Genomic DNA, 54,613 nt, shown 5'->3' on the forward strand with positions numbered 1-54,613 from the left:
ATGTCGGGCCGGCCGGGCGGCCTGTCCGAGGCCATACAGCGCCAGCTGTCCAAACAACTCGGCGGCGACGGCGAGACCGCCCTCGTGCCCGGCTCCACCCTGGGCCTGGACGCCGCGCTGCGCAAGAGCGCCCCGGCGGACAACCCGCGCGCGCGCGGCCCCAAGGGGCGCGACGATTTCGTGCAGCACCACCGCGCCGCCGCCGAGCGCGTGGCGCAGAGCAGCGGCATCCCGGCCAGCTTCATGCTGGGCCAGGCGGGGCACGAGACCGGCTGGGGCAAGAGCGAGATCCGCAACAAGGACGGCAGCAACGCCTTCAACCTGTTCGGCATCAAGGCCGGCAAGGGCTGGAGCGGCAAGGTGGCCGAGGTAACGACCACCGAGTACATCAACGGCGCGCCGCGCAAGGTGGTGGCCAAGTTCCGCGCCTACGACTCCTACGAGGACTCGTTCAAGGACTACGCGCGCCTGATCAACGACAACCCGCGCTACGAGAAGGCGCGCGCCAAGACCCATTCGGCCGTGGCCTACGCCTCCGAGCTGCAAAAGGCCGGCTACGCCACCGACCCGCAATACGCCACCAAGCTCAGCCGCGCCATCCAGAGCACCGTGGGCGTGGCGCGCTCGCCCCTGCTGGCCCGGGCCAGCGGCACGCAGGCCTGATGACAAGGCACTGAACCATGAGCCTGCTCAACGTCGGCGCACGCGCCCTCCTCGCCAACCAGGTGGCCCTGCAGACCACGGGGCACAACATCGCCAACGTGGGCACGGCCGGCTATTCGCGCCAGAGCGTGTCCATGGAGACGGTGCCCGGCCAGTTCACGGGCGCCGGTTTCGTCGGCAAGGGCGTGAACGTGGCCACCATCCTGCGCAACCACAACGAACTGCTCACGCGCCAGGCGGCCGCGGCCCAGGCGGTGCAGGCGGCCGACACGGTGCGCACCGAGCGCTTTGCGCAGCTGCAGAACGTCTTCAGCGGCGGCCCCAGCGGGCTGGGCAGCGCCATCAACGACATGCTCAACTCGCTGGGCGACGTGGTGAGCGCCCCCACCGACCTGACGGCGCGCACCGTGACGCTCGCGCGCATGGACGAGACGGCCGCGCGCGTGCGCTCGTCGGCCCAGCAGTTGCAGGAGATCACCTACTCGGTGGGCGAGCAGCTGCGCAACAACGCCACCACCATCAACGACCTGGCCAAGGGCATTGCCAACGTCAACGAGCAGATCGCCCGCGCCATGGGCGGCGGCCACGCGCCCAACGACCTGCTGGACAAACGCGACCAACTGATCCGCGAGCTGAACCAATACATCCAGACCACGCAGGTCCCGGCCGGCGACGGCACCGTGGGCATTTTCATCGGCGGCAGCCAGGCTCTGGTGCTGGGGCAGCAGGCCTCGACGGTCTCGGTGGGCGAATCGAAGCTGTTTCCGGGCAGCCAGCAGATGGCGCTGTTCTTCAACCGCCAGGGCGCTGAGCCGCTGGAGCTCGGCGAGGGCACGCTCGGCGGCGGCGAAACCGCGGGCCTGCTGAAGTTTGCCAACCACGACCTGGCCGAGGGCCGCAACCTGCTGGGGCGCATGGCGCTGGCCATCGGCACGGCGATGAATTACCAGCAGTCCATGGGGCTGACGCTCGATGGCCAGCGGGGTAAGCCGCTGTTCAATACCCCGGCCGCGGTCGATGGCCTGACCAGCGGCTCGGCCAAGGGCAGCATCGACCTGAGCGACCCGAGCAAGTTCAAGCCCACAGAGCTAGTCGCATCCGACTACGAGGTGCGCTTTACCACGCCGCCAGCCGGCCAGGTGGTGCGTCTGTCCGACGGCAAGGCCACGGACTTTACCGATCTGAACAACCTGCGGCTCGCACCGATTGACGGTCTAACATTTGACTTCACAGCGGCCGGCCAGGCTGGCGAGCGCGTGCTGTTCAGACCCTTTGCCACGGCCGCAGCCGACATGCAGGCCCTGGTGCATTCGCCACGCGAGCTGGCCGCCGCCAGCCCGGTGAATGCACAGATGGGCAAGGGCAATGGCGGCACGCTGCAGTTGGCAGGGCTGAAAGCCACCGGGCAGCACTGGGACCCGGCACTCAACAACCTGAATGGCGGTGTTTACGCCGATGGAAATTTCTACTCCACACCATCCAGCGCCCCGGTAACGCTGACCTTTGATGGCACCGGCGGCTTCGAGCTCACGGGCCACACCGAAGACCCGATAGACATGTCTCTCTCCCCGCCCGAGCCGCTGACGGGTCCGCCGTACAGCTACACCTCAGGGCACAAGATCTCCATCGACGGCTGGGAGATCACGCTGCAGGGCTCGCCCAAGGCGGGCGACACGGTCACCGTGGGCAACGCCACGGATCCGCTGCACGGCGACATCTACACCCGCAACGCCGGCAATGCCGGGGCACTGATGCAGCTGCGCGACGTGAAGATGTTTGACGAATCCACCCTCTCCGACGGCTACGCCGGCCTGATGGCCCAGGTGGGTACCCGGGCGCAAAGCGCACAGTACGCGGCCAAGTTGTCGGAATCCATTGCGCACAATCTGGAGGCCGACCGCACCGCCGTCTCGGGCGTGAACCTGGACGAGGAGGCTGCCAGGCTCATCCAGTACCAGCAGTCCTACCAGGCCGCGGCCAAGGTGCTGCAGATTGCGCAGAACATTTTCGACAACCTGATCCAGTCCATGGGCCGCTGAAAGGACTTGACATGAGCAGCTCGTTTTTCCGCGTCAGCACCGCCAACATGTATGACGGCGCCATCCGCAACCTGGGGGCGCGCCAGAGCCAGCTGGTGGGCCTGCAGGAGAACCTCAGCTCCGGCAAGCGCGTGGTGCGCGCCAGCGACGACCCGGTGGCCGCGGCGCAGGCCGAGCGCGCCCTCACGCGCATGGAGCGCATCAAGACCGAGCAGCGCCAGCTGGAAAGCCAGCGCAATGCCATGGCGCTGGCCGAGTCCACCCTGGGCGACGCGGTCGAAATGGTGCAGCAGATGCGCGAGCTGATGGTGGCCGCCGGACGCGGCGGGCAAACCAGCAACGATCGCAACACCTACGCCACCCAGCTGCAAAGCCTGCGCGACCAGATGCAGGAAATCATCAACCGCAAGGACACCAACGGCCAGCCCCTGCTGGGCGCGCTGGGCAGCGCGCTGCAGCCCTTTGCCGGGGCGCTGCAGTTCGACGGCCTGCCCGGGCAGGCCGGTAGCAGCGGTACGGCCATTGCCGGCAGCGTGGACGGACATGCGGCACTGATGTTCGACCCGGTGCGTGACGGCGTTTACGACGCCAAGGTCACACACGCCCCGGGCAGCACGCTGAGCAGCACCCCGGCGCAGACATTCAACCGCTCTCTGATGGACGGCGCCAGCTATCAGCTGGATATCAACAGCGTCACCGTGGATCCGACAGACGGCAGCACCACGGTCGATTACACCCTGACCAAAACCGACAAAGACGGCAGCATCTTCGCCGACATTTTCACCAGCGCCCCCACCCCGCCGGGGCAGGCGATTGCCATCGACATCATGGAAGGCGCGGACAAGGTCATGTCCTTTGGGCTCAAGGGCACGCCCGTACAGTTCGACCAGGTCACCCTGACCCCCAGCCCCGGCCTGATGCAGTCGATCGACGCCGCCATCCAGGGCCTGAAGCAGGCCGGCAATGACGCCTCGGGCAGCCAGGTGGTGACGCAGGCGCTGGCGCACATGGATGCCGGCCTGGAGCGCCTGTTTACCGTGCGCGGCTATGCCGGCGAGCTGCTCAACCGCGCCGACCGCATCACCGGCGACCAGGACACGCGCGCCGTCCAGCTGGAAGCCGACCGCTCGCGCGCCGAGGATCTGGACATGGTCAAGGGCATCTCGGAGTTTCAAAATGCCAACATCGGCTACGAGGCCGCCCTCAAGTCCTACGCCCAGGTGCAGCGCCTGTCGTTGTTCAACTACATCAACGGCTAGCGCCGCGCCGGCATGACAATGTCAATCTTTGCCACGATGCTTGAACCCGCCCCATGGTCCAATCCGTTCTAGGCAGCCTGGTACTGGGCTACCGGCCCCTGTGGAACGCCGCGCGCAAGCTCGCCGGCGTGCAGCTGTACGTGCACGGCCACGGCTCTCAGCTGGTGGACGCGGCGCACCTGCTGCGCACCATCCAGGAGCTGTGGAGCGCGGCCTCGCCCCCGCTGCTGCTGGCGCCACGCTCGCAGCAACTGCTGCTGGACCTGCTGGCGCACGCGCCGCGCGGCGCGCCGTGGATCGAGGTGCCGGGCGACTGGCTGTCCGCGCCCGCCATCCGCGAGGCCGTGGAAAAGGCCCATGGCCGCGGCCTGCGCCTGGTCTGGCGCGGCCCCTTCCACCACCTGCCGGACGCCGACACCGCGCGGCTGTTTGACAACAGCCTGCTGCAGCTGTCCGGGGGCGACGCGATGGCGGCGCTGCAGGCCGCCGTCGCCGAGCAGCGCAGCCCCCTGATCGCCGGGCAGATGTACGACAACATCGCCAGCCGCGCGCTGCTCACGCATTGCCTGGGCCAGGGCGGCGCCCTGGCCGTGGCCGGCTGGCCCATGGAGGACGTGCTGCACGCCCTGCGCCACCAGCCGCTGCAGCCCGCGCACGAGGTGGTGCAAAGGCTCCTGAAGGCCATCGACGACGAGCAGTCCATCGACCGCTTCGAGCAGATCCTGGGCGAAGACCCGCTGCTGGCCTACCGCTTCATGACCTACACCAACTCCGCGGCGCTGGGCCTGCGCACCGGGGTGGACTCGCTGCGCCGCGGCCTGGTGATGATGGGCTACGGCTCGCTCTCGCGCTGGCTGGCGGAACAGTTGCCGCACGCCAGCACCGAGCCCGACCTGCGCCCGATACGCTTGGCCATGGTGCTGCGCGCACGCCTGACCGAGGAGCTGCTCGAATCCGGCGTGGGCAAGGACCTGCGCGGCGAGGTGTATCTGAGCGGCCTGTTCTCGCAGCTCGACGAGCTGCTGCGCGAGCCCCTGGGCAGCATCTTGCGCCGCCTGCCGCTGTCCGAGCGCATCTTCAACGCCACCGTGCTGCGCACCGGCGCCTATGCCCCCAGCCTGGAGCTGGCCTGCGCACTGGAGAGCGAGGACGCCGGCGCCATAGTCCAGCTGTGCGAGGCGCACGAGCTGGAGCTTGAATACGTCAACCGCGCCCTGCTGCGCGTGCTGTCCGAACTGGCCGTGGAGCGGCCCGCTGCGCACCATTAGGCTTGCAACACCCGCACCAAGGGCGCAAGGAGCTATCAAATCATGAGCACATCCGGCTCTTCCGGCCCCGCCCATACCGCCTCCCCCAACGCCGGCGCAACGCGCGGCGGCTTTTCCTCCGGCCTGGGCGTGCTGGCCGCCACCCTGGGCTCGGCCGTGGGCCTGGGCAATATCTGGAAGTTCCCCACCCTCACCGGCGCCAACGGCGGTGCCGGCTTTCTGCTGGTCTACCTGCTCTCGACACTGCTCATCGGCCTGCCGCTGATGGTGGCCGAGATCGCCATCGGCCGCCAGGCGCGCGCCAACCCCATCTCGGCGCTGCGCCAGCTCAGGCCCCATGGCGCGCCCTGGTGGCTGATAGGCATGGCGGGCATGGCGGCGGCGTTCCTGATCCTGTCGTTCTACTCCGAGGTCGTCGCCTGGGTGTTTGCCTATGTCGCCAAGGCCCTCACGGGCGGCCTGCTATCGAGCGACCCGGCGCAGACGCAGGCGAGCTTTGACGCCCTGGTCACCGACCCGGTGCAGTCGCTGGTCTGGCAATGGGTGGTGCTGGCCTTCATAGGCGGCATCCTGCTGCTGGGCGTCACGCGCGGCATCGAGGCGGCGACGAAGAAACTCATGCCGCTGCTGTTCCTGCTGCTGCTCCTGCTGTGCGGCTACAGCCTGACGCTGCCGGGCAGGGCCCAGGCGCTGGCCTTCCTGTTTGCGCCCGAGTGGCACAAGATCACGCCCGCCGTGGTGCTCACGGCCATGGGGCTGGCGTTCTTCAAGCTGTCCATCGGCATGGGCACGATGATGACCTACGGCAGCTACTTCACGGCCAGCCAGAACATCCCCGCCACCGCCACGCGCGTCATGCTGGCCGACCTGTCGGTGTCGCTGCTGGCCGGCATGGCCATCTTCCCGGCGGTATTCAGCTTCGGCTTTACGCCATCGGCCGGGCCGGCTCTGGTGTTCATCACCATTCCCGCGGTGTTCGCGCAGATTCCGGGCGGGCAGGTGCTATTGGCGGTGTTCTTCATCCTCACCGCCATCGCCGCCACCGGCGCCATGCTCTCCCTCATGGAGGTGCCGGTGGTCATCCTGCACGAGCGCTGGGGCCTGACGCGGCCCAGGGCCACGCTGCTCACGCTGCTGGTGCTGGTGCTGCTGGGCGCGGGCTGCGCTTTAAGCCAGAGCACGCTGGCGCAGTTCCGGCCCGGTGGGCGCACGCTGTTCGACTGGGCCGACCACCTCTCCTCCAACCTGCTCCTGCCCGCGGGCGGCATCGCCATCGCACTCTTCGTCGGCTGGGCCTGGGGCGAACGCGCGTTCGCCGCGCAGCTGTCGAACCACGGCGAGCTGGGCAACCGCGCCCTGGCCCGGCTGCTGTGCCTGCTGCTGCGCTGGGTCACGCCCGCGTTGATCCTGCTGGTCATGCTGGCGGGGCTGGGGGTGTTTTCCGGCGCGTGACGGCGCGGCATGGCCCGCGCCAGCGACACGCTGCGGCCATGGATTCCCGCCTTCGCGGGAATGACGATGCGCAGAGGAGTGCCTCTGAGACAGGTCCCTGGCCCGCCATTTTCATCATCAACGAGCGGTTGCGCACATCACTCCATAAAAAGCGGTGCCGACCTATGCCCTCTGGGCGAGGGAGCTCAAGGCCGCGCGGCCGGTCGCGTTGCCCCTTTGGACATGGCCAAGCCTTTTTTTCACTACAGTGCTGCCTTTTACCCCGCAACCTGCCGCCCCCCATGCCCCTGGTTGAATTCACCGCCCTGCTGGTCCTGGCCAGCGCCATGAGCTTCACGCCCGGCCCCAACACCACGCTGTCCACGGCGCTGGCGGCCAACCGCGGCCTGCCCGCGGCCATGCGCTTCGTGCTGGCCGTGCCCGTGGGCTGGTGCGCGCTGCTGCTCTTGTGCGCGCTCGGGCTGGGCGCCATGGTGCTGGCCGTGCCGGCGCTGCGCTGGGCCATCAAGGCCGTGGGCATTGGCTACCTGCTGTGGCTGGCGCTCAGGCTGGCGCAGTCGGGCCGGCTGTCCGAGGCCGACGCGGCGCGCCTGTCGGTGGGCTTCTGGCAGGGCGCGGCCCTGCAGTTCGTGAACATCAAGGCCTGGCTGCTGGCGCTGACCATCGTCGCCGGCTGGATCGTGGGGCGAGACGACCAGCTGCAGCGCCTGGCCGTGGTGCTGCCGGTGATGACGGCCTTCGCCTTTGCCAGCAATTTCACCTATGCCGCCATGGGCGCGCTGCTGCGCCACTGGCTGGCCCAGGGGCGGCGCCTGCTGTGGTTCAACCGCGCCATGGCGCTGGTGCTGGTAGCCACGGCGCTGTGGATGGTGGCGGCATGAGCGCCCCCGCCACCGTCCGGGGTGGGCACCCCGCGCACCGGGCCGAAACCCTGGGCCTGTGGCTCGGCGTGCTGGGCGTGGCGATCTTCGCCGTCACCCTGCCCGCCACGCGGCTGGCCACCGGCACGGCCGAGCAGCCCCAGCTCTCGCCCTGGTTCGTCACGCTGGGGCGCGCGGCGCTGGCGGGGCTGCTGTCGGCCGCGTTCCTGCTCGTCACGCGCTCGCCGCGCCCGCAGCCGCAGCAGTTCAAGCACCTGGGCTGGGCCGTGCTGGGCAACTTGCTGGGCTACCCGCTGCTGCTGGCGTATGCGCTGCGCAGCGTCACGGCCAGCCACGCGGCGGTGGTCACGGCGCTGCTGCCGCTGGTGACGGCGGGCGTGGCCGCGCTGGTGCTGCACCAGCGCGCACGCCTGGGCTTCTGGGTCTGCGCGGTGCTGGGCAGCGCGCTGGTGGTGGCGTTTTCGCTGCTGCGCGGCTGGCAGCAGGGCCATGGCTTCAGCCTGGAGGCGGCCGACGCGCTGCTCGTGGGCGCGGTGGTGGCGGCCTCGGTGGGCTATATCCACGGCGCGCGCATCACCCCCGCGCTGGGTGCCGAGCGCGTGATCTGCTGGGTCTGCCTGCTGGCGCTGCCGGCCACCCTGCCGGCCACGCTGTGGCTGTGGCCCACGCAGCCCGTGGCGCCCTCGGCCTGGGGCGGATTCCTGTACGTGGGCGTGTTCTCGATGTGGGCCGGCTTCTTCGCCTGGTACCGTGGGCTGGCCCTGGGCGGCGCGCTGCGCGTGAGCCAGACGCAGCTGCTGCAGCCGTTCTTCTCGATCCTGGCGGCGATCCCGCTGCTGGGCGAGCCGCTGGACATGGTGACGCTGGGATTTGCCGTGGCGGTGGTGGCCACCGTGGCCATTGGCAGGCGCATGCCGGTAGAGAATTGAGCTTGCGTTATGCTGCGCGCGCAGTCCCCTATCCGCGGGACCGCGCAACGCCGCACAACGGCATTTTTTTTTGAGCAGATGGATGGCGCACTACCCCTTGCGCGCCTTTTGGAGATGAACCCATGACGAACTGGACCCTGGCGGCACGCGCCGCAAAGATGAATCCCTCGGTGATCCGCGAGATCCTGAAGGTGACCGAAAAGCCCGGCATCATCAGCCTGGCGGGCGGCCTGCCCTCGCCCAAGACCTTCCCGGTGCAGGAATTCGCACAGGCCTGCGCCACCGTGCTCTCGCATGACGGCCAGTCGGCCCTGCAGTACGCCGCCAGCGAGGGCTATCCCGCGCTGCGCGAGGCCGTCGCCAAGTGGCTGCCCTGGGACGTGGACCCGGCCCAGGTCCTGATCACCACCGGCTCGCAGCAGGGCCTGGACCTGGTGGCCAAGGTGCTGGTCGACGCGGGCAGCCGCGTGCTGGTGGAGACGCCCACCTACCTGGGCGCGCTGCAGGCCTTCACGCCCATGGAGCCGCACATCGTCAGCGTGGCCAGCGACGACGAGGGCCCGCTGGTGGAGGACTTCGTGGCCCAGGCCGGCAGCGGCACGGACCGCGCGCGCTTCATGTACCTGCTGCCCAACTTCCAGAACCCCACCGGCCGCACCATGAGCGAGGCGCGCCGCGCGGCAATCTCGGCCAAGGCGGCCGAGCTGGGCATTCCGCTGATCGAGGACAACCCCTACGGCGACCTGTGGTTCGACCAGCCCCCGCCCGCGCCCCTGACGGCGCGCAACCCCGAGGGCTGCATCTACCTGGGCAGCTTTTCCAAGGTGCTGGCACCGGGCCTGCGCCTGGGCTATGTGGTGGCGCCCAAGGCGATCTATCCCAAGCTGCTGCAGGCCAAGCAGGCGGCCGACCTGCACACGCCCAGCTTCAACCAGCGCATCGTCGCCGAGGTGCTCAAGGACGGCTTCCTGGAGCGCCATGTGCCCACCATTCGCGCGCTCTACAAGCAGCAGCGCAACGCCATGCTGGCCGCGCTGGAGCGCGAAATGGCCGGCCTGGGCGTGCGCTGGAACAGCCCGGCCGGCGGCATGTTCCTGTGGCTGCGCCTGCCCGAGGGCATGAACGCCACCCTGCTGCTGCCCAAGGCCGTGGAGCGCAACGTGGCCTTCGTGCCCGGCGCCGCCTTCTATGCCGACCACGGCGACCAGCGCACGCTGCGCCTGTCGTTCGTGACGGCCAGCGCCACGCAGATCGACACCGGCATCGCCGCGCTGGCGGCGACCATCCGCGAGCATCTTCCGCAGGCATAAGCCACGGGCGATAGGCGCTTTTACTTTAATAGCACTCGGCACAGCCATAGCCGGCGCTATGGCGTGCATTTGCAACAATGAACGGTGGCATTTTGGCGTGCGAGGCGGGCCTAGGGGAACGCCACTCGGCCTCTCACGCCTGAAGCGCCTCCTCCCAGCTGCAGCGGTCGCGCCCGCTGTTCTTGGCCTCGTAGAGCATCTGGTCGGCGCGCGCGTACAGCGTTTGCGCCCGGTCGTCCGGGCGCAGCATGGCCCCGCCCACGCTCACCGTGACCACCGGCGCCACCGTCGAGGCCCCATGCGGCAGGGCGCGCTGGCGCACGCCGGCCACCAGGCTCTGGCCCAGGGCCCGGGCATGGTCGGCGCTGCTGCCGTAGAGCAGCACGGCAAACTCCTCGCCGCCGACGCGCGCCGCGATGTCCAGCGGCCGGCCGATGCAGGCCAGTGCCACCTGCGCCACCTGCTGCAGCACCGCGTCGCCCTGCAGATGGCCCTGGCTGTCGTTGTAGCTCTTGAAACAGTCCACATCCATGAGCAGCAGCGCCAGCGGCTGGCCCTCGCGCTGCGCCTGGGCCATGACCTGCTGGATGTGGTGGTTGAACATGCGGCGGTTGTAGAGCCCGGTGAGCGCGTCGCGCATGGCCAGCCAGTGCGCGTCGCCGCGGTGCAGGAACTGCTCGCGCCGCTGGTACTCGCGCCAATAGGCGGCCAGGCCGAACAGCAGCGCCGACAGCGCCAGCTCCACATCCAGGCGCCACATCTGTGCCGCCACCTCGGGCAGCGGCGCGGTCCAGGCCAGGGCCGCGACACAAGCCAGGTACAGCAGCGCCACCAGCAGCTGCGCCCACAGGCTGATGGCAAACGGCAAAAACAAGCCCAGCATGACCACCACCAGAACGGTCGTCTCATGCGGCACGCCCAGCAGCTTGTAGACATAGACGGCAAAGGCCGCGCCACAGCTGAACGTGACTCCCATTACCGTCAGGGTGGCCCGCAGCACCCGCATGGGGCAGCGCCACAGCGCGCAGCCCAGAACCAGCAGGTTTGCCGCCGTGCCGGCGGCGCGCACCGCACGCAAGGGCACGAGCAGCGCTCGTTGCCGTGCATCGAGCAGCGCGGCATCGATGCGCCACAGGTCGAACAGCCAGTAGCCAGCCCACAGCACCAGGCAAATCGCAGCAAACCACAGCACGCGCCGATACTCGTTGTCGCTGCAGTAGGCGCGGTACTCGGCCTCCAGCGCCGGGCCGAAGCGCAGCCAGCGGAAACCCTGGCGCAACTGCTGCGCGTACTGCGTGGAGGATGCGAGCAAGGGAAGCTGCTGCATTGGGGGCATTTTGTGGGTTTATCTCAAGAGGCAGTTGTACCACCGCCTCACCGCCGGCCGCCTGGGCACCTTCCCTTCAAGAAGGCTTGGACACCAGCGTGGTCAACGGCAGCGCGTGCAGTTCGGCGAGCAGCTGCGCCAGCGCCTCAGCCGCCGCCTGCACCACGGCGCGGCCGCGCTCGGCCGTGGCGGCCGCGGCGTTGCCCACGGCGCCCGCGGGGTGGTAGTCCTCCATCGCCCAGCCCATCTTGGCGCTCTTGCCATTGCCCAGGATGGGGTAGCGCTCGGCGCGGTCCTGCGAGGTGGAGCGCCAGTCGCGCGCATGCTCCATGTGCACCAGTTCGGGCGCCAGGTGCAGCATCATCGAGGTCTCGATCTCTCCGCCATGGATGCCGAAGCGGTGTTCGCGGGCGCTGAACTGCGCGCTCACCGCCTCGGGCAGCGGCAGGCTGAACCAGCTGCTGCCGTAGACCAGCAGGCCGCAGCGCTGGCGCAGCTCGCGCGCCACGATATCCATGGCGCCCAGGTTGCCGCCATGGCCGTTCAGCAGCAGCAGTTTCTTGATGCCCGTGCGCGCCACGCACTCGCCCAGCTCGCACCACAGCGCGATCAGCGTGGCGGGCGACAGCGTCAGCGTGCCGGGGTACGAGCAGTGCTCGGTGGACAGGCCCAGGCTCTGCGGCGGCAGGAACAGCACCGGCAGCTCGGCGGGCAGCAGCGGCAGCGCCGCGTCCATCACACCCTGCAGCAGCGTGGCATCCACCGAGAGCGGCAAGTGCGGCCCATGCTGCTCCACGGCCGCCAGCGGCAGCACGGCCACGGTTTGCGCGGCCAGGCCCCAGTTGCGGGCCTCGGCAAAGTCACGCGTGGAAAGTTCGGCCCAGAAACGCGAGGGGTATGACATGGGCCTTATGGTATCCATGTGAGCCCCCCCGCTACCATTGGGCGCGACGTGGCGCCCCGAAGGAACCACGAAGGAACCAAATACCCGCCCCGCCGCTCCCACACTGCGCCATGTTCCACCGACTCCTGCGGCACGCCCTGCCCACTCTTCTTTTAATAGCTGCCAGCGCCCTACCCCTGGGTGCCAGCGGCCAAATTCAACTCAAATCGGCAGCAACCGTCGGCAATGTGGTGACCACGCCCCAGGTGCGCGCCGAGCTGGTGGCCCAGGCGCCCGAGGGCGTGGGCCCGGGCCGGCCGCTGCAGCTGGGCCTGCTGCTCACGCACGCCCCCGACTGGCACAGCTACTGGAAGAACCCCGGCGACTCGGGCCTGCCCACGCGGCTCGAATGGCAGCTGCCGGCGGGGCTGGACGCGGGCGAGATCGCCTGGCCCATCCCCAGGAAGATCCCCATAGGCCACCTGGCCAACTACGGCTACGAGGGCCAGGTGCTGCTGCCCGTGCCCGTGGCCGTGTCGCCCGCCTTCAACCCCGGGCCTCTCGCCAAGGAGGTGACGCTGCGCCTCAAGGCCTCGTGGCTGGTGTGCCGCCAGGAATGCATTCCCGAGGACGGCGAATTCACGCTGCAGCTGCCCATAGAGGGCACGACAGCCATACACGCCGCGGCCTTTGACGCCGCCGCCAAGGCCCATCCCGCGCCGCTGCCGGCGCAGGACGGCAGCGGCGCGCGCGTGGACGGCAATGCCCTGCTGCTGCGCGTGGCCGGCCTGCCCGCCCTGCTCCAGGGCAGGCCGCTGGAGGTCTTCCCCGAAACCAGCGGCGTGGTGGAAACCGCCGCCACCCCCAGCCAGCAATGGGACGGCGCCGTCTGGACCGCGCGCCTGCCGCTGGCGCGCGACCGCAGTGAAGGCCCCGAGCCCCTGCCCGTGGTGCTGGCCCATGGCGGCCAGGGCTGGCGCGCCGATCTGCCCGTAGAAGGCGGCTGGCCCGCGCTGGCGCCGCTGGCCGGCATGTCGCCGGCGCTGGAAGCCGCCCTCAAGGCCAACGCCGCCAACGCGCCCGTCCCGCCCCCCGGCCCCACCCCTGCGCCTCTGGCCACCTGGCTGCTGGCGCTGGCCGGCGCGCTGCTGGGCGGCATCATCCTCAACCTCATGCCCTGCGTGTTCCCGGTGCTGGCCATCAAGGTGGTGGGCTTTGCGCGCCATGCGCAAGACCGGCGCGCGCACCGCGTGAGCGGCCTGGCGTACACCGCCGGCGTGCTGCTGTCGTTCCTGCTGCTGGGCGCGCTGATGCTGGCCCTGCGCGCCGCGGGCGAGGCCGTGGGCTGGGGCTTTCAGCTGCAGTCGCCGGCCGTGGTGGCGTCCCTGGCCGCGCTGTTCACGCTGATCGCGCTGAACCTGGCCGGCCTGTTCGAGTTCCGCGCCATGCTGCCCCAGTCGCTCGCCGGCCTGCAGGCGCGCCACCCGGTGCTGGACTCGTTCCTGACCGGCGTGCTGGCCGTGGCCGTGGCCTCGCCCTGCACGGCGCCGTTCATGGGCGCGTCGCTGGGCCTCACCGCCACGCTGCCGGCCGCGCAGGCCCTGTCCATCTTTGCCGCGCTGGGCCTGGGCCTGGCCCTGCCGTATCTGCTGGCCAGTTGGCTGCCCGGCTTTGCGCGCCTGCTGCCGCGCCCCGGCGCGTGGATGGACACGCTGCGCCGCCTGCTCGCCTTCCCCATGCTGGCCACCGTGGTCTGGCTGGTGTGGGTGCTGGGCCAGCAAAGCGGCATCAACGGCGCGGCGGCCCTGCTGGCGCTGCTGGTGCTGCTGGCCATGGCCGTGTGGGCGCTGACGCTGCGTGGCATGAGCCGCGCCGTTATTGCTCCGCTTTCAATAGCTGCTTGCGCTTGGCTGCTATGGGCCTGGGGCCCAAAAGTCATTGAAATAGAGCCCCACCCCACGGCCACGGCCGCCGCCGCCCCGGCGGGCGCGTCGGCCTGGCAGCCCTGGCGCCCCGGCCTGTCCGACGAGCTGCTGGCCCAGGGCCGGCCGGTGTTCGTGGACTACACCGCCGCCTGGTGCGTGACCTGCCAGTACAACAAGAGCACCACCCTGGCGCGGCCCGAGGTGCTGGCCGAGCTGGCCGCCAAGGGCGTGACCCTGCTGCGCGCCGACTGGACGCGCCGCGACAGCGCCATCACCGCCGCCCTGGCCCAGCTGGGCCGCAGCGGCGTGCCGGTCTACGTGCTGCACGCCCCGGGCCGCGCGCCCGTGGTGTTCTCCGAGATCCTGAACGCCGACGCGCTGCGCGCCGCCGTGGCCGCGCTCTGACTTACCGGCGCGGGCGGCGCTCAGGCGGCGCCTCGATCTCGCGCACCAGCCGCACGCCCACCAGGGTGTAGCGCGTCTGCGGCGTGTTCCAGTTGCGGAACGCGCAGCGCGCATACAGCGGCCAGGTGTGCCAGGAGCCGCCGCGGCGCACGCGCACCTGGCCCCGGGCCGGCCCCTGCGGATCGTCACGCGGAGAGTGCGCGTAGCCATCCTCGGCATGCCAGTCCGCCACCCATTCCCACACATTGCCGACCATGTCCTGCACGCCGAAGGCGTTCGCCGCGTAGCTGCCCACGGGCGCGGTGAAGGCGTGGCCGTCATGCCCCGGCGCGGCCTGGGCCTGCCAGCGCGGCCAGTGGGGCGCGGCGTCCTGGTCGAACACATTCGCGTGGCGCGTCAGCAGCGCCGCATCGTCGCCATGCGGGTAGCGCGTGCGCGTGCCGGCGCGGCAGGCGTATTCCCACTCGGCCTCGGTGGGCAGGCGGTAGCGCCGGCCCTCGGTGGCCGACAGCCAGGCGGCCAGCGCGTGCGCGTCGTGCCAGGTGATGTTGACCACCGGGTGGTCCTCGCCCTGGGCAAAGCCGGGGTTGTGCCAGGAGTAGCGCGCATCGCGCCCCTCGAACGCATCGCCGCGCGCGCTCTGGGCGCTGTCGTAGTCCGGGTTGTAGCCATAGCCGCCCGTACCGTCGGCCTCGGACTCGGGCACATAGCCCGAGGCCTGCACGAAGCGGCGGAACTGCCCCAGCGTCACCTCGGTGCGGCCCAGGTAGAAGGCGCGCGTGATGCGCACGCGGTGCGCCGGCGCCTCGTCGGCCAGCTGCTCCAGGCGCCGGCGCTCCAGGCCCGGAAAGGCGCGCGCCAGCGCCTCGGGCGCCTCGCTGCTGCCCATGAGAAAGCTGCCCGGCGCGATGCGCACGAAGGGCATGCCCAGCGAATTCACCCACGCGCGCGGAGCCGGCTGCGCCAGCGCGGGCAGGCCTGCCAGGGCGGCCAGCAGGGCCAGAGCCAGGGATCGGGCCGGGGTGTGGGCCATAGGCACTCCAGGAATGCGCGAAAGGAAAGGCAGTGTAGAGCCAGCCCCCGCCGCCACCCACCCCACGCCGGGGCAGGACCATCCGCGCGCGCGGCTTCGGGATAATCGCGGCCATGTTCTTGCCGCTGCGCCCACGCCCCCTGCTCGCCGCCTTCTTCGGGCTGGGTTTTGTCCTGTCCTTGCCGGCCCGGGCCGGCTCCCCGCACGATGCCGCCGCGCCCCGCCCCTTCAGCCAGCCCGCGCCGCTGGTGCAGGAGCTGCGCTACAAAATGGAAAGCCCGCTGGTGCGCGAGCTGCAGGTGCGCCTGCGCCACGCCAAGTACCTGGCGCTGTATGACGTGGACGAGCGCTACGGTCTGAAGACGCGCGAGACGGTGCGCAAGTTCCAGCAGGACCATGGCCTGCCTGCCACGGGCGTGCTGGACCAGGCCACCTGGGACCAGCTGCTGCCCCGGTCGCACCAGCCCACGGCGGCCGAGCTGAACAACACCGACGTGGGGCCCTGGTTCACGGGTCCGAAACAGGCCGGCTATATCAAGGAGCTGCAGCACCGCCTGAAGCAGGCGGGGCATTACCAGGGCGCGATCGACGGCGAGTACCACGATGCCACGCAGCAGGCCATTGCCGGCTTTCGCACCCAGGTGGGCCTGCCGGCCAGCCAGGTGATGGACGAGCGCACCTGGACGCGCCTGATCGCCAAGACGCGCAACCCGCGCTACGCGCAGCTGTTCGAGCAGCCGCCGGCCAGCACCATGGAGCAGCAGCTGGACCCGCGCTGCGCCACGGGCCGGGTGGTGTGCATCTCGCGCGAGCAGAAGAAGATGTCGCTGGTGGTCGATGGCCGCCCGCTGTTCACGCGCGCGGCGCGCTTTGCGCGCCCGGGCTGGGAGAGCGACAAGGGCGAGTTCCGCATCTGGTACATGAACGCCGACACGGTTTCCACCATCTTTGGCGAGCGCACGCCCATGCCCTACGCCATCTTCTATGACAGGAACGTGGCCATCCATTACTCGGACGATTTCGACCAGGTGGGCTACGCGGGCGGATCGCACGGCTGCAGCCAGCTCAACGACTACCAGACGGCCAAGTGGCTGTACGAGCAGGTGAAGGTGGGGGACAAGGTGGTTGTCTATTGAGTCACCGAGGCTGCGACAATCGGCCCCCATGACAACCTCCTTTGCCCCCCTCGCCAACGACACCTTCCTGCGCGCCTGCCTGCGCCAGGCCACCGACTACACGCCCCTGTGGCTGATGCGCCAGGCCGGCCGCTACCTGCCCGAGTACAAGGCCACGCGCGCCCAGGCCGGCAGCTTCATGGGCCTGGCGACGAATGTGGACTACGCCACCGAGGTGACGCTGCAGCCCCTGGAACGCTTCCCGCTGGACGCCGCCATTCTGTTCAGCGACATCCTCACCGTGCCCGACGCCATGGGCCTGGGCCTGTCGTTCGCCGAGGGCGAGGGCCCGCGCTTTGCCAAGGCGATCCGCGACGAGGCCGACGTCGCCCAGCTGGCCGTGCCCGACATGGACCGGCTGCGCTATGTGTTCGACGCCGTCACCAGCATCCGCAAGGCTTTGAGTGGCCGCGTGCCGCTGATCGGCTTCTCGGGCAGCCCCTGGACGCTGGCCTGCTACATGGTCGAGGGCAAGGGCAGCGACGACTACCGCCTGGTCAAGACGCTGATGTACAGCCGCCCCGACCTGATGCACCGCATCCTGGCCGTGAACGCCGACGCCGTGGCGCAGTACCTGAACGCCCAGATCGACGCCGGCGCCCAGGCGGTGATGATTTTCGACAGCTGGGGCGGGGTGCTGGCCGATGGCTGCTTCCAGCAGTTCAGCCTGGAGTACACGCGCCGCGTGCTGGCGCAATTGAAGCGCAGCGGCGTCGATGGCCAGCCCGTGCCGCGCATCGTCTTCACCAAGGGTGGCGGCATCTGGCTGGAGGAGATGAAGGATCTCGATTGCGAGGTGCTGGGCCTGGACTGGACGGCCAACCTGGGCAAAGCGCGCGCCATCGTCGGCGGCAACGTGGGCGGCCCGGGCAAGGCGCTGCAGGGCAATATCGACCCGAATGTGCTGTTTGCCCCGCCCGAGATGGTGGCCGCACAGGCGCGCGCCGTGCTCGACAGCTTTGGCCAGCCGCACACCGACCGCACCACCACCGGCCCTACGCACATCTTCAACCTGGGCCACGGCATCAGCCAGCACACCCCGCCCGAGCATGTGGCGGCCCTGGTGGAGACGGTGCACGGCTACTCGCGCAGCCTGCGCCAGCGGTAAATACCCACTGACATCACACGCCCCGGACCGCCGACTTATGCACATTTGCGCCGGGGCGGCCATGGGGCGACAATGCCCCGCGCCCCATCCGCACCGCCCCTCGCACCAAAAGAAATGCGCACGTAAGTCATTGATTTATATACAACAAGCACCCATGCCGCTTTTGTGTGCAGGCTAAGCAAAGCCCGTGGTGACAAGGGCTTGCGGCGAAGACCCGGGGGATATCAACAAAGTTATCCACAGAAAATCTGGACTTCTACCAAATCCCCTGAAGAATCAATTACTTACGACCAAATGCGAAAGAAAAGTCCCGCCTGCGGCATTCCGCCTAGCATATTTTGAGGTGACACAAGGCTATTGACAGCGCAGTTGTACACATGTTTGGCGTAGCGGGCGGGTGCGCCAGCGCGCGGCTGGCGATAGCCGCCAGCGCACCGGCAAGACGACAAAGATCATTGATTCATATGGGGTTTTCCTTGGCATCAACAAAAAATGCGCTAGCACTGGAGCCCGCAGCCAAGAGGGCTGCGGCAGGGTTTGCGCGTTTTTTCAACAAAGTTATCCACAGAACGGGGCTTTTCTGTGGGCAAGGCTGTGGAGCCATGCCGGGCCAGCCATGAACCACGCCCCCGCCGCCCTGGTGCAGGTCGCCGTCAGCACCCCCGCCCACAGCGCCGTGGGCGACCTGCTGAGCTATTCCTGTGCCGAAGCCCTGGCACCGGGCACGCTGGTGCGCGTGCCGCTGGGCGCGCGCGAGGTGCTGGGCGTGGTCTGGGACGCGCCCGCCGCGCCCGCCGCCCTGCCCCCGGGCATGGCGCCGCGCCCTGTGGCGGGCGTGCTCGCAGGCATTGCCCCGCTCGATGCCGCCTGGCGCCGCCTGGTAGCCTTCACGGCGCGCTATTACCAGCGCGCCCTGGGCGAGGTGGCACTGGCCGCCCTGCCGCCGCAGCTGCGCGAGCTCAACCCCGAGCAGCTGGCGCGGCGCATGCGCCGCCCCGCGGCCGGAGGTGCCGCCGACGAGGCGGCTTCAACTATTGAATCAATAGCACTTAGCGCAGAACAGGCAAGCGCTGCAGCCCAAATAGATGCCCACCCCGGCCCCTTCCTGTTGTTCGGCAGCACCGGCAGCGGCAAGACCGAGGTCTATATGCACTGCGTGGCCCGGGCGCTGGCGGCCGGCCCCCAGGCCCAGGCGCTGGTGATGGTGCCCGAGATCAACCTCACGCCGCAGTTGCAGGCGCGCTTTGTGGAGCGCTTTGCGCCCCTGTATGGCGCGGCGGCGGTGGTCAGCCTGCACAGCGGCATGACCAACCCGCAGCGCCTGAAAAGCTGGCTCGCCGCGCACCAGGGCGCGGCGCGCATCGTGCTGGGCACGCGCATGGCGGTGTTTGCCAGCCTGCCGGGCCTCTCGCTCATCGTCGTGGACGAGGAGCATGACGCCAGCTACAAGCAGCAGGAGGGCGCGCGCTACTCGGCGCGCGACCTGGCGCTGTGGCGCGCGCGCGCGCAGGGCGCCAAGGTGATCCTGGGCAGCGCCACGCCGTCGCTGGAGAGCTGGCACGCGAGCAGCCCCGAGGTGGGCCGCTACCAGCGCCTGGAGATGCCCAGCCGCATCGGCGCGGGCGAGCTGCCGCGCCTGCGCCTGGTGGACATGGGCCAGCAGCCGCGCGGCGCCGTGTTCTCGCCGCCGCTCTTGGCGGCCATCACCGAACGCGTGCAGCGCGGCGAGCAATGCCTGGTGCTGCTCAACCGCCGGGGCTTTGCGCCCGTGCTGCACTGCCACGACTGCGGCTGGAAGAGCGACTGCCCGCACTGCAGCGCGCACCAGGTGTTCCACAAGATCGACCGCACGCTGCGCTGCCACCACTGCGGCATTGCCCAGCGCGTGCCGCGCGCCTGCCCGGGCTGCGGCAACCCCGACATCGCCCCCGTGGGCCGGGGCACGGAGCAGCTCGAAGAGCAGCTGGCCGCGCTGCTGCGCAACGTCATCACGCCCGAGCGCCGCGCCGCGCGCGTAGCGCGCATAGACGCCGACACCACCCGCGCCAAGGGGGCGCTGGAGGAACAGCTGGCCCAGGTGCACGCGGGCGAGGTGGACGTGCTGGTGGGCACGCAGATGGTGGCCAAGGGCCATGACTTCCGGCGCATCACGCTGGTGGCTGCGGTGCAGCCGGACGGGGCGCTGTTTTCCAGCGACTTTCGCGCGCCAGAACGCCTCTTTGCCCTGCTCATGCAGGCCGCGGGCCGCGCCGGGCGGGACGCGCGCTACGTCGCCGCCCAGGCGAGCGCGCCCGAGATGTGGCTGCAGACCTGGCACCCGGAACACGCCATCTACGCCGCGCTGCGCCGCCACGACTACCCGGCCTTTGCGGCCCAGCAGCTGGCCGAGCGCGCCGAGGCCGGCATGCCGCCCTTCGCCCACCAGGCCCTGGTGCGCGCCGACGCCCGCAGCCAGGAGGTGGCCCAGGCCTTTTTGCAGGCCGCGGCCGAGGCCGCGCGCGCAGCGCCGCTGCCGGGCAGCAGCCAAGTCTTCCTCTTCCCGCCCGTGCCCCTGGCCGTGCAGCGCGTGGCCAACGTGGAGCGCGCCCAGATGCTGCTGGAGAGCCCCGAGCGCGCCGCGCTGCAGCGCTTTCTGGCCGCCTGGCAGCCCCTGCTGCACGCCGAGCGCAGCCGCCACAAGGGGCTGGTGCGCTGGCTGGTGGATGTGGACCCGCAGGCGATCTGAGGGCGTGCTTAGATCGTATTCATGATCTTTTCATGGCGCCCGTTGCCCCGCATCACGCGCGCCGCAGCAGCTGCTGCACCAGGGGATGGACCACCTTGCGCTCCGTGCTGATGGCGTAGTAGTGCTCCTGTACCCCCTCGCAGGCCCCCAGCAACCTGACCTGGCTGCGCTCGAGCAATTGCTCTTGCGCCGCCAGCGCCGCCGGAAAAACGCCCAGGCCCGTGCTGCCAAAAGTTTCCAGCAAGGCGCTGTCCTCGATCTCCCCCACCACCCGCGGGCGCAGCCCCCTGTGCAGCAGCCAGCGGTCCAGCGGGCCGCGCACCACCGAATGCAGGGTAGGAAGCAACACCGGCACATCCTGCAGCGAGGCCGGAAACCCCGCCTGCGCCACGGCCCACCAGTGTGGCGAGCCGTACCAGCCGATGTCCGAGGCTCCCAGCGAATGGCTGTGCACCTTGAGCTGCAGGTTGGACGGCGCCGGGTGGTCGGTCAGCACCACATCGAGCTTGTGCAGAACCAGATCGGCCAGCAGGTCGGCCATTTCGCCATCGTCGCAGACCAGGCGCAGGTTGGCCACGCCCAGTATGGGCTGCAGCAGACGACGCACTTCCAGCTTGGGCAGGCCGTCGGCAATCCCCACCGCCAGCCGCACCGAAGGCGCCTGGACGGTGGCCAGCACCTGCCCCGGCAGCGCCTGGGACAACTGAAAGATGTGCTCTGCCTGTTGCAGCGCCACGGTGCCCGCCTCGGTCAATGCCAGCCCCCGCCCGGCCGGCCGCAGCAGCTGGCAGCCCAGGTCGCGCTCTAGCTCGCGCACCTGAGCACTCACGGTCTGCACCGCCATGTCCAGCCGCTCGGCGGCGCGCGACATGCTGCCCTCCTTGGCCACAACCCAGAAGTAGTACAGGTGGCGGTGGTTGAAGGCCAGGCTCATATTCTTGTTTTAAAGGAATGATGTTCATATATTTTCTACTTTTTCCGATGTATTGAAAGCCCTACATTCCAGGGCCGAACAAAACCGTTCGTCTTTCCCGAACCACAGGAGACCACCCATGCGTCCATCTTCATCCTTCCGTACCACGGCAGCCGCCGTGATTGCATTAACCATTGCCTCGCTGGCCGCGCCCTCGCTGGCCCACGCCAAGCGCCTGGGCGGCAGCAAGCCGCTGTTCAGCCGGGCTCCGGCCACGGCCCCCGCCACCCCTGCCAAGGCCCCTGCTGCGCCCGCAGCTGCCGCCACGCCAGCGGCCGCAGCGCCTGCGGCCGCCGGCCCCGGCCTGGGCTCCACCCTGGGCGCGGCCGTGGTGGGGGGGGTGGTGGGCTCCATGGCCGGCAGTGCGCTGGCGGGCAGCCTGTCGCCGGACAAGGAGGCCGCCAAGGCCAAGGAGGCCGAAGCCGCCGCAGCCGAAAAGGAAGCCCAGGACCTGCAGCGCAAGGCCGATGAGGCCAAGGCCAAGGCGGAAGCCGCCCGCGCGGCAGCCAAGTAGTACAGGCCCACGCTCCCGCTTGACTTATTCACTCATCTAAAGGTGACGCCATGAGCGAACACATTTACAGCTACGGTTCTTCCACGGGCGCCGTCTCGGGTGCCCAGCGCAACCAGGTGCTGCGCAACACCTACTGGCTGCTGGCGCTGTCTATGCTGCCGACCGTGCTCGGTGCCTGGGTCGGTGTCGCCACCGGCCTCACGTCCGCCCTGTCGCCGGGCATCGGCCTGGTGCTGTTCCTGGGCGGTGCCTTCGGCTTCATGTTTGCCATCGAGAAGACCAAGCACTCCGCGGCCGGCGTGCCGGTGCTGCTGGCCTTTACCTTCTTCATGGGGCTGATGCTCTCGCGCCTGGTCGGCAGCGTGCTGGGCCTGGCCAACGGCGCCGAGCTGATCATGGCTGCGTTTGCCGGCACCGGCCTGGTCTTTCTGGGCATGGCCAGCCTGTCCTCGGTCATCAAGCGCGACCTCTCGGCCATGGGCAAATGGCTCTTTGTCGGTGCCCTCTTGATCCTGGTTGCCGGCATTGCCAATGTGTTCCTGCAGTCCGGCGCGCTGATGATCACCATCTCGGTGCTGGCCGTCGGCATCTTCACGGCGTTCATCCTGCATGACCTCAAACGTGTACGCGACGGCCTGGAGACCAACTACATCACCGCTACGCTGGGCGTGTACCTGAGCCTGTTCAACGTATTCCAGGCACTGCTGATGCTGCTCGGCATCGGTGGCGGACGCGAGGAATAAAACCCGTAGGGTGTTTTGGGCACAAAACACCCTACCAGAAAGCGCAAATAGCTATTATTTTAATAGTAAACAACAACCCTGCCGCTCCAAGTCCCGCGCAAAGGCGTCGGACATCAGGTAGGCAAACTCCACCGGGCGCTGGCGGCCAATGGCGTCGCCCGGCACCTCACCCGCTGCGGGGTGGCACATGAGCAGGCTGCCGCCTCCCACCTGCCCCAGCCAGGCCTGCATGTGCGCGCCATAGGCCTCGGCGCTCGACGCGTCGAAACCGTAGACACCGCCGAAGCCCCGGTTCATGGCCACGCCGGCGCGGGCGAGCTGCCGCGTGCAGCTCCAGCCGCCCAGCAGGGCGATCACGGCGGCCTTGGGGTCGCGCCACAGTGCGCCCGCGGGGACCGTGGAGCGCACCCAGGGCATGGCGCGCCCGGCGTAGCGCGCCTGCAGCTCGGCCAGCAGGGCCTGGCGCACGCCGGGCAGCTGATGCACATGCTGATGGCCGTCGATGAAGTCGGGCGCGGCGCCCATGGCATCTTCGAAGGCGTCGAGCTGGGCGCGCCAGGCAGCGCGCAACCGCGCGGCGGACAGGCGGCGCGCGTAGGCCGCGGCCAGCAGCCGACCCAGCGGGCGCGCGCCATGGGCGCCGCCATGGCCCTCGGTCAGGTTGAAGTGCAGGCCGACCTGCAGGCGCGGGCGCAGGGGCAGGAGCAGCGGCGCGGCCGCGCGCCAGCGCGGCGCCGTGCTCATGCAGCTGGTGGCCGACAGGCGCCCGGCCTGGGCCAGGCGCAGCACGGCCTCATCGACCAGCGGATGCAGGGCAAAGTCGTCGGCGCACAGGATGAAGCCGCGGCGATTCATGCCGCGCGCGCCCTGAAGGCCCAGAACTTGGCCAGCACGAAGGTGGCCACGGCCACCAGCAACAGCACGCCCGCCAGGCTCCACAGGTAATGCCAGTGCAGCCATTGCAGGGCCAGGGCGTAGAGCAGCTCGTTGGCCGCGAACGACAGGCTGGCGACGGCGAAATAGCGCGCCACCACGGCCCAGCCGCGCGCGCGCGCGCCGGCGAAGGTGAGCAGCGCGTGGCCGTTGTAGCTGACGATGAAGGCCACCAGGAAGGCCTGCACGTTGGCGATGAGCGGCGCCATGGAGACGAGCTGCACCAGCAGCGCCACTACGGCCAGGTGCGTGGCCGCGGCGCAGCCGCCCACGAACACGAACTGCAGCGGCTGGGGCAGCAGCGCCAGGCGCCGGGCCAGGGGGGTGAGGCTCATGTGTCGCGCCAGGGGCTGTGGTCTTCGTCGCGCGCCACGAGGTAGCTGGGGCGCTGCTTGACCTCGTCGTAGATGCGGCCTATGTACTCGCCCAGGATGCCGATGGACATGAGCTGCACGCCCGAGAACAGCATGATGCCGGCGGCCAGCGTGGGCCAGCCTTCCATGTCGGTGCCATACAGCAGCGTCTCGAGCGTGATCCACGCGCCGTAGACCAGCGCCAGCAGGGCCACCAGGCTGCCGACCACGCTCCACACGCGCAGCGGCAGCGTGGTGAACGAGGTCAGGCCCAGCAGCGCCAGCGATCCCAGGCGGCGCATGCTGAAGCTGGTCTGCCCGCCGGCGCGGCCATGCGGCACGAAGGGCAGGGCCGCGGACTTGAAGCCGACCCAGGCATACAGGCCCTTCATGAAGCGGTTGCGCTCGGGCAGGGCCTTGAGCGCGTCGGCCACGCGCCGGTCCAGCCAGCGGAAGTCGCCGGCATTGGGCGGCACCTTGACCTGCTTGCCGGTGTTGATCAGGCGGTAGAACAGCCCCGTGCCCACGCGCTTGGTGCCGCTCTCGGCGCCGCGGTCGGCGATCACGCCGTAGACCATGTCGTAGCCGGCCAGCCACAGCTCGTGCATCTGGGGCAGCAGCTCCAGGGGGTGCTGGAAGTCGGCGTCGATGAGCAGCACGGCGTTGCCGCGCGCATGGGCGATGCCGGCCGACAGCGCCGCCTCCTTGCCGAAGTTGCGCGACAGCGCCAGGTAGCGCAGCGGCAGCTCGGCGGCCAGGCGCAGCGCGACCTCGTGCGTGGCGTCGCGGCTGCCGTCGTTGACGATGAGGATCTCGAAGTCGGGCGTGAGCCGCCCCACGGCCTGCACCAGGGCGCGCACGAAGGCTTCGAGGTTGCTCTCCTCGTTGTGCGCCGGCACCACGCAGCTCAAGCGCAGCGGCGCGCGCGGCAGCGCCGCCGGCGGCGCGGCCGGGGCGTACTCGGCGTGGTAGTCCGCGCGCGGCGTGACGCGGCAGGGGACAAGCGGTTCGGTCATGGCGCTTATTGTCCCAAGTCTTTTCCCAAAATTTCAGGGGCGCACACTGGCATCCACGTCATACACCGCATAGGCCCAGGCCTGCGGCCGCGGAAAGCGCCAGCCTTGGCGCTCTGCCTGCAGCACATGCGGCCGCGCCGGCTGGCCGCGCGCGGCCAGCCAGTCCTGGGCCTGGCGCTGGCAGTCGGTGCCGGCCTGCGCCGCGACCACCGGCCCCAGCGGGCACAGTAGCAAGCCGTTGCGCCGCTGCCAGGCCCCCATGCCCGACAGTTGCGCCAGCTCGGTGTCGGGCAAGCCGGGCACGGTCAGCAGCCGCGGCTGGGCGTAGAAGGCCAGCATGGCGTTCTCGGCCCAGTCGCCGCCCACCCATTCCAGGCGCTGTCCGGGGTGGCGCTGCTGCCAGCCCTGCACGATGGCGCGCGCCGCATCCTGCGTGGGCCGGTAATAGCTCTGGGCGCCGCGCAGCGCGTTCGCCGCCGCGACCACCACGCCCAGCGCCAGCACCAGCGCCAGCACCGGCCACCAGGCGCGCGCCAGGCGCTGCAGCGTCATCTCGGCAGCGGCCGGCGCCAGTTTCTGCAGGTTGCGCAGCCACAGCAGCGCAAACGCATAGCCGATGGGCAGCGCCCAGGGCGTGGACAGCTCCACCACGCCGGCCATGCCAAAGGCCAGCGTCAGCGCCCAGGGCATGAAAGCGAGCCAGAACAGCACGTCGCCGCGGCCCTGGGGCAGCCAGCTGCGCAGCAGCAGGCGCGCGGCCGTGCGCGCCCACGGCGCGCCGCTCTGGCGCGCCTGCACCTGGGCCCAGGTCAGGCACAGCGCCAGCCAGGCCGGCAGCCAGTAGAACAGCGGCGCCAGCGCAAAGCGCGCCACGTAGCGCCACGACACCTGCCCGCCGCCCTGGTCCATGGCATAGCCCAGCGGCGCCCAGTCGTGCGACGCCACCCAGGCCAGGTGCGGCCAGAGCGCCAGGCCGAACACCGCCAGCGTCAGGTAGGGCCGCGGCGTGGCCAGCCAGCGCCGGCCGTCCGCGTGCAGCCATATGGGCAGCAGAAAGCCGGCCAGGAACACGCCGCTGTAGTACTTGCTGAGCATGCAGGCCGCGGCCACCAGGCCCAGCCAGGCGCTCGCCCAGGCGCCGCGCCAGCCGCGCTCCTGCCAGCTGGCCAGCAGCAACGCCGCGGCCCAGGGCCACAGCGACAGCAACTGGCTGTTGGCATTGAACTTGCCGGCCAGATTGGTGTAGGGCAGGCTCCACAGCAGCAGCAAGGCCCCCCAGGGTGCCAGCGCGCCCAGGCGCAGCCGCCGCCCCAGCGCCCACACGCCGGCCAGGCCCACGAGCACGTTGGTGTAGGACAGCAGCCGGTAGGCCAGGTCGTTCTGCGGCAGCACCGCAAACCACAGGCCCACCACCCAGGCGAAGAACGGCGGATGCTTGTGCGTGCCCCAGCGCAGCGGCTGGGACCAGGCGTAGTTCTCCAGCATGTCGTGGTAGCCATCGAGATTGGCCCTGGCCAGCCACGTCACCGCTGCCCAGGCCAGGCAGGCGGCAATCAGGCGGGACAGGGTGCGGCGCGCGGGCGCCGCCGCAGGGAACACCGGGACAGCAGGAATGGGCATCAGAGTGAGCGTGAAGCAACGGACTGCCCGCGCGTCATTCCGGCGTAAGCCGGAATCCACAGAGCAGGCCACTGGACCCCGGCTTTCGCCGGGGTGACGGTGTCCGTTGTGTTGGTGTGACGAAATCGCCATCTCAGGTCAAGTCAGCAGCGCCACCGCCGCGGAAAAGCTGACGAAGGCCAGCGCGGTGGACACCAGGATGATGCGCGCCACGCGCCCGCCATGGGCGCCGAAGCGCTCGGTCAGCAGCGCCACGTTGCTGGCGCTGGGCAGGGCCGCCAGCAGCACCAGCACGGTGAGCGTGAAGGGCGACAGGTCCGCACCCAGGGCGATGGCCGCATGCCCCACGCCCCACACCAGCAGCGGGTGCACGAGGAGCTTGGCCAGCGCAATCGGCACGTACCGCCCCGGCGGCACGTATTCGTGCTGGTTCATCTGCGAGCGCGCCAGCACCGCGCCGATGGTGAACAGCGCCACCGGCGAGGCCGCGCCCGCGAGCATCGCCAGGGTCTGGTCCACGGGCTCGGGCAGCTGCCACTGCAGCGCCGAGGCCACGCCGCCCAGGACGATGGACCAGGGCATGGGGTTGGTGGCCATGCCGCGCAGCGCGTTCCTCAGCGCCACGGCCACGCCATGCGCGCCGGCGCCGTCCAGGCGCGACAGGGCAATGCACAGCGAGGTGGTGACCACCATGTCCAGCGCCATGGTCAAGATCACCGGGCCGGCGCTGTGCGCGCCCAGCAGCGCCACCAAGAGCGGCACACCCATGAAGCCGGTATTGGGAAAGGCGGCGACCAGCGCGCCAAAGGCCGCGTCGTTCCAGCCGACGGCGCGCCGGGTCAGCGCGATGGTGCCCGCCACCATCAGCAGCGCGCACAGCAGGTAGACGCCCGCCACGGCCGGGTCCAGCAGCTGCGCGATCGGCGTCTGCGCGCCGAAGCGGTACAGCATGGCGGGCAGCGCAAAGTACAGCACGAAGCCGTTCAGCCCGCCTATGGCCGATGCCGGCAGCGCCCCGCCGCGCGTGGCCAGGTAGCCGCACAGCACGAGGGCGAAGAAGGGGAAGGTAACAGTCAGTACGGGGAGCACGGGCGCGATTGTGGCAGCGCCCGACACATTCCTACACCACTGCTACCGGCCCGGCGGACCGCGTGGCGCCATGGGGGCCGCTATCATCAAAGGCCTTGTCTATCTCCCGCCCGTCGCCAGCCGACGGCGCGCCTTGCCTCCCATCCCCATGTCCGGTCTCAATCTCGCGCAACTGCAGGCAGTGCACTACACCGACGGCCCGTGTCTGGTACTGGCCGGCGCGGGCTCGGGCAAGACGCGCGTGATCACGCACAAGATCGCGCGCCTGATCGAGACCGGCCTGGCGCCGCGGCGCATCGCCGCCATCACCTTCACCAACAAGGCCGCCGCCGAGATGCGCGAGCGCGCCGCCGGCCTCATCGGCCGCCAGGCCAAGGAGGTGCTGGTGTGCACCTTCCACGCCCTGGGCGTGCGCATGGTGCGCGAGGACGGCCATGTGCTGGGGCTCAAGCCGAGCTTCAGCATCCTGGACCAGGACGACGTGACCGGCATCCTGAAGGACTGCGCCGGCGGCACCACCGACCTGGCGACGGCGCGCCAGTGGCAATGGACCATCAGCAACTGGAAGAACCAGGGCTGGGACGCGCGCAAGGCCCTGGCCATGGCGCAGGACGACCACGAGCGCAGCATCGCGCTGATCATGCAGCGCTACGAGGAGCGCCTGTCCGCCTACCAGAGCGTGGACTTCGACGACCTGATCGGCATGCCCATGCGCCTCTTGCGCGGCCACCCCGAGGTGCGCGAGAAATGGCAGCGCCTGCTGGGCCATGTGCTGGTCGATGAATACCAGGACACCAATGCCACCCAGTACGAGCTGCTGAAATTCCTGGTGGGCGAACGCGCCCGCTTCACCGCCGTGGGCGACGACGACCAGAGCATCTATGGCTGGCGCGGCGCCACGCTGGACAACCTGAAGAAACTGCCGCTGGACTTCCCGCAGCTGCAGGTCATCAAGCTGGAGCAGAACTACCGCTCCACCTCGGCCATCCTGCGCGCGGCCAACCACGTCATCGGGCCCAACCCCAAGCTGTTCCCCAAGACCTTGTTCAGCGAACTGGGCGAGGGCGAGCCGGTGCGCGTGGTCGATTGCGACAACGAGGAGCATGAGGCCGAGCGCGCCGTGGCCCGCATCCAGGGCCTGCGCGCCGCTGCCAACCCGCCGCCGGCGTGGAAGAACTTCGCCATCCTGTACCGCGCCAACCACCAGGCCAAGCCGTTCGAGAAGGCGCTGCGCAAGGCCAACATCCCCTACAAGGTCTCGGGCGGCACCTCGTTTTTCGACCGCGCCGAGATCAAGGACCTGTGCGCCTGGTTTCGCCTGTGGATCAACAACGACGACGACCCGGCCTTTCTGCGTGCCATCACCAGCCCGCGCCGCGGCATCGGCCACACCACGCTGGGCGCTTTAGGCGAGTTCGCCACGCAGCACAAGCAAAGCATGTTCGGCGCGCTGTTCAACGCCATGCTGCCCGCGGTGATCCCCAAGCGCGGCCTGGAAGGCCTGCTGGAGTTCGGCCGCAGCATCAACGAGCTGGAGCACCGCGCGCGCCACACCCATGGCGCGGAGGATGCGCGCGCCTTCCTCGCCGACTGGCTCAAGGACATAGCCTACGAGCAGCACCTGTATGACGGCGAGGACAGCGAGAAGGTGGCCGCCGCGCGCTGGAGCAATGTGCTGGAGTTCTGCGACTGGATGGCCCAGCGCGCGGGCGGCCAGATCGATGACACGGCCGCCACCACCGTGGCGCCCACCAAGAGCCTGCTGGAGGTGGCGCAGACCATTGCCCTGCTGTCCACCATCAGCGAGCGCGAGCAGGACCAGGACATGGTGGTGCTGTCCACGCTGCACGCCAGCAAGGGCCTGGAGTGGCCGCATGTGATCCTGGCCGGCGTGACCGAGGGCATGCTGCCCTTCAAGCTCGACGACGACGAGGGCCGCCAGCAGAAGGTCAGCGACGACGTGGCCGCGCGCCTGCAGGAGGAGCGCCGCCTGATGTACGTGGGCATCACCCGCGCGCAGCGCACGCTGGCCGTGAGCTGGACCAAGAAGCGCAAGAAGGGCCGCGAGATGGTGGCCGCCCAGCCCAGCCGCTTCATCGCCGAGATGAAGCTCGACACCGCCACCAGCCGCGAGGATCCGCGCGAGAAGCTGCGCCAGCTGCGCGCCGAATTCGCGCGCAAGGCCCAGGCCGCGGCCAATACCGACTCCTGACCCATGCGCACAACTGTATTTTTGATAGCTGCTAACGCTTTCCTGGAAAGGGCCAGAGCCCAAAAACACTCCAATACTGCACATCCCGCCTGCCCCATGGCCGCGCAGATGCAGCAGCACAAGGCCGAGCGTCCGTTCGCCCTCACGCTGCGCAGGCTGCCATGACGCGGCCCCTCTTCGCCAGCCTGCTGGCCGCCGCCCTGCCGCTGGCGGCCCAGGCACAAGGCCCCGCGCCCGTGGCCGGCGATGCCGGCTGGCGCCAGTGCAGCGCCCTGGCCGACGGCCAGGCGCGCCTGGCCTGCTTTGACCAATGGGCGGGCCGCCAGGCCTGGCAGGCGCCCGCGGCCTCGGCCAGCGCACAGGCCGCCGCGCCCGAACCCACGGCGCTGCCCCCTGCCACCGAACCCGGCGCCCAGATCCCCCCCGGCGACGGCTGCCGCGGCACCCAGTACTCCACCCTGTCGCGCTTCTGGGAGCTGGAGGCCGGCACCGATTGCGGCGCACTGCGCTTTCGCGGCTACCGGCCCCTGAGCGTGTCCATCGTGGGGGCGGACAGCGTGAACCGCCAGCCCACCTCCGCCAGCGCGGACAACAACGCCGGCCAGGCCGTGGACTACCGCAACACCGAGATGCGCCTACAGCTATCGGTGCGCACCAAGCTCGCCAAGGGGCTGCTGCCGCACACCGACCCCGATCTGCGCGACTCGCTGTGGTTTGGCTACACGCAGCAGTCCTACTGGCAGCTTTTCAGCCCCGGCATCTCGCGCCCATTTCGCAACACCGACCACGAGCCAGAGCTCATCTATGTCTACCCCACCGATGCGCGCCTGCCCTTTGGCTGGCGCTGGCGCTACAGCGGCATCGGCCTGGTGCACCAGTCCAACGGCCAGAGCCTGCCGCTGTCGCGCAGCTGGAACCGCGCGTACCTGATGACGGGCATGGAACTGGGCGACCGCTGGCGGCTCAGCGCCCGCATCTGGAAGCGCCTGTCCGAAAGCGCCGCCAACGACGACAACCCCGACATCAGCAACTACATCGGCCGCGCCGAGTTGGGCCTGGCCTGGAACGTCAACCCGGACAACACCCTGGCGCTGACCACGCGCCACTCGCTGGGCTCCACGGCACGCGGCTCGGCACGCCTGGAATGGCTGCACAGCCTGGGCACCAGTTGGGTCGGCCAAAGCACCAATCTGCGCCTGTACACGCAGCTGTTCTCCGGCTACGGCGACAGCCTGATCGACTACAACCGCAAGCGCACCGTATTCAGCATGGGCGTGAGCCTGGTGGATTTCTGACCTCCTGCGCCGCGGCGCGGACATCACAGTCGGTTACCATTTGCCCCGCCCGGCGCCTTGAAGCCCCTCCGGGCCGGACACACAATCGCAAGTACCCCTATCGGCACCAGGGTAGCCTAAAGGCAAAGCCTATCGGCACAGGTACCGGGACGGCGCCGATAAGGCCCCGGTTTTGCGCGGTTTTCAGGGCTTTGCCCGCGGGCCTTCCCCGCAACAATGCCCACCGTAGGAGGAATCCATGGAACTGCAATACGAGCTCAAGGCCGGCAACTACTACCTGTACGACATGCGCGATACCCCCAGCAGCGTCACGGGCGAGCGCCGCTTCAGGCTCAAGACCGACAGCGTGGCGATCGCCTTCGACATGTACACGGGCCAGGTGCACCAGCATGGCAGCCCGGCGCGCATCCAGTCCTGGGCCATGCACCAGCGCCGGCGCCTGCGCGCGGCCGGCGCCCTGGCCGAGGCCAACGACATCGTTGTCGTCTCCGGCCCGCTGCCCGTGGACGAACTGAACAAATGCCTGTGGATCAACGGATACTGCCGGCGCATGTTCAAGCGCCTGGCGAGCCTGCCGCATGGCAAGCTGCAGCGCGCGGCGCAGCAGTGGAAAAAAGCGGCTTGAACGCCCACCACCATTGCGCAACAAGCTCTTTATTTAATAGCAAACGGGCCTTTCGGCCCGTTTTGATGGGTGCGCCTCAGGCCGCTTCCTCATCGTCCTCGTCCTCCTCCGGCAGCTCCTGCGGCTCGGCGTGCTTGACCACCGTGACCGGCACCGGGCTCAGCCGCACCAGATCCTGCGACACCGAACCCAGCCAGGCCCCGCGCAGACCGCCCATGCCGCGCGCGCCGACGATGAGTGCATCGCAGCCGCAGCGCTCCACCATGTCCACCAGCGTGGCCGCCACCGACCCCAGGCCGATCTCGGTCTCGTAGGGCACGCCCGCGGCATCCACCAGCGCCACGGCAGGCGCCAGCAGGTCCTGCCCGGCCTCCACGCTGGCCGCGGCCACCATGTCGGCGCCGCGCGTGGCCAACTCGATGAGGCTGGCCTCCTCCTGCACATGACCCAGCACCAGCGTGGCCTGCAGGCCGCCGCGGCGCACCAGGGCAATGCCATGGCGCACGGCATCCAGCGCCAGCTCCGAGCCATCAACGGCAATCATGATTCTGAACATGCGTCCTCCTTGTGCTGTGGCTAGTGTAGGCCAGCATGGTCTGGGAAAATGCCGCCCATGCTGCAATTTGACCTGCTGAAAACCGACCCCTCCAGCCATGCCCGCCGCGGCACACTCACGCTCAACCATGGCGTGGTGCAAACCCCCATCTTCATGCCCGTGGGCACCTACGGCACCGTCAAGGGCGTGATGCCCAGGAGCCTCACCGAGATGGGCGCGCAGATCATCCTGGGCAACACCTTCCACCTGTGGATGCGCCCGGGCCTGGACATCGTGAAGAGCTTCGGCGGCCTGCACGGCTTCGAGCAATGGGACAAGCCCATCCTGACCGACTCGGGGGGCTTCCAGGTCTGGAGCCTGGGCCCCATGCGCAAGATCACCGAGGAGGGCGTGCACTTTGCCAGCCCCGTGAACGGCGACAAGCTGTTCATGTCGCCCGAGGTCAGCATGCAGATCCAGACCATCCTGAACTCGGACATCGTCATGCAGCTGGACGAATGCACGCCGTATGAGACCAACGGCCACAAGACCACCGAGATGGAAGCGCGCAAGAGCATGGAGATGAGCCGGCGCTGGGCCGTGCGATCCAAGGCCGAGTTCGAGCGCCTGGCCAATCCCAACGCACTGTTCGGCATCGTGCAGGGCGGCATGTTCGAGCACCTGCGCCAGGAGTCGCTGGAGGCCCTGGTGGAGATGGACTTCCCTGGCTACGCCGTGGGCGGCGTGAGCGTGGGTGAGCCCAAGGACGAGATGCTGCGCATCATGGCCCACACGCCACACCGCTTGCCGGCGCACAAGCCGCGCTACCTGATGGGCGTGGGCACGCCGGAAGACCTGGTCGAGGGCGTGGCCCAGGGCGTGGACATGTTCGACTGCGTGATGCCCACGCGCAATGCGAGGAACGGCACGCTGTTCACGCGCTATGGCGACCTGAAGATCAGGAACGCCCGCCACAAGCAGGATCACCAGCCGCTGGACCCGAGCTGCACCTGCCACACCTGCGCGGGCACCGAAGGCATCGCCTGGAACGACGGCGGGCGCGGCGGCTTCTCGCGCGCCTACCTGCACCACCTGGACCGCTGCGGCGAGATGCTGGGCCCCATGCTCACCACCATCCACAACCTGCACTACTACCTTCAGCTCATGCAGGAGATACGCGATGCGCTGGATGCCGGGCGCTTTGGCGAGTTCCGCGCACGCTTCAAGGCCGATCGGGCGCGCGGGGTGTGATTTCAAGCATGAGCACAGCCACCCTCCCCCCCGTCCCCTGGGAGCGCATCGTCACCGACGTGGCCGACGCGCTGATCTACGCCGACCACGAAGGCATCATCCGCGCCTGGAACCCGGCGGCCACCGCGCTGTTCGGCTTCGACGCGGCCGAGGCCCTGGGCCAGAGCCTGGACCTGATCATCCCCGAGCACCTGCGCGCGGCCCATTGGCGTGGCTTCAACCGCGCCATGGCACGCGGCAGCTGCGGCCGCGAGGTGCGCACCACGCGCGGCACGCACAAGGACGGGCGCAAGCTCTATGTCGACATGAGCTTTTGCGTGGTCACGGACGGCGCCGGCCAGGCCCTGGGCTCGGCCGCCATGGCGCGCGACGCGACCGAGCGCTACCTGGCCGAACTGGCGCGGCGCAAGGCCGGCGGTTGAATTCACAAGCAATCAGCCGAAATATCAATACCAGAAAGCGCTTACAGCTATTAAAAACATAGCTCAGCTAGCTTTTTCTGTGAAAGGCTTTTTAGCCACTAGCGCGCCAGGCCGGGATAGAGCCTGGCGGCCCAGAAGACCAGCAGGACGAACACCGCCAGAATGATGCCGAGGCTCGTGCCCAGGGCGTAGTGGCTGCCGCCGTGCACCACCATGGCGCCGCGCAGGGCGTCGACCAGGTAGGTCAGCGGATTGACCGCAGCCAGGGTCTTGAGCCAGTCGGGCATGATCTCTAGCGGGTAGATCGCGCTCGAGGCGAAGAACAGCGGCATGGTCAGCACCTGGCCTATGCCCATGAAGCGCTCGCGTGTCTTGACGATGCAGGCGATCAGCAGCGAGAAGGTGGAGAAGGCGCAGGAGCCCAGGAACACCGCCAGCGCCACCACCAGCATGGCCCCGGGCTCCCAGCGGATATGCACCTTGAGCGCCACCGCCACCAGGTAAACCACCACGGCCTGCACCAGGCCGCGCAGGCCGGCGGCCATCGCCTTGCCCAGCACCAGCGCGCTACGCGGCGCGGGCGTGACCAGCAGCTTGTGCACGATGCCCAGGTCGCGCTCCCAGATGATGGCGATGCCGTAGAAGATGGCGCTGAACAGGATGCTCTGCGCCAGAATGCCCGGCGCCATGTAGTCGAGGTAGCTCAGGTTGCCGGTCGGGATGCCCCGCACCTGGCTGAACACCTGGCCGAACACGGCCAGCCACAGCACGGGCTGCACCGCGCGGCTGAACAGCTCGGTCGGGTCGCGCATGAGCTTGCGGATCTCGGCATCGGCCACGGCGATGCAGGCGTAGAGGTAGTCACGCATGGTTCATCCCCGGCGCAGCACGGCGGCGCGGCTTTCACGGACGTCGCGGGCATGGCCGCCCTGGTCGATCACCGCGCCGCTGAAATGCACGAACACGTCGGCCAGGCTGGCGCCCGGGCCCACCTGGTCCTTGAGCTGCCGGGGCCGGCCCACCACGGCCAGCTGGCCGTGGTGCAGGATGGCGAGCTCGTCGCACAGCGTGTCGGCCTCTTCCATGTCGTGGGTCGAGATGAGAATGGTCACGCCATGGCGCCCGCGCAGCTGCAGCAGGCGCTCCCAGACCGTGCGGCGCGCCGCCGGATCCAGGCCTATGGTCGGCTCGTCGAGGAACAGCACCTCGGGGTAATGCAGCGTCGCCTGGGCGATTTCCAGGCGGCGCACCATGCCGCCCGAAAAGGTCTTGACCAGCTTGTGCGCCTGCTCCTGCAGCCCGGCGAAGGCCAGCGCCTCCTGCACGCGCGCGATGCGCTGCGCGCCGTAGATGCCATGCAGGCGGGCCGACAGGTCGAGGTTCTCACTGGCCGTCAGGGCCCCGTCGGCCGACAGCAGCTGCGGCACGTAGCCGATCCTGCGCCGCACCTCCACGGGCTGGGTCACGACATCGAAGCCTGCCACGGCGGCGCTGCCCGCACTGGCGTCGAGCAGGGTCGTCAAAATCTTGATGGCCGTGCTTTTGCCTGCGCCATTGGGCCCGAGCAGGCCGAAGATGACGCCGCGCCCGACCGCGAGGTCCAACCGGTCGAGCGCCGTGAAGTCGCCGAAGCGCTTGCTCAGGCCGCTGGCACGGATGGCGATGGAGGAGGGCTCGATCATGTGGGCACGCTGCGGTGGTCGGGCGGTCCGTCGCGCCAGCGGCATGTGCAACGGCGCTGCCATGATCCGCCTTTGCGCCGCGGCGCACAAGGCCGCCTACCGGCAAGTGGCCAAGCCCGAAATTTTCTGCCATCCTGGTGCCCCCCTGCCGGGCCACAGCGCGCCCGCAGGCCCCCTCCGGAGAAGGAGCCAAGCCCAGCATGCCAATCTCCCAGCCACCCCGCCCCGGGCCACCGTCCGGATCGCCCCAGCCGCCCTGGCAGTGGAACCCCAACAAGCTGTGGCTGGTGATCCTGGCGCTGACGGCGCTGTTCTGGCTGCGCGATCTCTGGGTCACCTCCAGCCAGGTGCAACCCATACCGTACAGCGAGTTCCTGCAGCACCTGAAGGCCGGCGAGCTGCAATCGCTGTCGATCAGCAGCCAGTTCATCGAAGGCCAGCTCAAGGCGCCGCTGCCCGACGGCCGCACGCGCATCGTCACCACGCGCGTCGAGCCCGCCCTGGCCGCGGAGCTGGCCGGCTACGACGTGCGCTTCGAAGGCGTGGTGGAGAACAAGCTGCTGAGCGAGTTGCTGTCCTGGGTGATCCCCGGCCTGCTGCTGCTGGCCGCGTGGAGCATCATCGGCCGGCGCCTTGCCGCACAAGGCGGCATGGGTGGACTGCTGTCCGTCGGCAAGAGCCGCGCCAAGCTGCACTCCGAGACCGACGTCAAGGTCAGCTTCGACGACGTGGCGGGCGTGGACGAGGCCAAGGCGGAGCTGCGCGAATCGGTGGAGTTCCTCAGGAACCCCAAGGACTACGGCCGGCTGGGTGCGCGCATGCCCAAGGGCATCCTGCTGGTGGGGCCGCCGGGCACCGGCAAGACGCTGCTGGCGCGCGCCATGGCCGGCGAGGCCGGCGTGCCCTTTTTCAGCATCACCGGCTCGGAGTTCGTGGAGATGTTCGTGGGCGTGGGCGCGGCGCGCGTGCGCGACCTGTTCGAGCAGGCCCGCGCCTCGGCGCCCTGCATCATCTTCATCGACGAGCTCGACGCCCTGGGCCGGGCGCGCGGCGTGGGCCCGCTCTCGGGCGGCCACGACGAGAAGGAGCAGACGCTGAACCAGCTGCTGGCCGAGATGGACGGCTTCGACACCAGCGCGGGCGTGGTGATCCTGGCCGCCACCAACCGCCCCGAAATCCTCGACCCGGCGCTGCTGCGCGCCGGCCGCTTCGACCGCCAAGTGCTGGTCGACCGGCCCGATCGCAAGGGCCGCGCCGACGTGCTGCGCGTGCACCTCAGGAAAGTGCGCCTGGGCGGCGATGTCGACCCCGACGCGGTGGCGGCGCTGACGCCCGGCTTCGCCGGCGCCGACCTGGCGAACCTGGTCAACGAGGCGGCGCTGCTGGCTACGCGGCGCGGCGCCGACGCCGTGGCGATGGCGGACTTCACCGCCGCCGTGGAGCGCATCGTCGCCGGGCTGGAGCGCCACCAGCGCGTGCTCGGCGACAAGGAGCGGCGCACCGTGGCCGTGCATGAGATGGGTCATGCGCTGGTGGCGATGACGCTGCCGGGCTGCGACCCGGTGCACAAGATTTCCATCATCCCGCGCGGCATCGGCGCGCTCGGCTACACCTTGCAGCGCCCCAGCGAGGACCGCTACCTGGCCAGCGAGAGCGAACTGCGCAACCGCCTCGCGGTGCTGCTGGCCGGGCGCGCGGCCGAGGCGCTGGTGATGTGCGAGATCTCCACGGGCGCGGCCGACGATCTGGTCAAGGCCACGGACATCGCGCACGACATGGTGGCGCGCTACGGCATGTCGCAGGAAGTCGGCCAGGTGGTCTACGAGCGTCAACAGCCACGCTTTCTCGACCTGCCCGAAGGCCCGGCGCTGGAGCGCGGCCTGTCGGACGACACGTCGCACCGCATCGACAAGGCCGTGCGCGCCCTGGTGGACGAGGCCTTTGCCCGGGCCAGCGCGGTGCTGGCCGAGCGGCGCGCGCTGCTGCAGGAGGGCGCGGACAGGCTGCTGGCCCAGGAAACGCTCACCGAAGCGGACCTGCTGCCGCTGGCCGAGGCCGCGCGGCGCAAGCCTGCGCCGTGATGCCCGGTCTGTGATTGACTTCGGCCACCTTGTTGCCGACACTGGCCTGATCGCCGACCTGGAGGTTGCCATGCATCCACCCGCGCAAGTCCGCACCTGCCTGTACGACGCTGCCGCGCTGGAAACGGTGCTGCAGGCCATGGCCAGCCAGGTCGCAGCCCGGCTGCGGCCGCGGCAGCCCCTGGCCGTGATCGGTATCCTGCGGCGCGGCGCGCCGCTGGCCCAGCGCCTGACGGATTTGCTGGTGCAGCGCCACGGCATCGCCGCGCCGCTGCGGCTCGATCTTTCCGTCAAGCGCTATGCCGACGACCTCACGCTGCTCTACCCCGAGACGCGGCTCGATGAGCAGGCAGGCCATGCCGAGCTGGACCTGCGCGAGCACAGCCTGCTGGTGGTGGACGATGTGCTGTATTCCGGCCATTCGCTGCTGCGCGTGCTGCAATACCTGTCTGGCAGGCAGCCCGAACAAATCCTTGTCGCCACCCTGGTGGACCGCTGCGTCGCGCGCCTGCCGGTGCATGCCGATGTGGTGGGGGTGCGGCTGGAGGTGGCCCCGGGCAGCATCGTCGATTGCCATGTGCCGCCGTACGAGCCGGACTTCCGCATCGACCTGGTGCTGCCGGAGCGCATGCCATGACGCACGCCGACCGTCCCATCGTGTTCCGCAACCGCCTCGACGCCGCCAGGCGGCTGGCCGAGCGGCTGCAGGCCTATCGCGGCCAGAACCCGCTGGTGCTGGCCATACCGCGCGGCGCCGTGCCCATGGCCCAATCCCTGGCGGCAGCACTGCAGGGCGAGCTGGACGTGGTGCTGGTGCGCAAGCTGGGGGCGCCCTTGCAGCCCGAATTCGCCATCGGCTCGGTCGACGAGAGCGGCTGGACCTACCTGTCGCCCTATGCGGCCTCGGCCGGCGCCGGCGCGGACTACATCGCCGCCGAGAAGCGCCGGCAGCTGGCCGTGATCCGCCAGCGGCGCGCGCAGTACACGCCGCTGCGGCCCCACCTGGACCCCGCGGGCCGCATCGTCATCGTGGTGGACGACGGCCTGGCCACCGGCGCCACCATGGTGGCCGCCCTGCACGGCCTACGCCAGCGCCATCCCGCCAAACTGGTCTGCGCCGTGCCGGTGTCATCGCCAGAGGCGCTCGCCCTGGTCCGCCCCCTGGCCGACGAGGTGCTGTGCCTGCAGGCACCGGAAGATTTTCAGGCCGTGGGCCAGTTCTACCGGGACTTCGACCAGGTCGAGGACGACGAGGTGATCGCCCTGCTCAAGCAGTAGTCGGTACGCGACATGCCGCTCACGCGGCCGCGGCTGGCGGCAAATGCTTTTCGAACCAGCCAGCCGCCTGCCGCGCCACGGCCTCCAGGGTGCCCGGCTCCTCGAACAAATGGGTGGCGCCCGGCACCACGCTCAGGCGGTGCGGACAGCGCATGTGCGAGGCCGCCTGGCGGTTCAGCTCCAGCACCTCTTCGTCCAGGCTGCCCACCAGCAGCAGGGTCGGGCAGGCCACGCGCGCCAGCGCCTCGGGGCCGGCCAGGTCGGGGCGCCCGCCGCGCGACACCACGGCCCGGATGGCGCGCCCCTCTTCGGCCGCAGCCATCAGCGCGGCCGCCGCCCCGGTGCTGGCACCGAAGTAGCCCAGCGGCAGGGAGCGGGTGAGCGGCTGCCGGCCCAGCCAATGCGTCGCGGCGCTCAACCGCTGCGTCAGCAGGGCGATGTCGAAGCGGGTGCGGTAGTCCCGGTCCTCCTCGGGCGTGAGCAGGTCCAGCAGCAGGCTGCCCATGCCGTGCGCGTGCAGCACCCGGGCCACGTAGTTGTTGCGCGGGCTGTGCCGGCTGCTGCCGCTGCCGTGGGCGAACAGCACCAGCCCGATGGGCGCGGCGGGCAGCGCCAGCAGGCCCTCGATCTGGGCCTGGTCCACGGGAATGCGCACCAGTTGTTCCTGCGAGGATGTCATCTATGCCTCCTGTGACACCGGGGCCATGCGCAGCACCGCCGCACCCTGCAGCGCGCCCCGGCGCAACTGTTCCAGCGCCTCGTTGGCCTGTTCCAGCGCAAACACGGTAACCTCGGCGCCCAGCGGCACCTGGCGTATGGCCTCGAAGAACGCGAGCCCGTCGGCGCGCGTCAGGTTCGCCACGGAGCGGATACTGCGCTCGCCCCACAGCCAGGCATAGGGAAAGCCGGGGATGTCGCTCATGTGGATGCCGGCGCAGACCACGCAGCCGCCCTTGTCCAGGTGCCGCAACGCAATCGGCACCAGGGGGCCGGCGGGCGCGAAGATCAGGGCCGCATCCAGCGGCTGCGCAGGCGCTTCGTCGGTGCCCCCGGCCCAGTGCGCGCCCAGGCTGCGCGCGAAGGCCTGGCTGGCGCCATCGCCGGGGCGGGTGAAGGCGAACACTTCGCGGCCCTGGGCGCGCGCCAGCTGGGTGATGAGGTGCGCGGCCGCGCCAAAGCCGTAGACGCCGAGCCGCTGCGGGTCGCCGGCCAGGCGCAGCGCCCGGTAGCCGATCAGGCCGGCGCACAACAGCGGCGCCAGATGCTCGGCCGCCGGCGCCTCGGGCAGGGCCAGGCAGTAGCGCGCATCGGCCAGCGTGTACTCGGCATAACCGCCGTTGAGCTGGTAGCCCGTGAAGCGGGCCCTGTCGCACAGGTTCTCGCGCCCGCTGGTGCAAAACCGGCATTGCCCGCAGGTCCAGCCCAGCCAGGGCACGCCCACCCGCTGGCCCAGGCGCCAGCCCCGCACATCGGGCCCCAGGGCCGCGACCCGGGCGACGATCTCATGGCCCGGCACCACTGGCAGCAGCGGGTCAGGCAGCTCGCCGTCGCACAGGTGCAGGTCGGTGCGGCACACGCCGCAGGCCTCGACGGTGAGCAGCAACTGGCCCGGCCGGGGAATGGGTTGTGGCAATTCGGTCAGTCGCAGAGGGTGGCCGGCCTGCTCCAGAACCATGGCACGCATGTGCAATCTCCGGCCTGGCGCATCAAAGCCCGAATTCGCCGTGCATGCGCTGAATCAGCTCCGCCAGCCCCAGGCCGGTCAGATCCAGCGGATGGCTGGCCGACACCCACTTGCGGGTCGTGTCATCCAGATGATCCAGCAATTCCCCCAGGAACGGGTTGGATGCAAACACCACCAGCGCGCCGCCCTGGCCGCCACCCACCGCCCCCTTCACTGCGTGGGCCACCTGCTGCGCGAATTTGCGCCGCTCATGATCATGCGGCTCGCTGCGCGGCGCCAGGCCACTACGGCCAGCAATCGAATGCCCGGAGGGCTCTTGCCCGGCTTCTGCGCCATGCAGCCTGCTCTGCGGATGCGTCAGGCATTCCTTCTCGACCCAACCCTCAGGCTTGGCCGGGTTGCGCTCCAACAAACGGGCCATCGAACCATTGGCCACTATGACCCAGATCGGCTTGTCCATGAGACACCCCCTGTTTTCGCGGTTGAACAGAATTTCATCTTCTGCGCTCGCCCCGTACGGGTCAAGCCATCGAGGGCCGGCCATTTCCCTGCCGACAAGGCCTGGCCTGTGTCCGCTAAGGGGAGGGGGCGGCACGGAGCCATCACTACTTCGCGGAAATGCTACTTTATTAATAGCTTAATACGCTTATGGATAGGTCGTTTTAGCTCATTTCGCCGTCCATTCCAGCCAAGCCATGGGGAATGTCACACCTGCTCACAAACCTTTGCCCGACGTGCAGCATTGCAGCCCAAGCCTTGAAGCAGGGCCTGCAGCATAGAGTTTGGCTATGCCCCCATTGAATGTGGAAAAACGCCGATAGCCGCCCGCAGCAAGGCTTGCGCAGTAGGCAGGCGATGCGTGTCCAGGGCCTGCCTCCAGCCGAGATAGTTGGGCAGATAGCATGTGGCCACGCCATGAAACCGGTAGAGCCACTGGCGCAGGCGGCTGTGATAGGTACCACGCCTCTGTCATTACTTTGTTTTTGATAGCTTATGACGCTTTATACAAGAGCCTTACAGCCAAAAAAACGCTCAAAGTTCTGCGGCGAAATCTGAAAACACCGTGAGCACGCCCGTGTAGCCGTAGAGCCAATGCCCCGCAATTTCACCCGAGGCAAAGAAGCCTGCCAGCGGCACATCTCCCAACGCGTGGCGCACGATCTGCAATTCGGCGCTTGGGCCGCCAAAATGCCGCCCGCCGCGGCCTGAGCAGCTCACGTAGACGGCGCCGCAGATGCGGCGCAAGGGCGTTGCTCCGGCGTCCGCCATTGAGCCAGGCGCATGCCGGGTCTGATGCGCCTGGGGTTCGGGCGCAAGCTCCTCGCGTATCTCGGCGCAGATGCGCATGAGGTCGGCGCGCGCCGCGCCCACATGGCGCTGACAAAAGGTCAGGCGCATCCCCAGCTCCACCTGTTCGGCCAGGGCCACCCCGCGACGCGCCACATCCAGACCCACGATATGGCGTACACGCGTATCAGCGCCGAAGTGGCCCGTGCGCTGCTGCGCCGGTGCGTGCGCGTCCGTCAGGCCCGCCAGCGTGGCGCGCACGCTGCGCAGCGCCTGCTGTGCATCACCATCCAGGTTTATCCGCAGGGTCTGCAGCAGCACATCGAGTGCAGGCTGGCCATCGAGCCGCAGCACCAGGTTGCCTTGCGCCTCGGTGATCACGGCCTGCGGCCCTATGGGCTGGCTGTCCTGCGTGACCCGGGATAACAGATCGACCGGCTCGGCAAAAGCCACCCCGGACAGGCCGCCCGAGAGCACCCCGCCCGTCGCCCCCTCATTGCCGGCATGCCGGGCAAACGCCACGCTGGCCCCGCGGCTGGCGGTGACACCGCCAAACAGGTATCCGCTGGCCGTGCGCCCTGCCATCTCCAGCAGCAGCTCGGCCAGATCGGGCGTATGGCCGTCCGCATGGACCAAGGCCGTATGGGCGGCGAAAGGCGCCAGGCCGGCATGCCTCGCGCCGTGCTGCAGCGGCGCCACCCCGGAGAACAAACGGTACTGCGCAGGCGGCACGTCGCACAACATGATGGAGAGCGCCGGCTCATCGAAATACTCCACATTGCTGCCCACGACGCCCACACCGACAGTACCGCTCCAGTCCATCACCGAAGGTAGCTGCAGTGCCAGGTAGCGCAGCAGCGCGGCCGCATCGTCAGCATAGTGGTCCGTGATGTAGAGCAGCCCCAGCGAGGGCCGGCTCGCGTATTGCGGCAAGGCCATCTGCGCCTGCAGCTGCGCCAGCACTAACGCCGCCGCCATGGGCCATTGCGGGTGGGTGGCATGGGCGCTGGGAAAGAGCTTCATGGGTCGCTCCGATGCATGCTAGTGCTGCGGCCCGCCCCTGGCAGGGCGTTAGCGAGGCGTGCGCGGTGCCGCCGCCTTCTTCGCCACGCCAGCTGTCTTGCGTGCCGCAGGCCGCTTGGCCGCGGTTGGCGTTGGCGTTGGCGCATCGGCTGCTGCCTTGGCCGCTGCAGCCGCCCCCTGCATGCCCTGTGCGGCCATCTGCGCCGCCATGTCGGTGGCGGTTTTCAAGGCACCGCTGGCCATCTCGCGCGTGGCCTCGAAGGCCGCATGGTGCGCACCCGCATCCTTCATGGCATTGGCGGCGAGTTGCTGGAACTGGTTCGTCAGCGCGCCCCACCACTGCATGGGGTCCACCGTGCCCGGCGCCTTGGATTCGGCCTTTGCCTGCTCGGATCCGGTGGCCGCATCTGCATGCGCTTCGGGCGTAGCAACAGGTTCAGGTTGTGGCGTGGGCGCGGACGTGGGCCCTGGAGCAGGAGACATGCCGGCCCAAGCCTGCGCCTTGGCATCCGCTGCGGGGCGCGCAGTACCAAACGCCCCCACCATGTCTCCCATGGCCACATTCATCCCCTGCAGGGTGGCCAGCGTCATTTTTTGCACCTCCAGCGCCTGCACGGTGGCGGTGAGTGCGCGGGCATTCTGCTCCAGCCAGAACTGCACCGCCTTAAGCTCCTGAATGCGCTTGTCAAGCTCCTCCACGCTCATCGTGGGCGCCACCCAACCCGACAGGGCCGCAGGCATGGCAGGCATGCCTGCGGCAGCACCCTTGGCCAGGTTCTGTAGAAAATCAAAGCCTGGGACGAAGCGTCCGAAACCAAAGGGGGTTGTGTCGCTCATGGCTACTCCTGTGCATTGCGTGACGTAGGTGGCCGCGAGCTTACCGCCAATGCCGCGTTCTGGCATCTGGGCTGGCATGCCCGACAGCGTGCGCTGGCGTGGTTTTCTGGTGCATACCCGCGTGAATACTGCCCCCGCGCCCAGACTTCACCCCCTAGAATCCAGGCGCCGGCCTGGCTGGCAAGCATTTAGACATTCAAGAAACCTCCAACACCATGGCAACTGCAAAGAAAACCACCGCACCGGTGAAAAAGACCGCCGCCGACAAGAAGGCCGCAACTCCAGCCAAGACTGCCGCCGCAAAAAAGGCCGCGGCACCCACCGCAGCAGCGGCGCCCAAGCCCGTGAAGGATCCATTCAACAAGACCACCCTGATCGCCCACTTGGCGACGCAGGCCGGCGTTGAGCCCAAGACCGCCAAGGCAGTTCTCGCAGCCCTTGAAACAGCGATCCTGGGCGCCGTACACAAAAAAGGCTGTGGCGAATTCACGCTACCCGGCCTGCTGAAGATCGGCCTGCAGCAGGTGCCCGCGAAGAAAAAGCGCTTCGGCAAGGATCCTTTCACGGGAGAAGAGCGCTGGTTCCCGGCCAAGCCTGCATCGGCCAAGATCAAGACGCGCGCCCTCAAGAAGCTCAAGGACGCCACACTCTGACGGGCCTGCGTGCAGCAAAGCTGCTCTTGGGCGCCCGCTTGGATCAAGCCCCCAATACTTCGTGCTACCGCCTCGCCACTCTGAGCGCAGCTTCCCGCACTAGATGAAGCGCTCATGACGCAGCACATACCCTTCGAAAAAATGCCAGTCAGCGCTTAACTGACTGGCATTGGATAGAGGGCGGCTTTTTGGGCGGTCAGCCTGCTGGCGGTTGCAGGTATAGCTCCGCCAAGCGCCTGCGGGCCGCATCATCTACGCGCAGGCGCTGTGCCAAATACGTCTGGACTCCTCCATGGTCACGATCCACGGCCTGCAGCGCGGCCTCCAGGAAGTCCTCTTGCACACGCCAGATCACGTTCAGCACCTCGTCGGGTGCGGAGCTTGTGAGACCTGCGGGGCGTCGATACAGGCCATTGGTGAGCAGGTAGTCCTGCATCACCACGGCGCGCGGCACCCCCAGGGCGAGCAAGATCAATGCAGCGGCAAAGCCGGTTCTATCCTTGCCTGCGGTGCAATGGAATACGAGCGGCGTGTCGTCGCTCAACAGCTGTTCAAACAAGCCTGCGAACTGCTGTGCGTTGTCGGACACAAAGGCCCGATACGTGTCCTGCATCAACTGCACCGCCACCGGCACCGTCATCTGGCGGCCGGCCAGTGCCATCTCCTTGGCGCGCTGTACCACCGTGGGCTCGATGGGTAGCGCGTGATACCGCACATCGGGCAGCTCATAGGCCAAGGCCGCACTCTCTGCCTGACCGCGAAAATCCACGGCGCGCCCCAAACCCAAGTCGGTCAGGACGCGCAAGTCCTGTCGCGTCAGGGCGGCGAGGTGATCCGAGCGAAAAATCCGGCGCCAGCGCACGACGCGACCATCCGACCCCGCATAACCCCCAAGGTCGCGAAAATTAGAAGCGCCGACCAACGCAAGAGAGCGTGAAAAGTCATTCATATCGGGCAGCGTTGTCCTTATTGCGCGGCAAGCGCCAGCGGAGACCTTTTCAAAAACAAAAAGGGGTTACGACATTGCCGTAACCCCTTTGACTGACTGGTTGCGCGAGAAGGATTTGAACCTCCGACCTTTGGGTTATGAGCCCAACGAGCTACCAGACTGCTCCATCGCGCGGTAGAAAAGTATTATAAGCTAAATTTACGCTTCTGTGTTGGAATCGCCTGAAACTTCAGGACGATCAACCAATTCAACGAAAGCCATGGGTGCATTGTCACCCACGCGGAAACCCATTTTCAGGATACGGGTGTAGCCACCGGGACGCGCCTTGAAGCGGGGGCCCAGGTCATTAAACAGCTTGGTCACGCTGTCGCGGTCGCGCAGGCGGTTGAAGGCCAGGCGGCGGTTGGCAACGGAGTCTTCCTTGGCCAGGGTGATCATGGGTTCGATCACGCGGCGCAGTTCTTTGGCCTTGGGGACGGTGGTCTTGATGGCCTCGTGCTCGATGAGCGAGTTCATCATGTTTTGCAGCATCGCAAGGCGATGCGAGCTGGTACGGTTCAGTTTGCGGAGTCCGTGTCCGTGACGCATGGTGCTTTCCTTATGAGTAATTAAATCAGGCAGCCGTATCAGGTACTGCCCGAGGCACTGGTTCTGTCAAAGAGCCCAAAATTATAGCTTAGCGCTTATCCAAACCGGCCGGTGGCCAGTTTTCAAGCTTCATACCCAGCGTGAGACCGCGCGAAGCCAGCACTTCCTTGATCTCGTTGAGCGACTTGCGGCCCAGATTGGGTGTCTTGAGCAACTCGTTCTCGGTGCGCTGAATCAGGTCACCGATGTAGTAGATGTTCTCGGCCTTGAGGCAGTTGGCAGAACGCACGGTGAGCTCGAGCTCGTCCACGGGGCGCAGCAGGATCGGGTCGAAGGTCGCACCGCTGGCCGCACGCGCACCCGGGGACTGGGGTTCGAAAATCTCGCCACCGTCCAGCTGCGCAAACACTGCCAGCTGCTCGACCAAGATCTTGGCAGATGCGCGCACGGCCTCTTCGGCCGAAATGGCGCCATTGGTCTCGATTTCCAGAACCAGCTTGTCCAGGTCGGTCCGCTGCTCGACGCGGGCGCTTTCCACCGTGTAGCTCACGCGCTTCACGGGCGAGAACGATGCATCCAGCACAATGCGTCCGATAGACTTGGTAGCCTCGTCGGCATAGCGGCGCAGATTGCCGGGCACATAGCCACGGCCCTTTTCTACCTTGATCTGCATGTCCAGCTTGCCCCCGGCAGACAGGCTGGCGATCACATGGTCCGGATTGATGATCTCGACATCATGGGGCGTCTGGATATCACGCGCAGTAACGACGCCCTCGCCATCCTTGCGCAGGCTCAGAGTGACCTCGTCACGGTTGTGCAGCTTGAACACCACACCCTTGAGGTTCAGCAGGATGTTGACCACATCTTCCTGGACACCGTCGATGGATGAGTACTCGTGCAGGACACCGGCAATCGTCACCTCGGTTGCTGCGTACCCCACCATGGACGAGAGCAGAACGCGCCGGATGGCGTTGCCCAGCGTGTGACCGTAGCCACGCTCGAAAGGCTCCAACTCGACCTTGGCGCGGTTGTGGCCAAGTTGCTCGACGTTGATTGCCTTGGGTTTCAGCAAATTGGTTTGCATGCAGACTTCCTTCTCAATGCCCCCAGCTCGTTACACCGGTAAGGCTGATGAAGCGCCTAAACCGCGATGCCTCGCGGTTCAGGAACGGTTTACGCTAACAGTGGGATTAACGCGAGTACAACTCAACGATCAGCGATTCGTTGATGTCGGCGCCAAACTGATCGCGGTCGGGCACTTGCTTGAAGGTACCTTCGACCTTGTCGGCGCTCACCTCGACCCAGGCAGGCATGCCCACCTGCTGCGCCAGCTGCAGAGCTTCGACGATGCGGGCCTGCTTCTTGGACTTCTCGCGCACGGCCACGACATCACCGGCCTTCACCAGATAGGAGGCGATGTTCACGCTCTGACCGTTCACCGTGATGGCCTTGTGCGAAACCAGCTGACGTGCCTCGGCACGCGTAGAGCCGAAGCCCATGCGGTACACAACGTTGTCCAGGCGGGACTCAAGCAGCGCCAGCAGGTTGGCACCAGTGTTCCCCTTGCGGCGCTCGGCGGCTTCAAAGTAGCGGCGGAATTGCTTTTCCAGCACGCCGTACATGCGCTTGACCTTCTGCTTTTCGCGCAACTGCAAACCGTAGTCGGAGGTGCGGGCGCCAGAAGTACGACCATGCTGGCCGGGCTTGGAGTCGAATTTAGCCTTGTCCGCAATGGAGCGACGAGCGCTCTTCAGGAACAGGTCGGTGCCTTCGCGGCGGGAGAGTTTGGCCTTGGGGCCGAGATAACGTGCCACTTGTATTTCCTTGAACTATCAACTACCGCAGCAGACTGCGGGAGCCACCATCGCACCAGGCGATCGGTGGCGGTGGGCTTATTGAAAAAATCAGATGCGGCGGCGCTTTTGCGGGCGGCAACCGTTGTGCGGAACCGGTGTCACGTCCGAGATGGAGGTGATGCGGATACCCAGGGCGCCCAAGGCGCGCACCGAGGACTCACGACCAGGGCCGGGGCCCTTGATCTCGACGTCCAGATTCTTGATGCCCTGCTCGATGGCCGCCCGGCCGGCGACTTCAGAGGCCACCTGTGCGGCAAAGGGGGTCGACTTGCGCGAGCCCTTGAAGCCTTGACCACCCGAAGAAGCCCAGGACAAGGCATTGCCCTGGCGATCGGTGATCGTGATGATGGTGTTGTTGAAGGATGCATGCACGTGGGCGATGCCGTCCGACACGTTCTTGCGAACCTTCTTGCGCACACGCTGCGCAGCGTTATTGGCAGGAGACTTGGCCATATTGATCTTTCAGTCTTACTTCTTCAGTGCTGCTGCACCCTTGCGCGGACCCTTGCGGGTGCGGGCGTTGGTGCGCGTGCGCTGACCACGCATCGGCAGACCACGACGATGGCGGAAACCGCGATAGCAGCCAATGTCCATCAGGCGCTTGATGTTCATCGTGGTTTCACGGCGCAGATCACCTTCGATGGTGAACTGGGCGATCTGGTCACGAATTTTCTCCAGATCGGCGTCGGTCAATTCCTTGACCTTTTTGGAATAAGCAATTCCGCATGCTTCGCAAATCTTGCGAGCGCGGGTACGCCCAATCCCGTAGATGGCCGTCAGGCCAATCTCGGTGTGCTGATGGGGCGGGATATTGATACCAGCGATACGAGCCATGTGCGTCCTCTAATATTTCCCAATCAACCTTGGCGCTGCTTGTGGCGCTGATCCGTGCAGATCACGCGCACCACGCCCTTACGGCGGATAATTTTGCAGTTGCGGCAGATTTTCTTGACCGAAGCCGAAACTCTCATTGCATTCTCCTAAACTCTTGTCCAATCGTTCCGGCCCACTGCGCGGAACACAAAACACGTGCCCGCGATGGATCGAAGGCGTCAATAAGCCGTTGCTTCTCTGGCGAACCCGCGACTATAGCGCATTCGCCAAAGGCACGTCGGCATCAGGTACCTGGTGTCGTCTTGAAGTTAGCCTTCTTCAGCAGCGATTCGTACTGCTGCGACATCATGTAGTTCTGTACCTGAGCCATGAAGTCCATCGTCACCACTACGATAATGAGCAACGAGGTGCCACCGAAATAGAACGGCACGTTGTACTTCAGGATCAGGAATTCAGGCAGCAGGCACACGAAGGTGATGTACACGGCTCCGGCCAGCGTCAGGCGCACCAGGATCTTGTCGATGTAACGCGCCGTGTGTTCACCAGGCCGAATCCCGGGGATAAATGCCCCGCTCTTCTTCAGGTTGTCTGCCGTTTCCCGGCTGTTGAAAACCAGCGCCGTGTAGAAAAAGCAGAAGAACACGATGGCAGCCGCATACAGGATCACGTACACCGGCTGTCCAGGCGTCAGTGCAGCAGAGATATCGCGCAGCCAACGCATGGACTCGCCAGCGCTGAACCAGTTCACTATCGTCGCAGGCAGCAAGATGATGGACGACGCAAAGATCGGTGGAATCACACCAGCCATGTTGAGCTTCAGGGGCAGGTGGGATGATTGCCCACCATAGACCTTGTTGCCCACCTGACGGCGCGCATAGTTCACCAGAATCTTGCGCTGGCCACGCTCGACGAACACGACAAAGTAAGTCACCAGCCCAACGATGATCACGATGAAAATGGCGGCCAGGATACTCATCGCACCCGTGCGCACCAGCTCCAGCAGCCCACCGATGGAGCTGGGTAGACCGGCAGCAATACCTGCAAAGATCAGGATCGATATACCGTTGCCCAACCCGCGCTCGGTGATCTGCTCCCCGAGCCACATCAGGAACATGGTGCCCGCCGTGAGGCTGACCACCGCCGTCATGCGAAAGCCAAAGCCGGGGCTAAGCACCAGGCCCGCGGAGCTTTCCAACGCTACTGCGATACCCAGCGACTGGAAAATCGCCAGGCCCAGTGTTCCATAACGCGTGTACTGCGTGATCTTGCGTCGACCGGCTTCACCTTCCTTCTTCAACTGCTCGAACGCGGGGATCACGTAGGTCATCAACTGCATGATGATCGATGCCGAGATGTACGGCATGATTCCCAGCGCGAAGACCGTGAAGCGCGAAAGCGCTCCGCCCGAGAACATGTTGAACAGGTTGAGGATGCCGCCTTGCTGGCCACTGAACAACTGCTGCAACTGCGTAGGATCGATTCCCGGAACGGGAATGTGTGCCCCCACGCGGTACACCACCAACGCGAGCAACAAGAACACCAGCCGCCGGCGCAAATCGCCAAACTTACCGGTTTTTGCTAGTTGAGCTGCGTTAGTAGCCACAGATGCCTTTCTTCAGAACCAAATCAGGCCAGGCTGCCACCGGCCGCCTCGATGGCGGCCTTGGCACCTGCGGTCGCGATGACGCCCGACAGCTTCACAGCCGTGGAGATCTCGCCACTCTTGATCACCTTGACAACCTTGGCGAGCTCGCTCACCAGGCCAGCCTGTTTCAGAGCCAGCACATCAACCTCGGTCAGCCCGAGCTTGTTCAGGTCCGACAGGGAAATCTCGGCGTTGAACTTCAGCAGATGCGACTTGAAACCGCGCTTTGGCAGGCGACGCTGCAAAGGCATTTGACCGCCTTCGAAACCCACCTTGTGGTATCCACCGGAGCGGGACTTCTGCCCCTTGTGGCCACGACCGGCCGTCTTGCCCAAGCCGGAACCGATGCCGCGACCAACGCGGCGCTTGGCGTGCTTGGCTCCTGCTGCGGGCTTGATGCTATTGAGTTCCATCATCAACCTCTCAGAGGATTTTGACCAGATAGCTGATCTTGTTAATCATGCCGCGCACTTCGGGCGAGTCCTTGAGTTCGCTGACGCTGTTGAGCTTGCGAAGACCCAGGCCACGCACGGTAGCGCGGTGCGATTCCTTGGTGCCAATCGGGCTGCGCACCAGTTGAATCTTGATGGTTTGTTGCGTTGTCATTGATTGCCTCCCAATCAAGCGGCAAACAGGTCTTCGACCGACTTGCCGCGCTTGGCAGCCACTTCCGCCGGTGTGGTGGAATTGGTCAAAGCGTCGAACGTGGCGCGAACCATGTTGTAGGGATTGGACGAACCATGGCTCTTGGCCACGATGTCGGTAATACCCATGACCTCAAACACGGCGCGCATCGGACCGCCGGCGATGATGCCGGTACCCTTGGGGGCCGGCGCCATCATCACCACGGCAGCGCCATGGTGACCCGTCACGTTGTGGTGGATGGTGCCGTTCTTGAGCGACACCTTCACCATGTTGCGGCGTGCTTCTTCCATGGCCTTTTGCACGGCAGCGGGCACTTCCTTGGATTTGCCCTTGCCCATGCCAACGCGGCCATCACCGTCGCCAACCACGGTCAGTGCAGCGAAGCCGAGAATACGACCACCCTTCACGACCTTGGTCACGCGGTTGACCGCGATCATTTTTTCGCGCAGACCGTCGTCACGACCTTCGTCTTGCACCTTGGGTTGAAATTTAGCCATTTTTATCCGCTCCGCTTAGAACTGCAGGCCGGCTTCGCGAGCCGCCTCAGCCAGGGCCTTCACGCGGCCGTGATATGCAAAACCTGCGCGATCAAATGCAACCTTCTCGACACCGGCAGCCTTCGCCTTTTCAGCGATGCGCTTGCCGATGATCTGGGCCGCGGCGGCATTGCCACCCTTGCCGGAGCCGCCGAGCGACTTGCGCACATCGGCTTCGGCCGTGGAGGCGCTGGCCAGCACCTTGGTGCCGCAACCAGAGATCACACTGGCGTAGATATGGAGGTTCGTACGGTTCACGGTCAGACGCGCAATGCCTTGTTGGGCAATGCGGATGCGGGTCTGGCGGGCACGACGAAGACGCTGCTCTTTCTTGGTCAACATGCTGCAGCTCCTTACTTCTTCTTGGTCTCTTTGATCGTGACTTTTTCGTCCGCATAGCGGATACCCTTGCCCTTGTAGGGCTCGGGCGGACGAACGGCACGAATCTCGGCGGCGAGCTGGCCCACCACTTGGCGATCGGCACCCTTGATCACGATCTCGGTCGGGGTGGGGGTCGCGACGGTAATACCAGCGGGCATCTCGAAGTTCACGGGGTGCGAGAAACCGACGCTCAGGTTCAGCTTGGCGCCAGAGGCTGCCGCCTTGAAGCCCACGCCAATCAACGTGAGCTTCTTCTCGAAGCCCTTGCTGACGCCCAGCACCATGTTGTTCACCAACTGGCGCACGGTACCGCTCATGGCATTGGCTTCGCGCGAGTCGTTGACCGGCTCGAAGCTCAGTTTGCCTTCATTGCTGGACACCTTCACCAGCGCGTTTTGCGCCAGCGACAGCGTGCCGCCTGCGCCCTTGACACTGATCTGGTCGTCCTTGATGGACACATCCACGCCTGCGGGGATGGTCACCGGGGATTTAGCTACACGGGACATTTCAGTCTTCTCCTCAATGCCACGTTACGCGACGTAGCAAAGCACCTCGCCACCGACACCGGTAGCGCGCGCCTTGCGATCGGTCATCACACCCTTGGGCGTGGTGACAATTGCCACACCCAGGCCGTTCATGACTTGCGGAATGGAATCGCGGCCCTTGTACACGCGCAGGCCGGGGCGGCTCACACGCTCGATACGCTCGATCACGGGGCGACCGGCGTAGTACTTCAGGGCGATTTGCAGTTCAGACTTGCCCGCTTCGGACTTCACTTCGAAGCCGTCGATGTAACCCTCGTCCTTCAGCACCTGCGCGATGGCAACCTTCACCTTGGAAGAAGGCACCGACACGGTGGCCTTGGACACCATTTGCGCATTGCGAATGCGGGTCAGCAAGTCAGCGATGGGATCACTCATGCTCATGTTGTATCTCTCCTGCTTCGCTTACCAGCTGGCCTTGGTGACACCGGGGATGTCACCGGCAAATGCCAGTTCACGGATCTTGGCGCGGCCCAGACCGAATTGACGGAAGGTGCCACGGGGACGACCGGTGATTTCGCAGCGGTTACGCTGACGCGTGGGGTTGGCGTTGCGGGGCAACTTCTGCAGTCCCAGGCGTGCAGCCTCGCGCTCTTCGTCGCTGCGCTTGGCATCGCCGGCAATCGCCTTCAGTTCCGCGTACTTGGCGGCGTACTTGGCGGCCAGTTTTTCGCGCTTGAGTTCGCGCTGGATCAAAGCTACTTTAGCCATACGCTGCCTTTAGTTCTTGAACGGGAAACGGAAGCCGGCGAGAAGGGCCTTGGCCTCTTCGTCGGTCTTGGCCGTCGTGGTAATGCTGATGTTGAGACCACGCAAGGCATCCACCTTGTCGTACTCGACCTCAGGGAAAATGATCTGCTCTTTGACGCCGATGTTGTAGTTGCCACGGCCATCGAAAGCGCGGCCGGAGATACCACGGAAGTCACGCACGCGCGGCAGGGCCACGGTCACGAAACGATCCAGGAATTCATACATCTGGGCACCGCGCAGCGTCACCATGCAGCCAATGGCCTGGCCTTCGCGGATCTTGAAACCAGCGATGGCCTTCTTAGCCTTGGTCACCACGGGCTTTTGACCGGCGATCTTGGTCAGGTCGCCGACGGCGTTGTCCATGATTTTCTTGTCGGCCACGGCCTCGCTCACACCCATGTTCAGGGTGATCTTGGTCAGGCGGGGAACCTCCATGATGGACTTGTAGCCGAACTTTTCTTTGAGTTCAGCCGCGATTTTTTCGCGATAGAGTTTTTGCAGTCGTGCCATGTGCTACTCCTTAGGCGGCCTTGATTTCGGCGCCGCTGGACTTGAACACGCGGACACGCGTGCCGTCGGCCTGCACCTTGATGCCCACGCGATCAGCCTTGCCGGTAGCGGCATTGAAGATGGCCACGTTGGACTGGTGAATGGGCATGGCCTTTTCCACGATGCCGCCGTTCGTACCCTTCATGGGATTCGGCTTGACATGCTTCTTGACCAGGTTGATGCCATCAATGACCAGATGGGAGTCATCCTTGCGCAGCGTGACCGTGCCACGCTTGCCCTTGTCACGACCGGCGATGACGATGATTTCGTCGCCCTTGCGGATCTTGTTCATGGCGCTTCCTTAGAGAACTTCAGGAGCCAGGGACACGATCTTCATGAAGCGCTCGGTACGCAGCTCGCGCGTCACGGGGCCGAAGATGCGGGTGCCGATGGGCTCCAGCTTGGCATTGAGCAGCACCGCCGCATTGCCATCGAACTTGACGAGCGAGCCGTCGCCGCGACGAATACCCTTCGCCGTGCGCACAACCACAGCACTGTAGATCTCGCCTTTTTTGACGCGACCACGCGGCGCTGCTTCCTTCACGCTCACCTTGATGATGTCGCCAACGCTTGCATAGCGACGCTTGGAACCGCCCAGCACCTTGATGCACAGGACAGACTTCGCGCCGGTATTGTCGGCAACGTCTAACCGAGATTCTGTTTGGATCATTTCAATATTCCCAACTTGCTCCAGCACATCCCGACAGCCCCAGAGTCCTTCTCAAGGGCTGCCAAGCAGCCAGTCAGTCTTGGGCCCGTCGTCCACGTCGCGAACCATTTCGCAGCGCTTCCACTGGGCAGAAACCTCGCGTATTTCACGCGAAGCCTTGCATTATCACTGCAAACAAAA

The 54,613-nt window shown here is 67.4% G+C and carries 58 protein-coding genes, 1 tRNA gene and 1 pseudogene (1 of these 60 cut by a window edge); 23 read left to right on the forward strand and 37 right to left on the reverse strand.

Going from position 1 to position 54,613, the window contains the following annotated elements; all coding sequences use genetic code 11:
• The 8 genes from flgJ to P7644_RS18405 form a co-directional block, all read left to right on the forward strand.
• Window positions 1–663, forward strand: partial view of a flagellar assembly peptidoglycan hydrolase FlgJ gene (gene flgJ, locus P7644_RS18370; protein ID WP_404300686.1) — the 3' portion only. 273 nt of this gene lie to the left of the window's left edge; only the last 663 of its 936 coding nucleotides appear in the window; its start codon lies beyond the left edge, outside the window; it ends in the stop codon at window positions 661–663.
• Window positions 664–680: 17 nt separating this feature from the next.
• The gene (gene flgK, locus P7644_RS18375; RefSeq protein WP_404300687.1) at window positions 681–2,702 is read left to right on the forward strand and encodes a flagellar hook-associated protein FlgK; all 2,022 of its coding nucleotides are present in this window, start codon (window positions 681–683) and stop codon (window positions 2,700–2,702) included.
• Between the two features lie 11 nt (window positions 2,703–2,713).
• Window positions 2,714–3,961, forward strand: a complete 1,248-nt coding sequence (gene flgL / locus P7644_RS18380) for a flagellar hook-associated protein FlgL (RefSeq protein ID WP_404300688.1) — start codon at window positions 2,714–2,716, stop codon at window positions 3,959–3,961.
• 53 nt (window positions 3,962–4,014) lie between these two features.
• On the forward strand, window positions 4,015–5,229 hold the full coding sequence (locus P7644_RS18385) for an HDOD domain-containing protein (RefSeq protein WP_404300689.1): 1,215 nt from the start codon (window positions 4,015–4,017) through the stop codon (window positions 5,227–5,229).
• A gap of 42 nt (window positions 5,230–5,271) precedes the next feature.
• Entirely contained in the window at window positions 5,272–6,681 is a 1,410-nt protein-coding gene (locus tag P7644_RS18390) for a sodium-dependent transporter (RefSeq protein ID WP_404300690.1), read from the forward strand.
• A gap of 281 nt (window positions 6,682–6,962) precedes the next feature.
• Window positions 6,963–7,562, forward strand: coding sequence for a LysE family translocator (locus P7644_RS18395; RefSeq protein WP_404300691.1), 600 nt, complete (start codon window positions 6,963–6,965; stop codon window positions 7,560–7,562).
• Complete coding sequence (locus P7644_RS18400; protein WP_404300693.1) at window positions 7,559–8,491, forward strand: DMT family transporter; 933 nt, start codon at window positions 7,559–7,561, stop codon at window positions 8,489–8,491. The genes P7644_RS18395 and P7644_RS18400 overlap by 4 nt, the downstream gene beginning before the upstream one ends.
• A 122-nt stretch (window positions 8,492–8,613) precedes the next feature.
• On the forward strand, window positions 8,614–9,801 hold the full coding sequence (locus P7644_RS18405; protein WP_404300694.1) for a PLP-dependent aminotransferase family protein: 1,188 nt from the start codon (window positions 8,614–8,616) through the stop codon (window positions 9,799–9,801).
• A gap of 133 nt (window positions 9,802–9,934) precedes the next feature.
• On the opposite strand, the gene P7644_RS18410 is transcribed toward P7644_RS18405, so the two are convergent.
• On the reverse strand, window positions 9,935–11,128 hold the full coding sequence (locus P7644_RS18410) for a diguanylate cyclase domain-containing protein (RefSeq protein WP_404300695.1): 1,194 nt from the start codon (window positions 11,126–11,128) through the stop codon (window positions 9,935–9,937).
• 76 nt (window positions 11,129–11,204) lie between these two features.
• The gene (locus P7644_RS18415) at window positions 11,205–12,032 is read right to left on the reverse strand and encodes a creatininase family protein (protein WP_404300696.1); all 828 of its coding nucleotides are present in this window, start codon (window positions 12,030–12,032) and stop codon (window positions 11,205–11,207) included.
• Window positions 12,033–12,142: 110 nt separating this feature from the next.
• On the opposite strand from P7644_RS18415, the gene P7644_RS18420 reads away from it, so the two are divergent.
• Window positions 12,143–14,341: a protein-disulfide reductase DsbD family protein gene (locus tag P7644_RS18420; protein ID WP_404300697.1), complete on the forward strand. Its 2,199-nt coding sequence runs from the start codon at window positions 12,143–12,145 to the stop codon at window positions 14,339–14,341.
• 1 nt (window position 14,342) lies between these two features.
• On the opposite strand, the gene P7644_RS18425 is transcribed toward P7644_RS18420, so the two are convergent.
• Entirely contained in the window at window positions 14,343–15,374 is a 1,032-nt protein-coding gene (locus tag P7644_RS18425) for a formylglycine-generating enzyme family protein (protein WP_404300698.1), read from the reverse strand.
• Window positions 15,375–15,487: 113 nt separating this feature from the next.
• Between P7644_RS18425 and P7644_RS18430 the strand changes: the two genes are divergently transcribed.
• The 3 genes from P7644_RS18430 to priA all read left to right on the forward strand — a co-directional run bounded on the left by P7644_RS18430 (window position 15,488) and on the right by priA (window position 20,382).
• Entirely contained in the window at window positions 15,488–16,510 is a 1,023-nt protein-coding gene (locus P7644_RS18430; RefSeq protein WP_404300699.1) for a peptidoglycan-binding protein, read from the forward strand.
• Between the two features lie 28 nt (window positions 16,511–16,538).
• Window positions 16,539–17,657 carry a uroporphyrinogen decarboxylase gene (gene hemE / locus P7644_RS18435; protein ID WP_404300700.1) on the forward strand — a complete coding sequence of 373 codons (1,119 nt, stop codon included), beginning with the start codon at window positions 16,539–16,541 and terminating at the stop codon, window positions 17,655–17,657.
• Between the two features lie 616 nt (window positions 17,658–18,273).
• Window positions 18,274–20,382: a primosomal protein N' gene (gene priA, locus P7644_RS18440; protein WP_404300701.1), complete on the forward strand. Its 2,109-nt coding sequence runs from the start codon at window positions 18,274–18,276 to the stop codon at window positions 20,380–20,382.
• Window positions 20,383–20,434: 52 nt separating this feature from the next.
• Here priA and P7644_RS18445 read toward each other — a convergent pair whose 3' ends face one another.
• Complete coding sequence (locus P7644_RS18445) at window positions 20,435–21,316, reverse strand: LysR family transcriptional regulator (RefSeq protein WP_404300702.1); 882 nt, start codon at window positions 21,314–21,316, stop codon at window positions 20,435–20,437.
• 118 nt (window positions 21,317–21,434) lie between these two features.
• Here P7644_RS18445 and P7644_RS18450 point away from each other — a divergent pair, with 118 nt between their 5' ends.
• On the forward strand, window positions 21,435–21,869 hold the full coding sequence (locus tag P7644_RS18450) for an ABC transporter substrate-binding protein (RefSeq protein WP_404300703.1): 435 nt from the start codon (window positions 21,435–21,437) through the stop codon (window positions 21,867–21,869).
• A 50-nt stretch (window positions 21,870–21,919) separates the two neighbouring features.
• Window positions 21,920–22,612 (forward strand): Bax inhibitor-1 family protein, encoded by a 693-nt coding sequence (locus tag P7644_RS18455; RefSeq protein WP_404300704.1) that lies wholly within the window; start codon window positions 21,920–21,922, stop codon window positions 22,610–22,612.
• 54 nt (window positions 22,613–22,666) lie between these two features.
• Here the strand turns inward: P7644_RS18455 and P7644_RS18460 are convergent, their stop codons facing one another.
• From P7644_RS18460 to P7644_RS18480, 5 genes are all read right to left on the reverse strand, one after another.
• Complete coding sequence (locus tag P7644_RS18460) at window positions 22,667–23,467, reverse strand: ChbG/HpnK family deacetylase (protein WP_404300705.1); 801 nt, start codon at window positions 23,465–23,467, stop codon at window positions 22,667–22,669.
• Window positions 23,464–23,880: a GtrA family protein gene (locus P7644_RS18465; protein WP_404300706.1), complete on the reverse strand. Its 417-nt coding sequence runs from the start codon at window positions 23,878–23,880 to the stop codon at window positions 23,464–23,466. The genes P7644_RS18460 and P7644_RS18465 overlap by 4 nt, the downstream gene beginning before the upstream one ends.
• Entirely contained in the window at window positions 23,877–24,914 is a 1,038-nt protein-coding gene (locus P7644_RS18470; RefSeq protein WP_404300707.1) for a glycosyltransferase family 2 protein, read from the reverse strand. The genes P7644_RS18465 and P7644_RS18470 overlap by 4 nt, the downstream gene beginning before the upstream one ends.
• A 33-nt stretch (window positions 24,915–24,947) precedes the next feature.
• Window positions 24,948–26,534: a glycosyltransferase family 39 protein gene (locus P7644_RS18475; RefSeq protein WP_404300708.1), complete on the reverse strand. Its 1,587-nt coding sequence runs from the start codon at window positions 26,532–26,534 to the stop codon at window positions 24,948–24,950.
• Window positions 26,535–26,672: 138 nt separating this feature from the next.
• Window positions 26,673–27,623 carry an AEC family transporter gene (locus tag P7644_RS18480; RefSeq protein WP_404300709.1) on the reverse strand — a complete coding sequence of 317 codons (951 nt, stop codon included), beginning with the start codon at window positions 27,621–27,623 and terminating at the stop codon, window positions 26,673–26,675.
• Between the two features lie 148 nt (window positions 27,624–27,771).
• Between P7644_RS18480 and P7644_RS18485 the strand changes: the two genes are divergently transcribed.
• The 3 genes from P7644_RS18485 to P7644_RS18495 all read left to right on the forward strand — a co-directional run bounded on the left by P7644_RS18485 (window position 27,772) and on the right by P7644_RS18495 (window position 31,755).
• Window positions 27,772–29,835, forward strand: a complete 2,064-nt coding sequence (locus tag P7644_RS18485; protein ID WP_404300710.1) for an ATP-dependent helicase — start codon at window positions 27,772–27,774, stop codon at window positions 29,833–29,835.
• Window positions 29,836–29,996: 161 nt separating this feature from the next.
• The gene (locus P7644_RS18490) at window positions 29,997–31,130 is read left to right on the forward strand and encodes a phospholipase A (protein ID WP_404300711.1); all 1,134 of its coding nucleotides are present in this window, start codon (window positions 29,997–29,999) and stop codon (window positions 31,128–31,130) included.
• A 238-nt stretch (window positions 31,131–31,368) separates the two neighbouring features.
• Window positions 31,369–31,755, forward strand: coding sequence for a hypothetical protein (locus P7644_RS18495; protein ID WP_404300712.1), 387 nt, complete (start codon window positions 31,369–31,371; stop codon window positions 31,753–31,755).
• A 76-nt stretch (window positions 31,756–31,831) separates the two neighbouring features.
• On the opposite strand, the gene P7644_RS18500 is transcribed toward P7644_RS18495, so the two are convergent.
• A complete protein-coding gene (locus P7644_RS18500) occupies window positions 31,832–32,311 on the reverse strand; it encodes a universal stress protein (protein WP_404300713.1) in 480 nt (159 codons plus the stop codon).
• A 57-nt stretch (window positions 32,312–32,368) separates the two neighbouring features.
• Between P7644_RS18500 and tgt the strand changes: the two genes are divergently transcribed.
• Both tgt and P7644_RS18510 read left to right on the forward strand, forming a co-directional pair.
• Entirely contained in the window at window positions 32,369–33,541 is a 1,173-nt protein-coding gene (tgt, locus tag P7644_RS18505; protein ID WP_404300714.1) for a tRNA guanosine(34) transglycosylase Tgt, read from the forward strand.
• An 8-nt stretch (window positions 33,542–33,549) separates the two neighbouring features.
• A complete protein-coding gene (locus P7644_RS18510) occupies window positions 33,550–33,963 on the forward strand; it encodes a PAS domain-containing protein (protein ID WP_404300715.1) in 414 nt (137 codons plus the stop codon).
• A 98-nt stretch (window positions 33,964–34,061) separates the two neighbouring features.
• On the opposite strand, the gene P7644_RS18515 is transcribed toward P7644_RS18510, so the two are convergent.
• Together P7644_RS18515 and P7644_RS18520 are read right to left on the reverse strand one after the other, a co-directional pair.
• Window positions 34,062–34,832, reverse strand: a complete 771-nt coding sequence (locus P7644_RS18515) for an ABC transporter permease (RefSeq protein WP_404300716.1) — start codon at window positions 34,830–34,832, stop codon at window positions 34,062–34,064.
• 3 nt (window positions 34,833–34,835) lie between these two features.
• Window positions 34,836–35,645 (reverse strand): ATP-binding cassette domain-containing protein, encoded by an 810-nt coding sequence (locus tag P7644_RS18520; RefSeq protein ID WP_404300717.1) that lies wholly within the window; start codon window positions 35,643–35,645, stop codon window positions 34,836–34,838.
• Between the two features lie 200 nt (window positions 35,646–35,845).
• Here P7644_RS18520 and ftsH point away from each other — a divergent pair, with 200 nt between their 5' ends.
• From ftsH to P7644_RS18535, 3 genes are all read left to right on the forward strand, one after another.
• Window positions 35,846–37,726 carry an ATP-dependent zinc metalloprotease FtsH gene (gene ftsH / locus P7644_RS18525; RefSeq protein WP_404300718.1) on the forward strand — a complete coding sequence of 627 codons (1,881 nt, stop codon included), beginning with the start codon at window positions 35,846–35,848 and terminating at the stop codon, window positions 37,724–37,726.
• A gap of 70 nt (window positions 37,727–37,796) precedes the next feature.
• The gene (locus P7644_RS18530; RefSeq protein ID WP_404300720.1) at window positions 37,797–38,363 is read left to right on the forward strand and encodes a phosphoribosyltransferase family protein; all 567 of its coding nucleotides are present in this window, start codon (window positions 37,797–37,799) and stop codon (window positions 38,361–38,363) included.
• Window positions 38,360–39,004, forward strand: coding sequence for a phosphoribosyltransferase (locus tag P7644_RS18535; protein WP_404300721.1), 645 nt, complete (start codon window positions 38,360–38,362; stop codon window positions 39,002–39,004). The genes P7644_RS18530 and P7644_RS18535 overlap by 4 nt, the downstream gene beginning before the upstream one ends.
• Window positions 39,005–39,023: 19 nt before the next feature.
• Here P7644_RS18535 and P7644_RS18540 read toward each other — a convergent pair whose 3' ends face one another.
• The 6 genes and pseudogenes from P7644_RS18540 to P7644_RS18565 form a co-directional block, all read right to left on the reverse strand.
• Window positions 39,024–39,683, reverse strand: coding sequence for a dienelactone hydrolase family protein (locus P7644_RS18540; protein ID WP_404300722.1), 660 nt, complete (start codon window positions 39,681–39,683; stop codon window positions 39,024–39,026).
• Window positions 39,684–40,688: a zinc-dependent alcohol dehydrogenase family protein gene (locus P7644_RS18545; RefSeq protein ID WP_404300723.1), complete on the reverse strand. Its 1,005-nt coding sequence runs from the start codon at window positions 40,686–40,688 to the stop codon at window positions 39,684–39,686.
• 22 nt (window positions 40,689–40,710) lie between these two features.
• On the reverse strand, window positions 40,711–41,148 hold the full coding sequence (locus P7644_RS18550) for a host attachment protein (RefSeq protein WP_404300724.1): 438 nt from the start codon (window positions 41,146–41,148) through the stop codon (window positions 40,711–40,713).
• 326 nt (window positions 41,149–41,474) lie between these two features.
• Window positions 41,475–41,657 (reverse strand): annotated as a pseudogene (locus P7644_RS18555) (IS1595 family transposase); the annotation flags it as partial.
• 63 nt (window positions 41,658–41,720) lie between these two features.
• On the reverse strand, window positions 41,721–42,998 hold the full coding sequence (locus P7644_RS18560; RefSeq protein WP_404300725.1) for an FIST N-terminal domain-containing protein: 1,278 nt from the start codon (window positions 42,996–42,998) through the stop codon (window positions 41,721–41,723).
• Window positions 42,999–43,046: 48 nt separating this feature from the next.
• The gene (locus P7644_RS18565; RefSeq protein ID WP_404300726.1) at window positions 43,047–43,835 is read right to left on the reverse strand and encodes a PhaM family polyhydroxyalkanoate granule multifunctional regulatory protein; all 789 of its coding nucleotides are present in this window, start codon (window positions 43,833–43,835) and stop codon (window positions 43,047–43,049) included.
• 215 nt (window positions 43,836–44,050) lie between these two features.
• Between P7644_RS18565 and P7644_RS18570 the strand changes: the two genes are divergently transcribed.
• Entirely contained in the window at window positions 44,051–44,488 is a 438-nt protein-coding gene (locus P7644_RS18570) for an HU family DNA-binding protein (RefSeq protein WP_404300727.1), read from the forward strand.
• Window positions 44,489–44,684: 196 nt separating this feature from the next.
• Here the strand turns inward: P7644_RS18570 and P7644_RS18575 are convergent, their stop codons facing one another.
• From P7644_RS18575 to rplN, 19 genes are all read right to left on the reverse strand, one after another.
• The gene (locus P7644_RS18575) at window positions 44,685–45,437 is read right to left on the reverse strand and encodes a tyrosine-protein phosphatase (RefSeq protein WP_404300728.1); all 753 of its coding nucleotides are present in this window, start codon (window positions 45,435–45,437) and stop codon (window positions 44,685–44,687) included.
• 97 nt (window positions 45,438–45,534) lie between these two features.
• Window positions 45,535–45,611 (reverse strand) — tRNA-Met (locus P7644_RS18580).
• 24 nt (window positions 45,612–45,635) lie between these two features.
• Window positions 45,636–46,025 (reverse strand): 50S ribosomal protein L17, encoded by a 390-nt coding sequence (rplQ, locus tag P7644_RS18585; protein WP_404300729.1) that lies wholly within the window; start codon window positions 46,023–46,025, stop codon window positions 45,636–45,638.
• Between the two features lie 88 nt (window positions 46,026–46,113).
• Window positions 46,114–47,109: a DNA-directed RNA polymerase subunit alpha gene (locus P7644_RS18590; protein WP_404300730.1), complete on the reverse strand. Its 996-nt coding sequence runs from the start codon at window positions 47,107–47,109 to the stop codon at window positions 46,114–46,116.
• Window positions 47,110–47,215: 106 nt separating this feature from the next.
• A complete protein-coding gene (rpsD, locus tag P7644_RS18595; RefSeq protein ID WP_094438772.1) occupies window positions 47,216–47,839 on the reverse strand; it encodes a 30S ribosomal protein S4 in 624 nt (207 codons plus the stop codon).
• A 90-nt stretch (window positions 47,840–47,929) separates the two neighbouring features.
• Complete coding sequence (rpsK, locus tag P7644_RS18600; protein WP_011793799.1) at window positions 47,930–48,334, reverse strand: 30S ribosomal protein S11; 405 nt, start codon at window positions 48,332–48,334, stop codon at window positions 47,930–47,932.
• A gap of 15 nt (window positions 48,335–48,349) precedes the next feature.
• Window positions 48,350–48,715, reverse strand: a complete 366-nt coding sequence (gene rpsM, locus P7644_RS18605) for a 30S ribosomal protein S13 (RefSeq protein WP_011803864.1) — start codon at window positions 48,713–48,715, stop codon at window positions 48,350–48,352.
• A 23-nt stretch (window positions 48,716–48,738) separates the two neighbouring features.
• Entirely contained in the window at window positions 48,739–48,852 is a 114-nt protein-coding gene (gene rpmJ, locus P7644_RS18610) for a 50S ribosomal protein L36 (protein ID WP_003050535.1), read from the reverse strand.
• Between the two features lie 146 nt (window positions 48,853–48,998).
• Entirely contained in the window at window positions 48,999–50,318 is a 1,320-nt protein-coding gene (gene secY, locus P7644_RS18615; protein ID WP_404300731.1) for a preprotein translocase subunit SecY, read from the reverse strand.
• Window positions 50,319–50,341: 23 nt separating this feature from the next.
• The gene (gene rplO, locus P7644_RS18620) at window positions 50,342–50,773 is read right to left on the reverse strand and encodes a 50S ribosomal protein L15 (RefSeq protein WP_404300732.1); all 432 of its coding nucleotides are present in this window, start codon (window positions 50,771–50,773) and stop codon (window positions 50,342–50,344) included.
• A gap of 10 nt (window positions 50,774–50,783) precedes the next feature.
• Window positions 50,784–50,966 carry a 50S ribosomal protein L30 gene (gene rpmD / locus P7644_RS18625; protein WP_404300733.1) on the reverse strand — a complete coding sequence of 61 codons (183 nt, stop codon included), beginning with the start codon at window positions 50,964–50,966 and terminating at the stop codon, window positions 50,784–50,786.
• A 14-nt stretch (window positions 50,967–50,980) separates the two neighbouring features.
• Complete coding sequence (gene rpsE / locus P7644_RS18630; protein WP_404300734.1) at window positions 50,981–51,502, reverse strand: 30S ribosomal protein S5; 522 nt, start codon at window positions 51,500–51,502, stop codon at window positions 50,981–50,983.
• 15 nt (window positions 51,503–51,517) lie between these two features.
• Window positions 51,518–51,883, reverse strand: a complete 366-nt coding sequence (rplR, locus tag P7644_RS18635; protein ID WP_404300735.1) for a 50S ribosomal protein L18 — start codon at window positions 51,881–51,883, stop codon at window positions 51,518–51,520.
• An 11-nt stretch (window positions 51,884–51,894) separates the two neighbouring features.
• Window positions 51,895–52,428 (reverse strand): 50S ribosomal protein L6, encoded by a 534-nt coding sequence (rplF, locus tag P7644_RS18640; protein ID WP_404300736.1) that lies wholly within the window; start codon window positions 52,426–52,428, stop codon window positions 51,895–51,897.
• A 24-nt stretch (window positions 52,429–52,452) separates the two neighbouring features.
• Complete coding sequence (rpsH, locus tag P7644_RS18645; RefSeq protein ID WP_404300738.1) at window positions 52,453–52,848, reverse strand: 30S ribosomal protein S8; 396 nt, start codon at window positions 52,846–52,848, stop codon at window positions 52,453–52,455.
• Between the two features lie 21 nt (window positions 52,849–52,869).
• Window positions 52,870–53,175 (reverse strand): 30S ribosomal protein S14, encoded by a 306-nt coding sequence (gene rpsN, locus P7644_RS18650; RefSeq protein ID WP_011803856.1) that lies wholly within the window; start codon window positions 53,173–53,175, stop codon window positions 52,870–52,872.
• A gap of 9 nt (window positions 53,176–53,184) precedes the next feature.
• Window positions 53,185–53,724: a 50S ribosomal protein L5 gene (gene rplE / locus P7644_RS18655; RefSeq protein ID WP_404300740.1), complete on the reverse strand. Its 540-nt coding sequence runs from the start codon at window positions 53,722–53,724 to the stop codon at window positions 53,185–53,187.
• A gap of 10 nt (window positions 53,725–53,734) precedes the next feature.
• Window positions 53,735–54,055 (reverse strand): 50S ribosomal protein L24, encoded by a 321-nt coding sequence (rplX, locus tag P7644_RS18660; RefSeq protein WP_404300741.1) that lies wholly within the window; start codon window positions 54,053–54,055, stop codon window positions 53,735–53,737.
• A 9-nt stretch (window positions 54,056–54,064) separates the two neighbouring features.
• On the reverse strand, window positions 54,065–54,433 hold the full coding sequence (gene rplN, locus P7644_RS18665; protein ID WP_047350286.1) for a 50S ribosomal protein L14: 369 nt from the start codon (window positions 54,431–54,433) through the stop codon (window positions 54,065–54,067).
• Window positions 54,434–54,613: the final 180 nt, after the last annotated feature.

Origin of the sequence: Alicycliphilus denitrificans, assembly GCF_044792555.1 — a bacterium.
GTDB classification, from domain to species: Bacteria; Pseudomonadota; Gammaproteobacteria; order Burkholderiales; family Burkholderiaceae_C; genus Alicycliphilus; species Alicycliphilus denitrificans_A.

Excerpts from the sequence above, each read along its gene's own strand:
- P7644_RS18485 (WP_404300710.1), top strand. The coding sequence starts at position 27,772 with ATGTCCGGTCTCAATCTCGCGCAACTGCAGGCAGTGCACTACACCGAC.
- P7644_RS18530 (WP_404300720.1), top strand. The coding sequence starts at position 37,797 with ATGCATCCACCCGCGCAAGTCCGCACCTGCCTGTACGACGCTGCCGCG.
- P7644_RS18410 (WP_404300695.1), bottom strand. The coding sequence starts at position 11,128 with ATGCAGCAGCTTCCCTTGCTCGCATCCTCCACGCAGTACGCGCAGCAG.
- P7644_RS18510 (WP_404300715.1), top strand. The coding sequence starts at position 33,550 with ATGAGCACAGCCACCCTCCCCCCCGTCCCCTGGGAGCGCATCGTCACC.
- P7644_RS18390 (WP_404300690.1), top strand. The coding sequence starts at position 5,272 with ATGAGCACATCCGGCTCTTCCGGCCCCGCCCATACCGCCTCCCCCAAC.
- rplQ (WP_404300729.1), bottom strand. The coding sequence starts at position 46,025 with ATGCGTCACGGACACGGACTCCGCAAACTGAACCGTACCAGCTCGCAT.
- P7644_RS18520 (WP_404300717.1), bottom strand. The coding sequence starts at position 35,645 with ATGATCGAGCCCTCCTCCATCGCCATCCGTGCCAGCGGCCTGAGCAAG.
- P7644_RS18400 (WP_404300693.1), top strand. The coding sequence starts at position 7,559 with ATGAGCGCCCCCGCCACCGTCCGGGGTGGGCACCCCGCGCACCGGGCC.
- rplX (WP_404300741.1), bottom strand. The coding sequence starts at position 54,055 with ATGAACAAGATCCGCAAGGGCGACGAAATCATCGTCATCGCCGGTCGT.
- P7644_RS18550 (WP_404300724.1), bottom strand. The coding sequence starts at position 41,148 with ATGGACAAGCCGATCTGGGTCATAGTGGCCAATGGTTCGATGGCCCGT.
- priA (WP_404300701.1), top strand. The coding sequence starts at position 18,274 with ATGAACCACGCCCCCGCCGCCCTGGTGCAGGTCGCCGTCAGCACCCCC.
- rplN (WP_047350286.1), bottom strand. The coding sequence starts at position 54,433 with ATGATCCAAACAGAATCTCGGTTAGACGTTGCCGACAATACCGGCGCG.
- P7644_RS18455 (WP_404300704.1), top strand. The coding sequence starts at position 21,920 with ATGAGCGAACACATTTACAGCTACGGTTCTTCCACGGGCGCCGTCTCG.
- P7644_RS18465 (WP_404300706.1), bottom strand. The coding sequence starts at position 23,880 with ATGAGCCTCACCCCCCTGGCCCGGCGCCTGGCGCTGCTGCCCCAGCCG.
- P7644_RS18475 (WP_404300708.1), bottom strand. The coding sequence starts at position 26,534 with ATGCCCATTCCTGCTGTCCCGGTGTTCCCTGCGGCGGCGCCCGCGCGC.
- rplO (WP_404300732.1), bottom strand. The coding sequence starts at position 50,773 with ATGGAACTCAATAGCATCAAGCCCGCAGCAGGAGCCAAGCACGCCAAG.
- P7644_RS18395 (WP_404300691.1), top strand. The coding sequence starts at position 6,963 with ATGCCCCTGGTTGAATTCACCGCCCTGCTGGTCCTGGCCAGCGCCATG.
- ftsH (WP_404300718.1), top strand. The coding sequence starts at position 35,846 with ATGCCAATCTCCCAGCCACCCCGCCCCGGGCCACCGTCCGGATCGCCC.
- P7644_RS18500 (WP_404300713.1), bottom strand. The coding sequence starts at position 32,311 with ATGTTCAGAATCATGATTGCCGTTGATGGCTCGGAGCTGGCGCTGGAT.
- P7644_RS18415 (WP_404300696.1), bottom strand. The coding sequence starts at position 12,032 with ATGTCATACCCCTCGCGTTTCTGGGCCGAACTTTCCACGCGTGACTTT.
- rpsK (WP_011793799.1), bottom strand. The coding sequence starts at position 48,334 with ATGGCCAAGTCTCCTGCCAATAACGCTGCGCAGCGTGTGCGCAAGAAG.
- rpsH (WP_404300738.1), bottom strand. The coding sequence starts at position 52,848 with ATGAGCATGAGTGATCCCATCGCTGACTTGCTGACCCGCATTCGCAAT.
- P7644_RS18565 (WP_404300726.1), bottom strand. The coding sequence starts at position 43,835 with ATGAGCGACACAACCCCCTTTGGTTTCGGACGCTTCGTCCCAGGCTTT.
- P7644_RS18570 (WP_404300727.1), top strand. The coding sequence starts at position 44,051 with ATGGCAACTGCAAAGAAAACCACCGCACCGGTGAAAAAGACCGCCGCC.
- rplE (WP_404300740.1), bottom strand. The coding sequence starts at position 53,724 with ATGGCACGACTGCAAAAACTCTATCGCGAAAAAATCGCGGCTGAACTC.
- P7644_RS18450 (WP_404300703.1), top strand. The coding sequence starts at position 21,435 with ATGCGTCCATCTTCATCCTTCCGTACCACGGCAGCCGCCGTGATTGCA.
- P7644_RS18560 (WP_404300725.1), bottom strand. The coding sequence starts at position 42,998 with ATGAAGCTCTTTCCCAGCGCCCATGCCACCCACCCGCAATGGCCCATG.
- tgt (WP_404300714.1), top strand. The coding sequence starts at position 32,369 with ATGCTGCAATTTGACCTGCTGAAAACCGACCCCTCCAGCCATGCCCGC.
- P7644_RS18545 (WP_404300723.1), bottom strand. The coding sequence starts at position 40,688 with ATGCGTGCCATGGTTCTGGAGCAGGCCGGCCACCCTCTGCGACTGACC.
- P7644_RS18385 (WP_404300689.1), top strand. The coding sequence starts at position 4,015 with ATGGTCCAATCCGTTCTAGGCAGCCTGGTACTGGGCTACCGGCCCCTG.
- flgL (WP_404300688.1), top strand. The coding sequence starts at position 2,714 with ATGAGCAGCTCGTTTTTCCGCGTCAGCACCGCCAACATGTATGACGGC.
- rpsE (WP_404300734.1), bottom strand. The coding sequence starts at position 51,502 with ATGGCTAAATTTCAACCCAAGGTGCAAGACGAAGGTCGTGACGACGGT.
- P7644_RS18540 (WP_404300722.1), bottom strand. The coding sequence starts at position 39,683 with ATGACATCCTCGCAGGAACAACTGGTGCGCATTCCCGTGGACCAGGCC.
- P7644_RS18430 (WP_404300699.1), top strand. The coding sequence starts at position 15,488 with ATGTTCTTGCCGCTGCGCCCACGCCCCCTGCTCGCCGCCTTCTTCGGG.
- P7644_RS18405 (WP_404300694.1), top strand. The coding sequence starts at position 8,614 with ATGACGAACTGGACCCTGGCGGCACGCGCCGCAAAGATGAATCCCTCG.
- P7644_RS18575 (WP_404300728.1), bottom strand. The coding sequence starts at position 45,437 with ATGAATGACTTTTCACGCTCTCTTGCGTTGGTCGGCGCTTCTAATTTT.
- rpsN (WP_011803856.1), bottom strand. The coding sequence starts at position 53,175 with ATGGCTAAAGTAGCTTTGATCCAGCGCGAACTCAAGCGCGAAAAACTG.
- P7644_RS18515 (WP_404300716.1), bottom strand. The coding sequence starts at position 34,832 with ATGCGTGACTACCTCTACGCCTGCATCGCCGTGGCCGATGCCGAGATC.
- rplF (WP_404300736.1), bottom strand. The coding sequence starts at position 52,428 with ATGTCCCGTGTAGCTAAATCCCCGGTGACCATCCCCGCAGGCGTGGAT.
- P7644_RS18420 (WP_404300697.1), top strand. The coding sequence starts at position 12,143 with ATGTTCCACCGACTCCTGCGGCACGCCCTGCCCACTCTTCTTTTAATA.
- P7644_RS18445 (WP_404300702.1), bottom strand. The coding sequence starts at position 21,316 with ATGAGCCTGGCCTTCAACCACCGCCACCTGTACTACTTCTGGGTTGTG.
- P7644_RS18470 (WP_404300707.1), bottom strand. The coding sequence starts at position 24,914 with ATGACCGAACCGCTTGTCCCCTGCCGCGTCACGCCGCGCGCGGACTAC.
- rpmJ (WP_003050535.1), bottom strand. The coding sequence starts at position 48,852 with ATGAGAGTTTCGGCTTCGGTCAAGAAAATCTGCCGCAACTGCAAAATT.
- rpmD (WP_404300733.1), bottom strand. The coding sequence starts at position 50,966 with ATGACAACGCAACAAACCATCAAGATTCAACTGGTGCGCAGCCCGATT.
- P7644_RS18425 (WP_404300698.1), bottom strand. The coding sequence starts at position 15,374 with ATGGCCCACACCCCGGCCCGATCCCTGGCTCTGGCCCTGCTGGCCGCC.
- P7644_RS18490 (WP_404300711.1), top strand. The coding sequence starts at position 29,997 with ATGACGCGGCCCCTCTTCGCCAGCCTGCTGGCCGCCGCCCTGCCGCTG.
- P7644_RS18460 (WP_404300705.1), bottom strand. The coding sequence starts at position 23,467 with ATGAATCGCCGCGGCTTCATCCTGTGCGCCGACGACTTTGCCCTGCAT.
- flgK (WP_404300687.1), top strand. The coding sequence starts at position 681 with ATGAGCCTGCTCAACGTCGGCGCACGCGCCCTCCTCGCCAACCAGGTG.
- hemE (WP_404300700.1), top strand. The coding sequence starts at position 16,539 with ATGACAACCTCCTTTGCCCCCCTCGCCAACGACACCTTCCTGCGCGCC.
- rplR (WP_404300735.1), bottom strand. The coding sequence starts at position 51,883 with ATGTTGACCAAGAAAGAGCAGCGTCTTCGTCGTGCCCGCCAGACCCGC.
- P7644_RS18535 (WP_404300721.1), top strand. The coding sequence starts at position 38,360 with ATGACGCACGCCGACCGTCCCATCGTGTTCCGCAACCGCCTCGACGCC.
- rpsM (WP_011803864.1), bottom strand. The coding sequence starts at position 48,715 with ATGGCTCGTATCGCTGGTATCAATATCCCGCCCCATCAGCACACCGAG.
- P7644_RS18495 (WP_404300712.1), top strand. The coding sequence starts at position 31,369 with ATGGAACTGCAATACGAGCTCAAGGCCGGCAACTACTACCTGTACGAC.
- P7644_RS18590 (WP_404300730.1), bottom strand. The coding sequence starts at position 47,109 with ATGCAAACCAATTTGCTGAAACCCAAGGCAATCAACGTCGAGCAACTT.